49 protein-coding genes and 1 riboswitch are annotated in these 56,048 nt (G+C 67.4%); of the genes, 25 read left to right on the top strand and 24 right to left on the bottom strand.

All coding sequences use genetic code 11. The annotated features are described in order from the left end of the window. Positions 1–15: 15 nt before the first annotated feature. Entirely contained in the window at positions 16–468 is a 453-nt protein-coding gene (locus AC5P8R_RS15175; RefSeq protein ID WP_032957082.1) for a DoxX family protein, read from the bottom strand. Positions 469–655: 187 nt separating this feature from the next. Beyond that, a complete protein-coding gene (gene pdxH, locus AC5P8R_RS15170) occupies positions 656–1,255 on the bottom strand; it encodes a pyridoxamine 5'-phosphate oxidase (protein ID WP_495223593.1) in 600 nt (199 codons plus the stop codon). 40 nt (positions 1,256–1,295) lie between these two features. Between pdxH and AC5P8R_RS15165 the strand changes: the two genes are divergently transcribed. Then, entirely contained in the window at positions 1,296–2,123 is an 828-nt protein-coding gene (locus tag AC5P8R_RS15165) for a kinase (RefSeq protein ID WP_046432003.1), read from the top strand. An 8-nt stretch (positions 2,124–2,131) separates the two neighbouring features. On the opposite strand, the gene AC5P8R_RS15160 is transcribed toward AC5P8R_RS15165, so the two are convergent. Continuing rightward, positions 2,132–2,335: a dodecin family protein gene (locus AC5P8R_RS15160; RefSeq protein ID WP_005410663.1), complete on the bottom strand. Its 204-nt coding sequence runs from the start codon at positions 2,333–2,335 to the stop codon at positions 2,132–2,134. Positions 2,336–2,433: 98 nt separating this feature from the next. On the opposite strand from AC5P8R_RS15160, the gene AC5P8R_RS15155 reads away from it, so the two are divergent. The 5 genes from AC5P8R_RS15155 (at position 2,434) to mdtD (ending at position 7,055) form a co-directional block, all read left to right on the top strand. Continuing rightward, positions 2,434–2,976: a shikimate kinase gene (locus tag AC5P8R_RS15155; RefSeq protein WP_014648049.1), complete on the top strand. Its 543-nt coding sequence runs from the start codon at positions 2,434–2,436 to the stop codon at positions 2,974–2,976. Beyond that, positions 2,973–4,085 carry a 3-dehydroquinate synthase gene (gene aroB, locus AC5P8R_RS15150; protein ID WP_014648050.1) on the top strand — a complete coding sequence of 371 codons (1,113 nt, stop codon included), beginning with the start codon at positions 2,973–2,975 and terminating at the stop codon, positions 4,083–4,085. The genes AC5P8R_RS15155 and aroB overlap by 4 nt, the downstream gene beginning before the upstream one ends. A gap of 120 nt (positions 4,086–4,205) precedes the next feature. Further along, positions 4,206–4,445 (top strand): WGR domain-containing protein, encoded by a 240-nt coding sequence (locus AC5P8R_RS15145; RefSeq protein WP_014648051.1) that lies wholly within the window; start codon positions 4,206–4,208, stop codon positions 4,443–4,445. Between the two features lie 25 nt (positions 4,446–4,470). Further along, the gene (hemE, locus tag AC5P8R_RS15140) at positions 4,471–5,553 is read left to right on the top strand and encodes a uroporphyrinogen decarboxylase (RefSeq protein WP_032957071.1); all 1,083 of its coding nucleotides are present in this window, start codon (positions 4,471–4,473) and stop codon (positions 5,551–5,553) included. Between the two features lie 92 nt (positions 5,554–5,645). Continuing rightward, positions 5,646–7,055 (top strand): multidrug transporter subunit MdtD, encoded by a 1,410-nt coding sequence (gene mdtD, locus AC5P8R_RS15135; RefSeq protein ID WP_014648053.1) that lies wholly within the window; start codon positions 5,646–5,648, stop codon positions 7,053–7,055. 503 nt (positions 7,056–7,558) lie between these two features. Here the strand turns inward: mdtD and AC5P8R_RS15130 are convergent. Next, positions 7,559–11,086 (bottom strand): hybrid sensor histidine kinase/response regulator, encoded by a 3,528-nt coding sequence (locus tag AC5P8R_RS15130; RefSeq protein ID WP_495223592.1) that lies wholly within the window; start codon positions 11,084–11,086, stop codon positions 7,559–7,561. 96 nt (positions 11,087–11,182) lie between these two features. Then, entirely contained in the window at positions 11,183–14,725 is a 3,543-nt protein-coding gene (locus tag AC5P8R_RS15125; RefSeq protein ID WP_329858253.1) for a sensor histidine kinase, read from the bottom strand. A gap of 164 nt (positions 14,726–14,889) precedes the next feature. On the opposite strand from AC5P8R_RS15125, the gene AC5P8R_RS15120 reads away from it, so the two are divergent. The 3 genes from AC5P8R_RS15120 to AC5P8R_RS15110 are packed head-to-tail and all read left to right on the top strand — an operon-like array spanning position 14,890 to position 16,679. Next, positions 14,890–15,534, top strand: coding sequence for a YceI family protein (locus AC5P8R_RS15120; protein WP_014648056.1), 645 nt, complete (start codon positions 14,890–14,892; stop codon positions 15,532–15,534). After that, the gene (locus AC5P8R_RS15115; RefSeq protein ID WP_014648057.1) at positions 15,531–16,103 is read left to right on the top strand and encodes a cytochrome b; all 573 of its coding nucleotides are present in this window, start codon (positions 15,531–15,533) and stop codon (positions 16,101–16,103) included. Before AC5P8R_RS15120 ends, AC5P8R_RS15115 begins: the two co-directional genes overlap by 4 nt. Positions 16,104–16,106: 3 nt before the next feature. Further along, positions 16,107–16,679 carry a YceI family protein gene (locus tag AC5P8R_RS15110; RefSeq protein WP_014648058.1) on the top strand — a complete coding sequence of 191 codons (573 nt, stop codon included), beginning with the start codon at positions 16,107–16,109 and terminating at the stop codon, positions 16,677–16,679. A gap of 119 nt (positions 16,680–16,798) precedes the next feature. Here AC5P8R_RS15110 and AC5P8R_RS15105 read toward each other — a convergent pair whose 3' ends face one another. Continuing rightward, a complete protein-coding gene (locus AC5P8R_RS15105) occupies positions 16,799–17,029 on the bottom strand; it encodes a glutaredoxin family protein (RefSeq protein ID WP_014648059.1) in 231 nt (76 codons plus the stop codon). A gap of 99 nt (positions 17,030–17,128) precedes the next feature. Between AC5P8R_RS15105 and AC5P8R_RS15100 the strand changes: the two genes are divergently transcribed. Together AC5P8R_RS15100 and AC5P8R_RS15095 are read left to right on the top strand one after the other, a co-directional pair. After that, a complete protein-coding gene (locus AC5P8R_RS15100; RefSeq protein WP_006464040.1) occupies positions 17,129–18,511 on the top strand; it encodes an L-serine ammonia-lyase in 1,383 nt (460 codons plus the stop codon). A 203-nt stretch (positions 18,512–18,714) separates the two neighbouring features. Continuing rightward, the gene (locus AC5P8R_RS15095; RefSeq protein ID WP_014648060.1) at positions 18,715–19,710 is read left to right on the top strand and encodes an alpha/beta fold hydrolase; all 996 of its coding nucleotides are present in this window, start codon (positions 18,715–18,717) and stop codon (positions 19,708–19,710) included. Positions 19,711–19,820: 110 nt separating this feature from the next. On the opposite strand, the gene AC5P8R_RS15090 is transcribed toward AC5P8R_RS15095, so the two are convergent. The 3 genes from AC5P8R_RS15090 to metX are packed head-to-tail and all read right to left on the bottom strand — an operon-like array spanning position 19,821 to position 23,148. Continuing rightward, positions 19,821–20,888 carry a homoserine dehydrogenase family protein gene (locus AC5P8R_RS15090; protein WP_495223591.1) on the bottom strand — a complete coding sequence of 356 codons (1,068 nt, stop codon included), beginning with the start codon at positions 20,886–20,888 and terminating at the stop codon, positions 19,821–19,823. After that, on the bottom strand, positions 20,885–22,120 hold the full coding sequence (locus AC5P8R_RS15085) for an O-succinylhomoserine (thiol)-lyase (RefSeq protein WP_046432019.1): 1,236 nt from the start codon (positions 22,118–22,120) through the stop codon (positions 20,885–20,887). The genes AC5P8R_RS15090 and AC5P8R_RS15085 overlap by 4 nt, the downstream gene beginning before the upstream one ends. Further along, the gene (metX, locus tag AC5P8R_RS15080; RefSeq protein ID WP_014648063.1) at positions 22,117–23,148 is read right to left on the bottom strand and encodes a homoserine O-succinyltransferase MetX; all 1,032 of its coding nucleotides are present in this window, start codon (positions 23,146–23,148) and stop codon (positions 22,117–22,119) included. Before metX ends, AC5P8R_RS15085 begins: the two co-directional genes overlap by 4 nt. A gap of 77 nt (positions 23,149–23,225) precedes the next feature. Further along, a riboswitch (SAM riboswitch) is annotated at positions 23,226–23,344 on the bottom strand. A gap of 148 nt (positions 23,345–23,492) precedes the next feature. Here metX and AC5P8R_RS15075 point away from each other — a divergent pair. The 4 genes from AC5P8R_RS15075 to AC5P8R_RS15060 all read left to right on the top strand — a co-directional run bounded on the left by AC5P8R_RS15075 (position 23,493) and on the right by AC5P8R_RS15060 (position 28,903). Next, a complete protein-coding gene (locus tag AC5P8R_RS15075; RefSeq protein WP_046432023.1) occupies positions 23,493–24,377 on the top strand; it encodes a M23 family metallopeptidase in 885 nt (294 codons plus the stop codon). Between the two features lie 66 nt (positions 24,378–24,443). Beyond that, on the top strand, positions 24,444–26,048 hold the full coding sequence (locus tag AC5P8R_RS15070) for a peptide chain release factor 3 (RefSeq protein WP_014648065.1): 1,605 nt from the start codon (positions 24,444–24,446) through the stop codon (positions 26,046–26,048). Positions 26,049–26,208: 160 nt separating this feature from the next. Continuing rightward, the gene (gene trhA, locus AC5P8R_RS15065) at positions 26,209–26,847 is read left to right on the top strand and encodes a PAQR family membrane homeostasis protein TrhA (RefSeq protein ID WP_005410682.1); all 639 of its coding nucleotides are present in this window, start codon (positions 26,209–26,211) and stop codon (positions 26,845–26,847) included. An 82-nt stretch (positions 26,848–26,929) separates the two neighbouring features. Continuing rightward, complete coding sequence (locus tag AC5P8R_RS15060) at positions 26,930–28,903, top strand: AsmA family protein (protein ID WP_495223590.1); 1,974 nt, start codon at positions 26,930–26,932, stop codon at positions 28,901–28,903. 483 nt (positions 28,904–29,386) lie between these two features. On the opposite strand, the gene AC5P8R_RS15055 is transcribed toward AC5P8R_RS15060, so the two are convergent. The 3 genes from AC5P8R_RS15055 to mtgA form a co-directional block, all read right to left on the bottom strand. Next, positions 29,387–29,818, bottom strand: a complete 432-nt coding sequence (locus AC5P8R_RS15055) for a CBS domain-containing protein (RefSeq protein ID WP_012511858.1) — start codon at positions 29,816–29,818, stop codon at positions 29,387–29,389. Then, complete coding sequence (locus tag AC5P8R_RS15050) at positions 29,778–30,797, bottom strand: glycosyltransferase family 2 protein (protein ID WP_046432038.1); 1,020 nt, start codon at positions 30,795–30,797, stop codon at positions 29,778–29,780. Before AC5P8R_RS15050 ends, AC5P8R_RS15055 begins: the two co-directional genes overlap by 41 nt. 64 nt (positions 30,798–30,861) lie before the next feature. Beyond that, positions 30,862–31,611, bottom strand: a complete 750-nt coding sequence (gene mtgA / locus AC5P8R_RS15045; protein ID WP_032957384.1) for a monofunctional biosynthetic peptidoglycan transglycosylase — start codon at positions 31,609–31,611, stop codon at positions 30,862–30,864. Between the two features lie 77 nt (positions 31,612–31,688). Here mtgA and hslO point away from each other — a divergent pair, with 77 nt between their 5' ends. The 3 genes from hslO to AC5P8R_RS15030 all read left to right on the top strand — a co-directional run bounded on the left by hslO (position 31,689) and on the right by AC5P8R_RS15030 (position 36,806). Next, on the top strand, positions 31,689–32,582 hold the full coding sequence (gene hslO, locus AC5P8R_RS15040; protein WP_014648070.1) for an Hsp33 family molecular chaperone HslO: 894 nt from the start codon (positions 31,689–31,691) through the stop codon (positions 32,580–32,582). Between the two features lie 116 nt (positions 32,583–32,698). Further along, a complete protein-coding gene (locus AC5P8R_RS15035) occupies positions 32,699–33,547 on the top strand; it encodes an XOO1806 family protein (RefSeq protein ID WP_014648071.1) in 849 nt (282 codons plus the stop codon). A gap of 382 nt (positions 33,548–33,929) precedes the next feature. Then, positions 33,930–36,806 carry a TonB-dependent receptor plug domain-containing protein gene (locus AC5P8R_RS15030; RefSeq protein ID WP_014648072.1) on the top strand — a complete coding sequence of 959 codons (2,877 nt, stop codon included), beginning with the start codon at positions 33,930–33,932 and terminating at the stop codon, positions 36,804–36,806. 141 nt (positions 36,807–36,947) lie between these two features. Here AC5P8R_RS15030 and AC5P8R_RS15025 read toward each other — a convergent pair whose 3' ends face one another. Continuing rightward, on the bottom strand, positions 36,948–37,550 hold the full coding sequence (locus AC5P8R_RS15025) for a TetR/AcrR family transcriptional regulator (RefSeq protein ID WP_005418411.1): 603 nt from the start codon (positions 37,548–37,550) through the stop codon (positions 36,948–36,950). Between the two features lie 153 nt (positions 37,551–37,703). On the opposite strand from AC5P8R_RS15025, the gene AC5P8R_RS15020 reads away from it, so the two are divergent. The 3 genes from AC5P8R_RS15020 to AC5P8R_RS15010 all read left to right on the top strand — a co-directional run bounded on the left by AC5P8R_RS15020 (position 37,704) and on the right by AC5P8R_RS15010 (position 41,638). Further along, positions 37,704–38,621 (top strand): alpha/beta fold hydrolase, encoded by a 918-nt coding sequence (locus AC5P8R_RS15020; RefSeq protein WP_014648073.1) that lies wholly within the window; start codon positions 37,704–37,706, stop codon positions 38,619–38,621. Then, positions 38,618–41,095, top strand: a complete 2,478-nt coding sequence (locus AC5P8R_RS15015; RefSeq protein WP_014648074.1) for an acyl-CoA dehydrogenase — start codon at positions 38,618–38,620, stop codon at positions 41,093–41,095. The genes AC5P8R_RS15020 and AC5P8R_RS15015 overlap by 4 nt, the downstream gene beginning before the upstream one ends. Before the next feature lie 75 nt (positions 41,096–41,170). After that, positions 41,171–41,638 (top strand): hotdog fold domain-containing protein, encoded by a 468-nt coding sequence (locus tag AC5P8R_RS15010; RefSeq protein ID WP_014648075.1) that lies wholly within the window; start codon positions 41,171–41,173, stop codon positions 41,636–41,638. 486 nt (positions 41,639–42,124) lie between these two features. On the opposite strand, the gene AC5P8R_RS15005 is transcribed toward AC5P8R_RS15010, so the two are convergent. Together AC5P8R_RS15005 and AC5P8R_RS15000 are read right to left on the bottom strand one after the other, a co-directional pair. After that, entirely contained in the window at positions 42,125–42,475 is a 351-nt protein-coding gene (locus AC5P8R_RS15005) for a DUF1304 domain-containing protein (RefSeq protein WP_032960857.1), read from the bottom strand. Between the two features lie 76 nt (positions 42,476–42,551). Next, the gene (locus tag AC5P8R_RS15000; protein ID WP_032960854.1) at positions 42,552–43,880 is read right to left on the bottom strand and encodes an NTP/NDP exchange transporter; all 1,329 of its coding nucleotides are present in this window, start codon (positions 43,878–43,880) and stop codon (positions 42,552–42,554) included. Positions 43,881–44,164: 284 nt separating this feature from the next. Here AC5P8R_RS15000 and AC5P8R_RS14995 point away from each other — a divergent pair, with 284 nt between their 5' ends. After that, entirely contained in the window at positions 44,165–45,565 is a 1,401-nt protein-coding gene (locus AC5P8R_RS14995) for a serine hydrolase domain-containing protein (protein ID WP_032960851.1), read from the top strand. A 102-nt stretch (positions 45,566–45,667) separates the two neighbouring features. On the opposite strand, the gene AC5P8R_RS14990 is transcribed toward AC5P8R_RS14995, so the two are convergent. Further along, on the bottom strand, positions 45,668–46,426 hold the full coding sequence (locus tag AC5P8R_RS14990; RefSeq protein ID WP_014648079.1) for an SDR family NAD(P)-dependent oxidoreductase: 759 nt from the start codon (positions 46,424–46,426) through the stop codon (positions 45,668–45,670). A gap of 114 nt (positions 46,427–46,540) precedes the next feature. Here AC5P8R_RS14990 and AC5P8R_RS14985 point away from each other — a divergent pair, with 114 nt between their 5' ends. Then, the gene (locus tag AC5P8R_RS14985; protein WP_495223589.1) at positions 46,541–47,434 is read left to right on the top strand and encodes a LysR family transcriptional regulator; all 894 of its coding nucleotides are present in this window, start codon (positions 46,541–46,543) and stop codon (positions 47,432–47,434) included. Positions 47,435–47,558: 124 nt separating this feature from the next. Here the strand turns inward: AC5P8R_RS14985 and AC5P8R_RS14980 are convergent, their stop codons facing one another. The 8 genes from AC5P8R_RS14980 to nudE form a co-directional block, all read right to left on the bottom strand. Further along, a complete protein-coding gene (locus AC5P8R_RS14980; protein WP_014648081.1) occupies positions 47,559–48,053 on the bottom strand; it encodes a hypothetical protein in 495 nt (164 codons plus the stop codon). Between the two features lie 775 nt (positions 48,054–48,828). Then, on the bottom strand, positions 48,829–49,224 hold the full coding sequence (gene gcvH, locus AC5P8R_RS14975) for a glycine cleavage system protein GcvH (RefSeq protein WP_014648082.1): 396 nt from the start codon (positions 49,222–49,224) through the stop codon (positions 48,829–48,831). Between the two features lie 93 nt (positions 49,225–49,317). Beyond that, positions 49,318–50,430, bottom strand: a complete 1,113-nt coding sequence (gcvT, locus tag AC5P8R_RS14970) for a glycine cleavage system aminomethyltransferase GcvT (protein WP_164077966.1) — start codon at positions 50,428–50,430, stop codon at positions 49,318–49,320. A gap of 157 nt (positions 50,431–50,587) precedes the next feature. After that, a complete protein-coding gene (locus tag AC5P8R_RS14965) occupies positions 50,588–50,890 on the bottom strand; it encodes an Mpo1-like protein (protein ID WP_014648084.1) in 303 nt (100 codons plus the stop codon). Positions 50,891–51,108: 218 nt separating this feature from the next. Then, the gene (locus AC5P8R_RS14960) at positions 51,109–51,438 is read right to left on the bottom strand and encodes a YnfA family protein (RefSeq protein WP_329890715.1); all 330 of its coding nucleotides are present in this window, start codon (positions 51,436–51,438) and stop codon (positions 51,109–51,111) included. Beyond that, on the bottom strand, positions 51,435–52,274 hold the full coding sequence (gene mazG / locus AC5P8R_RS14955) for a nucleoside triphosphate pyrophosphohydrolase (protein WP_126411274.1): 840 nt from the start codon (positions 52,272–52,274) through the stop codon (positions 51,435–51,437). Before mazG ends, AC5P8R_RS14960 begins: the two co-directional genes overlap by 4 nt. A 13-nt stretch (positions 52,275–52,287) precedes the next feature. Then, complete coding sequence (cysQ, locus tag AC5P8R_RS14950; RefSeq protein WP_014038179.1) at positions 52,288–53,091, bottom strand: 3'(2'),5'-bisphosphate nucleotidase CysQ; 804 nt, start codon at positions 53,089–53,091, stop codon at positions 52,288–52,290. Then, positions 53,088–53,651, bottom strand: coding sequence for an ADP compounds hydrolase NudE (gene nudE, locus AC5P8R_RS14945; RefSeq protein WP_005418435.1), 564 nt, complete (start codon positions 53,649–53,651; stop codon positions 53,088–53,090). The genes cysQ and nudE overlap by 4 nt, the downstream gene beginning before the upstream one ends. Positions 53,652–53,728: 77 nt before the next feature. Between nudE and bioA the strand changes: the two genes are divergently transcribed. Both bioA and AC5P8R_RS14935 read left to right on the top strand, forming a co-directional pair. Beyond that, positions 53,729–55,120, top strand: coding sequence for an adenosylmethionine--8-amino-7-oxononanoate transaminase (gene bioA, locus AC5P8R_RS14940; protein WP_032959099.1), 1,392 nt, complete (start codon positions 53,729–53,731; stop codon positions 55,118–55,120). Further along, a complete protein-coding gene (locus AC5P8R_RS14935; RefSeq protein ID WP_032959098.1) occupies positions 55,111–55,848 on the top strand; it encodes a 16S rRNA (uracil(1498)-N(3))-methyltransferase in 738 nt (245 codons plus the stop codon). The genes bioA and AC5P8R_RS14935 overlap by 10 nt, the downstream gene beginning before the upstream one ends. Positions 55,849–56,048 lie beyond the last annotated feature (200 nt).

The raw sequence follows: 56,048 nt of genomic DNA, 5'->3' as shown, positions 1-56,048 counted from the left end.
ACAGGGTGCCTGTCGTCAGCGCGCTTCGATGGCGAACCGTCCACTACCCACTGCGGCAATCCACAGCAGCAGTACGCCCAGCGGCACTTCGCTCAGGTAGAAGAACCAGCTCAGCCAATCCAGCACGCCAAGCCCTGCCGGAATGCGCGCGATGCCATCGGTCAGCGCAGCCACTACGCAGATCGCCGCCAGCAGCAGGGCCGAGGGGCGGCTCAAAAGGCCCAGCACCAGCAGACCACCCGCAATCCACTCGATCGCACCGAGTACCGGCGCACTGAACACCGGGAATGGGATACCGGCATCGACCAGCGTATGCACCATGCGCTCGCGCCCGGCGTCGGTGAACACCTTGTTCCAGCCGGACACGCAGAACATCACACCCGCCACGATGCGGGCGAGCAGCAACAACAACGCTTCCACGCCGCGGCGTGGTGGCGGCACGGCAAACAGGCAACGCCAGGAGGGCATGGCAACTCCGCAGATCGAGGGCATCGCAGCGAGTGTGCCCGTCGCCGACCTGCTCGTGCATGAAGCGGACCAGTCCGTTCGCGACAAACGCAGGTTTCTGTAGAGCCGAGCCCATGCTCGGCTGCTCCTGCGAGAACATCAGCCGAGCATGGGCTCGGCTCTACAGCAGCCCCGGCACCACCCCGCCTTACGGGTACAGCAGGCGCTTGCTCCAGCGCCCTTCGGCGCCGGCTTCATAGCACCAGCGCTCGTGCAGGCGGAACTGCGCGCCAAACCAGAACTCGATGCGGTCAGGCACCACGCGCAGGCCGCTCCAGCCCTCCGGGCGCGGCACGTCCTTGCCCTCGAAGCGGGCTTCGACCTCGGCCACGCGCGCATCGAATTCCTCGCGCGTTGCCAGCGTCTTCGACTGCTGCGAGGCCCAGGCACCGATCTGGCTCATGCGTGGACGGCTGGCGAAATAGGCGTCGGCCTCGGCAGCGGCAACCTGCTCGACGCGACCCTCGATGCGCACCTGGACGCCGGCCTCGCGCAGGCTGCGCCACAGGAACAGCAGTGCAGCCTGCGGATTGGCCTGCAGCTCCCGGCCCTTGTGGCTGTCGAGATGGGTGTAGAACACGAAGCCACGCTCATCGAACGCCTTCAGCAGCACGGTGCGCGCCGAGGGACGACCCTGCGTATCGGCGGTGGCCACGGTCATCGCGTTCGGCTCGACCTCGCGGCTCTGTTTGGCCTCGTCGAACAGGCCGGCAAACGTGGACAGGGCTTCGGCGTACAGGTCGCTCATGATTGCGTTCTTCTCACACGGATTGGGCTATTGTGGCTGCATGGCCGCTGCTGCGTATATGCCCCAGGTGAAAGGATTCCCCGAAACATTGGCCGAACAGGCGCTGGATGATGCGCTGGGCAGCGGCGCAGCGGTTCCAGTATTGGCGATCAGCGGCCTGCAGGGGAGCGGCAAATCGACGCTGGCGGCGCAGGTGGTGGCCCGTGCCCAGGCACGCGGCCTGAACGCAGCCACGCTGTCGATCGATGATGTCTACCTGACCCGCGCACAGCGCCAACGGCTGGCCCGCCAGGTGCACCCACTGCTGATCACCCGCGGCCCGCCCGGCACCCACGACCTGCCGCTGGCCCATGCGGTATTGAACGCCGTGGCCGCACGCCAGCCCTTCGCAATGCCGCGCTTCGACAAGCTGGCCGACGAGCGCCTGCCCGAAGCACACTGGCCGCAGCTGCAGCAACCGCTGGACCTGCTGGTATTCGAAGGCTGGTTCCTGGGCACGCCCGCGCAGGATGACGACGCGCTGGACAGCCCGTTGAACGCACTGGAACGCGAAGCCGACGCCGATGGCCGCTGGCGGCGCTGGTGCAACCAGGCGCTGGCCCGTGACTACCCGGCGTTGTGGCAGCGCTGCGACCGCCTGTGGTTCCTGCAGCCGCCGGATTTCTCGGTGGTACCACGCTGGCGCTGGCAGCAGGAGCAGAACCTGCAGGCCGCGCAGCCGGGCCGGCACGGCATGAGCCGGCCACAGCTGGAGCGCTTCGTGCAGTACTACGAGCGGGTCAGCCGGCAGGCATTGAGCGCCCTGCCCGCCCTGGCCGACCACGTGGTAGTGCTGGACGGCCAGCGACAGGTGCAGGACGTGCGCTGAACGCGCCCCTATTCCACCAGGAAAGTCACCCGCAGGTTGACCCGCCATTCGGTGATCTCGCCGCTGCCATTGGTGACCACCTTGGTCTCGTTCACCCAGGCGCCCTGGATGCCCTTGACCGTCTCGGAGACCTTCTTCAGCCCGCTGCGCACGGCGTCTTCCACGCTTTTCGGCGAGGACGCAGTGATTTCGATGACCTTGGCGACCGTCATGGCCTGTACTCCGTCTGGCGCGGGAGACCCCGCAGGAACGCCCACCCTGACGTGAAGAACGTAAAGGCCAGGGCACGGAGGTGTTAGCATCAGAAGGCATGAATCCTGCTCCGAACCTGATCCTGATCGGCCCGATGGGCGCCGGCAAAACCTGCATCGGCCGCCGCCTGGCCGAGCGTTTCACGCTGGACTTCGTCGATGTCGACCAGGCCATCGTCGATGCCGCCGGCGCCAGCATTCCGACCATCTTCGAGCACTCCGGCGAAGCCGGCTTCCGCAGCCATGAACGCCAGGCGCTTGCGCGGGTACTGGAAGGCCGTGGCCAGCTGGTCTCCACCGGTGGCGGCGCCGTGCTGGATCCGGACAATCGTGCACTGATCGCCCGGCGCGGCTTCGTGGTCTATCTGCGGGTCAGCGTGGCCGAACAGCTCGAGCGCCTGGCCCGCGACAAGGGCCGGCCGCTGCTGCAGCGCCCGGACCGCGAGCAGGTGCTGCACGATCTGGCCGCACACCGCGACCCGCTGTACCGCGAACTGGCCGACCTCACCCTCGACACCGACCCGTATACCGCTGCCGATGCGACCGCCCAACTGGTGGTCAAGCTGGCCACGCAATGGCAGCGCCAGGACCTGACCGCATGACCTCCCCCGCCCTGCTGCAGGTCGCCGTTGGCGGCGACCGCCCCTACTCCATCACCATCGGCGCCGGTGCCCAGGCCGATGGCACCGCGCTGGCCTCGCACGTGCGCGGCCGTCATGTGCTGCTGCTCAGCGACAGTGAAGTCGCCCCGCGCTATCTGGCGCCGGTGAAGCAGACGCTGCTGGCCGCTCGCCCCGACCTGGTCATCGGCGAGCACGTGCTGGCCGCGGGCGAAGCCTCCAAGACGCTGGCCGAGTTCGGCCGCGCGATCGAAGCGCTGGCCGCGCTCGGCGCCACCCGCGACGCCTGCGTCTTCGCCCTCGGCGGCGGCGTGGTAGGTGATCTCGCCGGTTTCGCTGCCGCCTGCTGGATGCGCGGCGTGGACTGCGTGCAGCTGCCGACCACCCTGCTGGCAATGGTCGATTCGTCGGTGGGCGGCAAGACCGCAGTCGACATTCCGGCCGGCAAGAACCTGGTCGGTGCCTTCCATCCGCCGCGTGCGGTCATCGCCGATACCCGCGTGCTGGCCACCCTGCCGCCACGCGAGCTGCGTGCCGGCCTGGCCGAAGTGGTGAAGTACGGCGCGCTGGGTGATGCCGTGTTCTTCGAGTGGCTGCAGCAGCATGCCGATGCGCTGCTGGCCGGCGAGGACGCGGTGCTGGCCGAGGCCATCGCGCGCAGCTGCCGGCACAAGGCCGCCATTGTCGAGCGCGACCCGTTCGAAAAGGGCGAGCGTGCCCTGCTCAACCTCGGCCACACCTTCGGCCACGCCATCGAGACCGAACAGGGCTATTCGGCCCCGGGCCGCGATGCACTGAACCACGGCGAGGCGGTGGCGGTGGGCATGGTACTGGCGGCGAAGCTGTCCACCGACCTGGGCCTGGCCGACGATGCCGACCGCGCGCGCCTGCAGGCCCTGCTGGAACGCCTCGGCCTGCCGGTGGCGATCCCGGGCGGGCTGGAGCCGCAGGCCCTGCTCGGCCGCATGCGCCTGGACAAGAAGAACGTGGCCGGCCGCCTGCGCCTGGTGTTGTGGCGCGGGATGGGCCGTGCCGAAGTGGTGCCGGACGTGGATGAGGCGGCGGTGCTGAAGGTGCTGGGCGCGGGCTGACCTTTCCGCGTTCGCCGGGCATGGCCCGGCGCTGACGGATTGTGCTGCGGCATGAAGCGCAGCCGAGCGTGGGCTCGGCTCTACAGGTCCGTGCCGCCCCGGGGCGATACAATCGGCGCCATGCACGTCTACCTGCAACATCCCGATGCCGGCGCGCAGGCACCGCGCTTCCTGCGCCTGAGCCTGCTGCCGGACCTGTTCGGCGGCTGGGAGCTGCTGCGCGAGAGCGGCCGTGTCGGCAGCCGCTCGCAGCTGCGGCGCGAGCTGTTCCTGCAGGCCGACGACGCCCGCCACGCCTTCGAGAAGGCCCGTGATGCCGAACTGCATCGCGGCTTCCAGATCCTTTCGCACGGCGACTGACGCCGCTGCTCCTCCCGTCCAAGGAATGCCCATCGTGACCAGCCCTCTCCGCAACGATCGCCTGCTGCGCGCCCTGCGCCGCGAACCGGTGGACTGCACCCCCGTCTGGCTGATGCGCCAGGCCGGCCGCTACCTGCCGGAATACCGCGCGACCCGGGCCAAGGCCGGCAGCTTCCTGGCCATGGCCAAGACCCCGGAGATTGCCTGCGAAGTCACCCTGCAGCCGCTGCGCCGCTTCCCGCTGGATGCGGCCATCCTGTTCTCGGACATCCTCACCATTCCCGATGCGATGGGCCTGGAGCTGTACTTCGTCGAAGGCGAAGGCCCGAAGTTCCGGCACCCGGTGCGTGACGAAGCCGCCATCGCCCGGCTGGCGGTGCCGGACATGGAACAGGACCTGGGCTACGTGATGGATGCGGTACGGCTGATCCGCCGCGAGCTGGACGGCCAGGTGCCGCTGATCGGCTTCTCCGGCAGCCCGTGGACACTGGCCTGCTACATGGTGGAAGGCGGTGGCAGCAAGGATTTCGCGCGCATCAAGGCGATGGCGCTGAACCATCCGCAGGCGCTGCACCGCCTGCTGGAGGTCACCACCGAGGCGGTGATCGCCTACCTCGGCGCGCAGCGCGCGGCCGGTGCGCAGGCGCTGCAGGTGTTCGACACCTGGGGTGGCGTGCTGTCGCCGGCGATGTACCGCGAGTTCTCGCTGCGCTACCTGCAGCGCATTGCCGAGGGGCTGGAGCGCGGCGAAGGCAGCGAGCGCACGCCGCTGATCCTGTTCGGCAAGGGCACCGGCCTGCACCTGGAAGCGCTGTCGCAGACCGGCGCCGATGCACTGGGCCTGGACTGGACGCTGGACCTGGACGAGGCGATGCGCCGCACCGGTGGCCGCGTTGCCCTGCAGGGCAACCTCGACCCGACCACGCTGTACGCCTCGCCGGATGCGATCGCCGCGGCCGCCGCGCGCGTGCTCGACACCTATGCCGCCGGCAACGGCGGCTCGCGCGAGGGCCATGTGTTCAACCTCGGCCATGGCATGTCGCCGGACATGGACCCGGCGCATGTACAGGTGCTGGTCGACGCAGTGCACGCGCACAGCCAACGCTGAGCATTCCGCATGCAGGTACGGCGCGACCTTGATCGCGCCGTGACCCGCAGTGCGCGATCATGGCGGCCCCCACGCTGCACCGGCCGCACCCCATGTCCACATCGCCATCGACCTACAACCGCCAGCGTCCCCTGCTGTGGCTGGTGTCCCTGGCGATCTTCATGCAGATGCTGGACTCGACCATCGTCAACACGGCGTTGCCGGCGATGGCGGCCAGCCTGGGCGAGAGCCCGCTGCAGATGCAGTCGGTGGTGTTCAGCTATGCGCTGGCGGTGGCCACCTTCATTCCCGCCTCGGGCTGGATCGCCGACCGCTATGGCACCCGGCGCACCTTCCTGGTGGCGATCATCCTGTTCACCCTCGGCTCGCTGGCCTGCGCGCTGGCCCAGCACCTGCACCAGCTGGTCGGTGCGCGCGTGCTGCAGGGCATCGGCGGTGCGATGCTGCTGCCGGTCGGCCGGCTGGCGGTGATGCGCTCGGTGCCCCGCGAGGATTTCCTGCGCGCGATGAGCTTCATCGCCATCCCCGCGCTGGTCGGCCCGCTGATCGGCCCCACGCTGGGCGGCTGGCTGGTCGAGATCGCCTCATGGCACTGGGTGTTCCTGATCAACCTGCCGATCGGCGTGATCGGTTTCATCGCCGCGATGAAGATCATGCCCGACCATTACGCCAGCCACCGCACCCGCTTCGACCTGCGCGGCTACGTCATGCTGGCCTTCGCGATGGTGGTGCTGTCGCTGGCACTGGACGGCATCTCCGGCCTGGGTACGCCACACGCACTGGTGATGCTGATGACCGTGGCTGGCCTGGCCGCGCTGGTGGGCTACTGGCTGCACGCCGCCAACTCGACCGCACCGTTGTTCTCGCTGGCCCTGTTCCGCGTGCCCAGCTACCGCATCGGCATTCTCGGCAACCTGTTCTCGCGCATCGGCAGCAGCGCGATGCCGATGCTGATCCCGCTGCTGCTGCAGGTCGGCCTCGGCCTGGGCCCGATGCATGCCGGCCTGATGATGGTGCCGGTAGCGGCCGCCGGCATGGTCTCCAAGCAGCTGGCGGTGAGGCTGGTCGAGCGCTTCGGTTACCGCCGCGTGCTGATGGTCAACACCGTGCTGGTCGGCCTGGCAATGGCCAGCTTCATCCTGATGACACCCGGCCAGCACCTGGCCTGGCGCCTGCTGCAGCTGGCGTTCTTCGGCGCGGTCAATTCGCTGCAGTTCACCGTTATGAACACCGTGACCCTGCGCGATCTGGACCGTGAGTTCGCCAGTTCCGGCAACAGCCTGCTGTCGATGGTGATGATGCTGGCCGCCGGCTTTGGTGCTGCTGCGGCCGGCAGCCTGCTGGCCGCGTTCGGCAACCACCTGGACAGCAACAGCGCCACCGCCGCGCTGCATGCCACGTTCCTGTGCGTGGGCGCGATCACGCTGACCTCGACGATGATCTTCTGGCAGCTGCCCGACACCAAGCCCGAACCGCGGCAGGTCGAGCACGTCGCGGAGTGAAGGGGGTTCGGCAGGGCCTGCGGCCCTGCACCTGCAGAGGCCGAAGCCGAAGCAACAGCAACAGCGAGCATTCCGCGGGTTGGCGGGGCGGTGCGGGCTTGCAGGACACGCCGTAAATCCCGCTCCGCGGTCCGGCCCAGCCGCCGGCGGCTGCGCGTTCGGGCGCTTGCGAAGCAGTGCTTCGCAAGCAAAGCGCCCTCACCCATGGGGACTCGATGGCGCCATCCATGGCGCCAACGGTCCTGCAAGCCCACACCGCCCCACCTCTGACAGGTTCACGCGGCTGTGGATAACGGCGACTGTTGGAACGCGCGGTTGTTGGTAGGTGTCGACCTTGGTCGACACATCTGTCAGATATCGAATTCCAGATTGGGGTCAGAGCCCGTTGCGCAGCAACGGGATCCGACCCCGAGCTCCGACAGATCGCGGAAAACTGTCGAAGGCGGGCTTTTGACGTTGACATTGATTCTGCAGGTGCAGGACTGCAAGCCCTGCAATAAACCCTACCTGCCCATCGCCTTGGCGATCGCTTCCACCAGCAGTTCACCGGTCACCGGCTTGCGCAGGAAGCCGCCGATGCCGGCCGCTTCCACCTGCTGCTGAAGGTCCGGATCAGTCCGCGCGGTCACCGCCAGCAGCGGCAGCATGTAGCCCTGGTTACGCAGGTGCTGGGCCAGTTCGAAGCCGCTCAGGCCGGGCAGGTCCAGATCCAGCAGGCCGACGTCGAAATCGCCGGCACTGATCTCGCGCAGCGCCGCCAGCGCATGGCCGGCATGCACCACCTCGTGGCCGCGTGCGCTCAACAACCCCCGCACCACATCGGCCACGGTGGCATCGTCCTCGACCAGCAGCACCCGCAGCGGTGGCATGTTCGCCGCATCGTCGCGATGCCCCTCGGCGGACACCTCGGCGTCACCGTCCACCACCAGTGGCAACGGCAGGGTGACGCCGAAGCAGGTGCCCCGGCCCAGCTGGCTCTCCACCTGGATCCGCCCCTGCATCGCTTGTGCCAGCTCGCGGCAGATCGCCAGGCCCAGGCCGCTGCCACCGTACTGCGCTGCCGTACGTGCACCATCGGCCTGCTCGAAGCGTCGGAACAGGCGCTGCTGCTGTTCCTGGCTGATGCCCGGGCCGGTATCACGTACCTCGAAATGCAGCGCGCGCAGCTCGCCATCGCAACGTGCATGCAGGGTGATGGTGCCGCGGCTGGTGAATTTCACTGCGTTCGACAGCAGGTTCAGCAGGATCTGCCGCACGCGCATGGCATCACCGGTCGCCTGCAGGCCCGGCGGCAGCTGGTTGTCCAGGACGAAGCGCAGGCCCTTCTGTGCAGCCAGCGGGCCCATCAGCGCCGCCAGATCCTGCAGCAGGCCATTCAACGCAAACGACTGCGACTGCAGCTCCAGGCGCCCGGACTCGATCCGCGCCAGGTCCAGCGCATCGTTGACCAGATGCAGCAGGTGCTCGCCCGCATGCCGGATCGACTGCGTGTAGCCGCGCTGCTGCGGGTCCAGTGGCGAAGCCAGCAGCAGCTCGCTCATGCCCAGCACGCCGGTCATCGGCGTACGGATCTCATGGCCAAGGTTGGCCAGGAAGCGGGTCTTGGCCGCCGAGGCCTGCTCGGCCAGTTCCTGCTTGTGCAGCGCCAGCTGGTAGGCGTGGCGCCGCTGCAGGCGGCGTCGGTACAACCAGGCGAACCAGCTGGTCAGCAGCAACCCGACCGACGCCAGTACCAGCAGGCCGGACAGGCTGCGCCACCACGGCGGCTGCACGCGGAACTCCAGGCTCTGCACCCGCGACCACACATGGTCGGCCGAGCGTGCCTGCACCTCCAGCCGGTAGCTGCCCGGCGCCAGGCGCGAGAACAGGCGCTCACCCGCCGGACCGACTTCAACCCAATCCGGGTCGTAGCCGGCCAGGCGATAACGGTAGGTATTGGACGCCGAGTCGGCGAAGGACAGCAATCGCGCGACGATGCGCAGGTCGCGATCGCCATCGGCGATCTGCAACGGCGCATCGTGGGTCATGTCCAGCACCTGTTCGTTGCGGCGCACTTCCACCCGCTCGATCACCAGTGGCGCGCGACGTACCGAAGGCCGTACCTGCTCCGGGTCGAACACCACCGCGCCCGCTGCCGTTCCGGCCACCAGGTGGCCATCGGCCGCTGCGATCAGGGTGTGCTCGCGGAATTCCTGGCTTGGCAGGCCGTCGTGCACGCCGTACAGGCGCACGCTCTGCCCATCGGCACTGACACGTACCAGGCCGCGTGCGCTGGTCGCCCAGGCCACGCCCTGCGCATCCACCACCAGGCCAGAGGCGGAGATCGCCGGATAGCCCTGTTCGGCACCGACCACCGCCTGCCGTTCCAGCCGCCCCTGGCTCCAGCGGTATCGCGACAGGCGCCCGTCCTCGGACAACCAGACCTGGCCGTCACGGCCCACATGCAACGCATGGATGGCCGTTGCCGGCGCACCCGGCACCGGCTGGAAGCGTTCGCTTTCCGGCAGCCACTGCAGCAGGCCACGGCTGCTGGCCAGCCAGATATGGTCCTGCGGACCGCATTCCACATCGAGGTTGAGCTGGCCCTGCTGCAGGCCGCGCTGGCCATTGTCCAGCTGGCGCCGCAGGCGTCCGTCGAGATCACGTTGCTGCAGGCCCGCGGGAAGCATCAACCAGAGGCTGTCGCCGTCGCAGGTCATCATCGCTTCGATGACCCCTTCCATCGCCGCATCGGTACCGGCATCACGGCCCCAACGACGCAGTTCGCGCCGTTGCGGGTCGTAGCGCACCAGTGCATCGGTCGATCCGATCCAGACCTGGCCACGCCGGTCCTCGCGCACCGAGGTCAGCCAGTGCATGCCGTTGACCCAGGTGCGGTGCTGCTCGATCCTGCCGGTCTTCGGATCGAAGCGGTCCAGCGCGCCATGGCTGCCCACGGTCCAGACACCGCCATTGCTGGACGGGCTGGTGCCCAGCACGAGCGCATTGCGCAGCGAGCTGGGGTCGTCCTCCAGCCGCGACAGCACCGAGAACTGCCACCAGCGTGGCAGCAGGTGCCACAACCCGGCATTGGTGCTGGCCAGCCAGATGCCACCTTCGCGGTCCTCATAGGCACCGGTCCAGTTCGGCCGCACCGGACCGCGTGCGATCGCGCTGTACAGCGGCACGGTCTGGTACTGGCCGTCGACCGCACGTCCCAGCCCGGTGCGCGTATCCAGCCAATGCCCGCCCTGCTCGTCGCGCAGCATCATGCCCAGCACCTGCTCGCCTGGCGGCAGCTTCCACGGTGGTGCCTCGAAGCGGCCATCCGGGCGGCGCACGGTGGCCCCGGCCATCGTGCTGATCCACAGGCTGCCATCGGGCTCGGCGGTCAACCCGTTGATCAGCAGGCTGGGAATGATGTCCGTACCGACACGCTCGAAGTCGGTCCCGGTCCAGCGTGCCACGCCATGCTTGGTGCCGATCCACAGGCTGCCATCGGCCAGCGTGGCCAGGTAGGGCACCGACGACGAAGGCAGGCTGCGCGGATTGTTCGGCTCGGGCAGGAAGCGCTGCAGGCGGTCCTGGCTGTCCAGGCGGTACAGGCCGCCTTCGTGGGTACCGAACCAGATCGAGCCATCAGGCGTGCTGGCCAGGCTCCAGACCGTGTTGGTGCCCATCAACGGCTGGCTGCTGCGGTCGTAGAAGTGCAGCTGCCGGCGGTCGGCCGACATGCGCACCAGGCCAGCGTTCTCGGTGCCTATCCACAACTGGTTGCGGGCATCGACCAGCACCGTCCAGATGCGGTTGTCACGCAGTCCATCCTCGGAACGCCACACGCGGTAAGTGCGGCCGTCATAGCGGGCCAGGCCATCGTTGGTGGCGATCCACAGGTAGCCGTACCGGTCCTCGGCCATGCGGTTGACGGTATTGGACGGCAGGCCATCGAACACCGTCACCTGCCGCGGGCTCGGAGGCACCGGCTGTGCCGCAGCGGGCAACGCGCCGCACAGGAGGACCAGCAGCAGCATCGCCGCCCGCAGATACACCACCGATTGCCTCCTCACGCTGGTCCTGATGATTCCCGCGCTGCGGGCGTCGGCATGGTAAACCGAAAGTCGCGCCGTTCACGCCCGGCGCCGGCACAGTCACGCAGTCGCCTGCCGTTTCGCACGCGCCTGGGCGATGGCCGCCACCAGCAGGTCGCCGGTCACCGGCTTGCGCAGGAAGCCATCGAAGCCGGCGGCCAGCACCTGGGTTTCGGCGTAGGCATCGGAACGGGCGGTCACTGCCACCAGCGGCAGTTCATAGCCCATGGTGCGCAGCTGGCGGGCGATGGCCGTACCGTCCAGCGCGGGCAGATCGAGATCGAGCAGGCCGACGTCGAAACCATCGGTGGCGATCTCCGACAGCGCACCCAGGCCATGCAGCACGTGGACCACCTCATGCCCGCGCACCCGCAGCAGGCCGGCGATGACCTCGGCCACCGTGGCGTCGTCCTCGACCAGCAGGATGCGCAGCGGCGGCAGTTCCGGCAGGGCCGCCACCTCGCCCGCGGTGCTGGCGGCCTGGCGCGTCCAGGGCAGGGGCAGGCGCACGCGGAACCGCGCACCCTTGCCAGGCTGGCTGTCCACTTCGATACGCCCCCCCATCGCCACCGCCAGTTCCTGGCAGATTGCCAGTCCCAGGCCACTGCCGCCGTAGCGCGACGCGGTGCGCGGACCGTCGGCCTGTTCAAAACGATGGAACAGGCGCTGCTGCTGCTCGGCATTGATGCCCGGGCCACTGTCATGCACTTCGAAACACAGGCCGCCCTTCTCTTCCAGGCGCACGGCCAGGCCGACGTGGCCGCGCTCGGTGAACTTGATGGCGTTGCCGAGCAGGTTCAGCAGGATCTGGCGCACGCGCATCTCGTCGCCGCTGACACTGACCGGCCCTGCCGGGTTTTCACCGCGCCGGAATTCCAGCTGGCGCTGCTGCGCCATCGGCTGCATCAGGCCCTGCACCTGGTCGAGCAGTTCCTCCAGGTCGAACGGACGCAGATCCAGCTCAAGCCGCCCGGCTTCGATGCGGGCCAGGTCCAGCGCATCGTTGACCAGCCGCAGCAGATGGCTGCCGGCCTGCTGGATCGACCCCGCGTAGCCACGCTGCACCGGATCCAGCGGAGTCGCCAGCAGCAGTTCGCTCATGCCCAGCACGCCGGTCATCGGCGTGCGTACTTCGTGGCCCAGCGTGGCCAGGAAACGGCTCTTGGCCTGCGAGGCCTGCTCGGCCAGCTGCTGCTTGTGCACCGTCAGCTGCCATTGCTGGCGACGGCGCAGCCGCGCGCGGACCGACCAGACCAGGACCACCAGCAGCAGCGACCCCAGCAGGATGTAGCCGAAGATCGCCATGCCGCTGCGCCACCACGGCGGCAGCACCTTCACCTGCAACTGCTGCGAAGGCGTCCACGCGCCCCGGGCGGTCGCTGCCTGCACCTCGATGACGTAGCTGCCGGTCGGCAGCCGCGACAGGGTGCGCTGGCCATCGCCCCCCTGCTCCACCCAGTCCTGGTCATAGCCCTGCACGCGGAAGCGGTAACGGTTGCCCTGCGGGCTGGCATAGGACAGCAGCCGCGCATCGATCTGCAGATCGCGGTCATCCGGTCCCAGCAACAGGGTGCCGGTGAGCGGCAACGGTTGCCAGCCGCGCGCGTCGTCGCGGCGTACGCGCACTTCGGCGATCACCAGCGATGAAGAAGGCAGCACCGTGTCGTCGGCATTCACATCGAAGGCAACCAACCCGGTCTGGGTGACGGCCAGCACGCGACCATCTGCATTCACTGCCGGTGGCCGGCCGGTGAACTCCGCATCGGACAGTCCATCGCGCTCGTTGAACTGCTGCAGGCGCCGCGTTTTCGGGTCCCAACGCAGCAGGCCGCGCGGCGTCGTCGCCCACAGCTGGCCGTTGCCGGCCAGCGCCAGCCCGCCCATGGTGACCGGCGGCACGCCTGCACTGCCGTCGATGCGCTGGATCAGGCGCAGGCTCAGGCCATCCCACTGGTAGCGCTCGAACGCGCCTTGGCGCGCCAGCCACAACTGTTGCGGATCGATCCACACCAGGTCGTAGATGGGCCCGCGCGAAACGCCCGGTACTGCCTCGAAGCGTCCAGCCTGCTCGCGCCAGATGCCCATGTCACCCATCACCCAGGGCCGGCCATGGGCGTCGAAGCGGATCTGCTCGATCGGCGCATCGGCGGTCCCGCGGAAATGCTCCAGCGGATAGCGGTGCAGCAGCCGGCCCTCTGCATCGCGCTGCTGCAGGTCCAGGCCCATCACCGACACCCACACCGTGCCATCAGGCGCCTGCCGCATCAGGTCGATGCGCTGGCGCAGGTCGGCACTGCCATCGATCCGCAGATCGCGCAGCGCGCCGGTAGCCGGATCGTAGACGGTGATGCGGCCGCCGCGTCCCAGCCACAGGCGCCCATCCGGGCGCGGCAGCACCGACCACACCACGCCGCTGCCGAGCTGCCGGTCGCTGGCCAGCAGGCGCAGGGTGCCCTGCGCATCGAGCTGGTACACCCCTCGCGCCGAGCCGACGTAGTAGTTCTTCCCATCGCTGGCCGCGCTCAACAGGTACTGGCTGTCCAGCGGCTTGCCGTCGAGTTGGTTCCAGATCGAGAAGCGCCGCCAGTCCGGTGGCAGATAGGCCAGGCCCTGGGTCAGCAGCGCCACCCACAATCCGCCCTCGTGGTCCTGCAGCAGATCGAGCACACCGCTGTGCGCGGTCAGGAAGCCGCTGCCGCGGTCGCCCTCCAGCCGGCGCAGCGCCGCCGCATCCCCCCGCAAGAGGCCATCGGAGGTGCCAGCCCAGTAGCCCCCCTGGCGATCGGCCAGGACCAGGGCCGAGCGCAGCTGGGCGCTGTCGGCCCATCGCGGACGACTGACCCGGTCCTGCCCATCGATGCGGTACAGGCCATCGTTCTGGCTGCCGACCCAGATCGAACCCTCCGCATCCCGGCTCAACCGGAGCACGCTCAGCGTGCCCAGTTCCCGCGCGGCCACCGGCTCGAATCCGCTGCCGTTCCAACGCGCCACGCCCGCTTCGGTGCCCAGCCACAGGCGGCCCTGCGCATCGACCAGGCTGGTGAAGATGCTGTTGCTGGGCAGGCCCCCCGGCTGCGCCGGGTCATGGGTGTAGAGGCGCACGCTGCCGTCCTCGCCAAGCCGGCAGACGCCATGGTTGTTGGTCCCGATCCACAAGGCGTCGTCGACATAGGCCAGCGCCCAGAACTGCCCCTGGCAGGTGGAATTGACCGTGTCGAAGGTCCGGAAGCGCTCGCGGTCGGCATCCAGGCGGGCCACGCCCTTGCCGTTGATGCCCACCCAGACCCGGTCCAGCGGATCGATCAGCAGGGTCTCGATCTCGTTGCCGGGCAGCGAGCCCGGCTGTTCCGGATCGTGCTCCCAGACCCGCAGGCTGTTGCCGTCATAACGGGCGAGTCCACCATCGGTGGCGGCCCAGATGTGGCCCTGGCGATCCTCGGCCAGCGCCACCACCATGCGTGACGGCAAGCCTTCGGCGGCACCGAAGCGGCGCAGGCGCGGTGTTTCTGCCATGTCCAGGGTCGCAGCCGCCGTGGCCATCGCCATCAGCAGCAGTCCCATACCTGCGATGCCACGGCACCACCGGCGCCAGCCGCTCGTCATCCTGAACCCCCTGTCCTGGGCCGATTGTCACACAGGGCCGGGTTCATGGCTGCAACAGGCTGTTTCCAGCGGCGGCACCACCACGAACTGTTGCAGCCATGCACGCAACGTTGGCAGGGGGCTGTGCGTATGATCACAGCGTCACCTTCCGGAGCCCGCCATCGATGCGTCCCTGCCTGGCCCTGCTGCCGATGCTGCTCGCCACCGCCCCTGCCTGGGCGGCCGCCGACACCTATCGCCTCGATCCGGTGCACACGCGGGTGCTGTTCTCCATCGATCACGCGGGCTACTCGCAGGCCATGGGCACCGTGTCCGGCAGCGAGGGCCGCGTGCTGTTCGATCCCGACAACTGGCGCGACGCCACCCTGGAAGTGGACATTCCGGTGTCGCGTCTGGACCTTGGCGACGCCAAGTGGAACCAGGCCACGCTGGCCCGCAGCCTGCTCGATGGCGAGCGATTCCCCAGCGCACGCTTCGTCTCCAGCCGGGTCGAACCGATCGACGCCAAGCGTGCGCATGTGATCGGCACGCTGACCCTTCGCGGGGTCAGCCAGGAAGTCACCCTGGACGTGACCCTCAACGCGCTCAAGCGCTACCCGCTCCCTCCATTCCGACGCACCGCCGGGTTTTCCGCCAGCACGACGCTGAGCCGGCGCGCGTTCGGCATCACCGCCTGGCCGGGGGTCATCGGTGATGCGGTACAGGTGCGGATCGAGGCCGAAGCCACCCTCGACCGCAGCGACGCCCCGGGAACTCCCGCTCCCGTTCCACACTCCGACCACACGACGGCCCCCAAGGACCCTTCATGACCGCCAAGAACACCCCCGCCGCGTGGGGAAGTGTCAGCCAGCTCCTGCACTGGTTGATCGCACTGCTGATCCTCGCCCTGGGCGTGGTCGGCCTGATCATGGGCGAACTGCCCAAGACGCCCAAGTACTTCTGGGTCTACACCGCGCACAAGTCGATCGGCATCACCGTGCTGGCGCTGGTGCTGTTCCGTCTCGGCTGGCGCCTGTATGCCGGTGCGCCGAAGCCGGTGCCGGGCGTGCCCAGCTGGCAGGAACGCATCGCCAGTGCCACCCACGTGCTGCTGTACGTGCTGATGTTTGCCATTCCGCTGTCGGGCTGGCTGTACGATTCGGCCAGTGGCCTGCGCCCGTTCCGTTGGTTCGGCCTGGTCGACGTGCCCAAGCTGAGCGGCCCCGACCCGCAGGTCGTCGCGGTGTCCCATGCCCTCCACGAATACGGCTTCTGGCTGTTGATCGCGGTGGTGCTGGCCCATGCCGGCGCTGCCTTCTACCACCACCTGTTCCAGCGCGATGCAACGCTGTCCCGCATGTTGCCGCGCGGCTGGCTCGCCTCCCCTCAGAAGGACTGACCGATGAACCTGAAACTGACCACTCCGGCCGCCGTGGCCGCCGCCCTGGCCGGCATGCTGGCCACCGCCCCGGCGCTCGCTGCGGAGTATGCGCAGGCCCCCGGTGCCGGCTCGATCCTGGTGTTCGCCAGCAAGTACGACGGCGAAGTGTTCACCGGCAGCTTCCCGGGCTTCGCCACCAAGCTCAGCTTCGACCCGGCCAACCCGGCCGCCGGTTCGCTGGATGTGGTGATTCCGCTGGCAGGCGCCAGGAGCGGCAACAGCGACCGTGACTCGACCCTGCAGGGCGCCGACTTCTTCAATGTCGGCAAGTTCGCCACCGCGCGTTACACCGCCAAGGGCTTCCGCGCCGTGGGCAACGACCAGTTCGCCGCCGATGGCACCCTGGAACTGCGCGGCGTCAGCAAGCCGGTCACCCTGACCTTCACCTGGAAGCCGGGCACCCAGCCGGTGCTGACCGGCAAGGCCACGGTCAAGCGCCTGGACTTCGGCGTCGGCGGCGGTGACTGGGCCGATACCAAGACCATTCCGGACGACACCGCGATCAGCACGATCGTGAAGTTCGACGCGAAATAAGACCCATCCGGTGATGCCGTGCCCGCGGCCGGCATCACCGGGCATCGCAACGCATCCGGTAGTGCCGGCCGCTGGCCGGCATCACCGGGAACAGAGGGGTTGCCGGCCAGCGGCCGGCACTACTGATCGACGGCCAACCAGGCCTGCACCGTGGCCGCATCGAACGGCCAGTCCAGCTCGCGCTCGCCGCGCTCGTCGCGCAGCACCGGCACCCGCGTGCCATAGCGCGCTTCCAGCGCCGGCTGGTCATCCAGGAACACCGATTCGAACTCCGGCGCCCGCGCCTTGGCCAGCTCGGCCAGGGCCAGGTCGCACAGGTGGCAATCGTCACGCTGGATCAGGGTCAGCACCAGTCAGGCTCCCGTGGCGGAAATGCTGCGCCGCAGCCATCGGATGGCCCGGCAAGCCGCTAGAATAGCCGCTTGTCCGGTACCCGCAGTTTGGCATCCATGGCTGTCAGCACGTTCGACGTTTTCAAGATCGGCATTGGCCCGAGCTCCTCGCACACCGTCGGACCGATGAAGGCCGCCGAGCGATTCATCCATCGCTGGCTGCTCGACCCGGGCCGCCTGCACGAGGTCGCGCGCATCCGCGCCGATGTCTACGGCTCGCTGGCCTTGACCGGCCGCGGCCATGGCACCGACAAGGCGATCCTGCTGGGCCTGGAAGGCCAACGGCCTAACCTGATCGACCCGGACATCATTCCGGCCACCCTGGAGCGCATCCGCAGCAGCAAGCGCATCCAGCTGATGGGCCAGCACGAGATCGCCTTCGACGAGAAGCGCGATCTCGGCATGAACAAGCGCCAGAAGCTGCCCTACCACACCAACGGCATGCGCTTCACCGCGTACAACGCCGACGACGAAGTGATCGCGACCCGCGATTACTACTCGGTCGGTGGTGGCTTCGTGGTCAACCAGGACGACGCGGCCGATGACCGCATCGTGCCCGATGAAACCCCGCTGCCCTACCCGTTCAAGAGCGGCGACGAGCTGCTGGCACAGACCGCGCGCAGCGGCCTGAGCATCGCCCAGCTGATGTTCGAGAACGAAAAGTGCTGGCGCAGCGAAGACGAGATCCGCGCCCAGCTGCGCGAGATCTGGAGCGCGATGCAGTCGTGCGTCACCCGCGGCATCCGCGAGGAGGGCGTGCTGCCGGGTGGCCTGAAGGTCGGCCGTCGTGCACCGGCGCTGTACCGCGAGCTGTCGTCGAAGCCGGAAGCGGCGATGCGCGATCCGCTGACGACGCTGGACTGGGTCAACCTGTACGCACTGGCAGTGAACGAAGAGAACGCTGCCGGTGGCCGCGTGGTGACCGCACCGACCAACGGTGCGGCCGGCGTACTGCCGGCGGTGCTGCATTACTTCGACCGCTTCTGCCCCGGCGCCAACGAACAGCGCGTGTTCGATTTCCTGCTGACCTCGGCGGCGATCGGCATCCTGTACAAGGAAAACGCTTCGATTTCCGGTGCCGAAGTGGGCTGCCAGGGCGAAGTGGGCGTGGCCTGCTCGATGGCGGCCGGTGGCCTGGTCGCGGCGCTGGGGGGCAACCCGAGCCAGATCGAGAACGCCGCGGAAATCGGCATGGAACACAACCTGGGCCTGACCTGCGACCCGATCGGCGGCCTGGTGCAGATTCCCTGCATCGAGCGCAATGCAATGGGCGCGGTGAAGGCGATCAATGCCTCGCGCATGGCGATGCGTGGCGACGGCAAGCACAAGGTGTCGCTGGACAAGGTCATCAAGACCATGCGCGATACCGGCCGCGACATGCAGGACAAGTACAAGGAAACCAGCCGCGGTGGCTTGGCGGTGAACGTCATCGAGTGCTGAGGGCGACCGGCTCCGGCGCGATGGCGACGGGCCACAGGTAGAGTCGACTGTCAGTCGACCATCGCGCGCAGCGCGGGATTTCCGCGGCCTGAGGGAAGAGCAGTCGACCAACAGTCGACTCTACCCGGTCACCCTTGCCCGTACGGGCGACACCGTCACCGCGTTCCGGTTAGGCTCGGGGCTTCCCCACCCCGGATTGCCCCATGCGCGTGATCGCTGCCGCCCTGCTTGCCTGCCTTCCGCTGGCCGCCCTGGCCGCCCCCACCTACGGGCCTCGGCTGGAGGGTTTCGACTACGGCTATCCGGTGAAGACCTTCGCGCTGGAATCGCAGCGGCAGCCGCTGGAGATGGCCTACCTGGACATCGCGCCGAAGAAGGCACCCATCGGCGTGGTGGTGCTGCTGCACGGCAAGAACTTCTGTGCCGCCACCTGGAAGGAATCGATCAAGCCACTGGTCGCCGCCGGCTATCGGGTGATCGCCCCGGACCAGGTGGGCTTCTGCAAATCCAGCAAGCCCGAGCGTTACCAGTATTCGTTCGCGCAGCTGGCCGCCAACACCCATGCCCTGCTGCAACAGCTGCAACTGGGTGACGTCCCGGTGCACCTGGTCGGTCATTCGATGGGCGGCATGCTGGCGGTGCGCTACGCGCTGATGTTCCCGCAGGACCTGCGCAGCCTGTCGCTGGTCAATCCGATCGGGCTGGAGGACTGGAAGGCGCTGGGCGTCCCCTGGCGCAGCGTCGACGCGTGGTACGCCGGCGAAATGAACATCAGCTATGACAGCATCCGCCGCTACCAGCTGGAGGTGTACTACGACGGCAAATGGAAACCGGCCTACGAACCGTGGGCGCGGATGCAGTCGGGCATGTACGAAGGCCCGGGCAAGCAGGCCGTTGCATGGAGCCAGGCGCTGGCCTCGGACATGGTGTTCAACCAGCCGGTGGTCTACGAACTGAAGCACGTGCAGGTGCCGACCACGCTGTTCATCGGCCAGAAGGACCGCACCGCGATCGGGCGCGACCTGGCGCCGCCTGCGGTGAAGGCGACGCTGGGCAATTATCCGGTGCTGGGCAAAGCAGCGGCCGCAGCGATTCCCGGCGCGACGCTGGTCGAGTTCGCCGAACTGGGCCATTCGCCGCAGGTGCAGGACCCCAAGCAGTTCAACAGCGCGTTGTTGAAGGCCCTGAAGTCCCGCTGACCGGCAGGCGTGCCCTCTGTAGAGCCGAGCCCACGCTCGGCTCATGCGGCAGGACCGGGGTTCTGTCAGGAGCAGCCGAGCGTGGGCTCGGCGCTACAGGAACAATGCGATCAACCCACGATCCGCAGCACGTCATCCAGCAACGCGGCCGCAGTGACTTCCGCGCCGGCACCCGGTCCCTGGATCAACAAGGGTTGGCGGCGGTAGCGATCGCTGTGGATGGCCACGCGGTTGTCGGTGCCGGCACCCTGCGCCAACGGATGATCGGCCGGCAGTTCGCGCAGGCCCACCTGCGCACCTTCGCTGTCAACACGGCCAACGAAACGCAGCACGCGGCCGTTGTCACGTGCCTGCTGCCAACGCGCCTGCAGCGGCGCATCCAGCTGCTCCAAGGCAGCCACGGCATCCTCCAGCGGCAACGCTGCCAGCGCTTCGGGCACCAGTGAATCCACCTGTACCTGCGACGCATCCAGCGCCAGCCCGCTGCTGCGCGCCAGGATCAGCAGCTTGCGGCGCACGTCCTCGCCGGACAGGTCCAGGCGCGGGTCTGGCTCGGTATAACCGGCCGCCAGCGCCTCGCGCACCGCCGCCGAGAACGGCGACTGGCCGTCATAGCGATGGAACAGCCACGCCAGCGAGCCGGACAGCACGCCCTCGATGGCATGGATGTGATCGCCACCGGCCACCAGCGCGCGCAGGCTGCTCAACAGCGGCAGCCCGGCACCAACGGTGGCACTGTCGCCATAACGCGCGCCACTGTCGGCACAGCTTTCGGCAATGGCCTGCGCGCGGGCGAGCTGCGCGCCCCGGCCCAGCTTGTTGGCGGTCACCACATGCACGCCGCGCGCCAGCCATTGCACGTGACGGGCGGCCACGTCTTCACTGGCCGTGGCATCGACCACCACGTCGCCACGCTCCAGCCCTTCGGCGCTCGCCCATGGTGGCGAACTGTGGCAGTCGCGGGGGGCTCGACGTGCCAGTTCCAAGGGCAGCGCCAGGTCGCGATCGATCTCCAGCGCGGTGCGCGAGTTGGCCAGCCATTGCACGCTGGGCAGTTCCAACCCGCGCGCCTGCAGCGCCTGGTAGCGCTGTACGAAGGCCGAACCGACCGTGCCCGTACCGAGCAGCGCCAGGCGTCCCACGCCCAGAGCAGGAATTTCTGCGGCGAGCGCGCTCATGCATCCACCACCTGTTTGCGGCGCGCAGCCGCATCAATCACCGCTTCGGCGCGCTGCAGCGCGGCGCCGAGATCGGCCAGCAGGTCACGCTCGGCCTCGATGCCGACCGACAGGCGCAGCAGCCCTTCGCTGATGCCGGCGGCTGCACGCGCTTCGGCGGTCATCGCCGCATGAGTCATCGTGGCCGGATGTGCGATCAGGCTTTCGACGCCGCCCAGCGATTCGGCCAGGGTGAAACAGCGTAGCCCGTCCACAAATGCACGCACCGCCGCATGCGGATCATCACCGGCGCAGTGCGCCAGTTCGAATGACAGCATCGCGCCGAAGCCATTCTGCTGGCGCGCGGCGATGGCGTGGCCCGGGTGATCGGCCAGGCCCGGGTAGTACACCGCGCCGACCGCCGGATGCTGGTCCAGCAGGGCAACGATCGACGCCGTGTTTTCCTGGTGCACGCGCAGGCGCGCATCCAGCGTGCGCAGGCCGCGCAGGGTCAGGAAGGCATCGAACGGCGAACCGGTCAGGCCCAGCGCGTTGCCCCACCACACCAGCTGCTCGTGCAGCGCCGGATCGCGCGCGACCACCGCCCCACCCACCACATCGCTGTGGCCATTGATGTACTTGGTGGTGGAATGCAGCACCAGGTCCGCACCAAACGACAGCGGCTGCTGCAGCGCCGGTGACAGGAAGGTGTTGTCGACCACCACGAGGGCACCGGCCTTGTGCGCGGCATCGATGACGAAGCGCAGGTCGGTGATGCGCAGCAGCGGGTTGGACGGGGTTTCCACCAGCACCAGCTTTGGCTGCGTGGCCAGCGCCTGCGCCAGCGCTCGCGGATCGGTCAGGTCGGCGGTGACCAGTTCGAAGTGCCCCTTCTTTGCCAACGCGTTGAACAGCCGCCAGCTGCCGCCGTAGGCATCGTGCGGCACCACCAGGGTGTCGCCCGGCTGCAGCAGCGCGTTCAGCACCAGGTTGATCGCGCCCATGCCGGTCGCGGTGATGACGCCGCCGGCGCCGCCTTCCAGTTCGGCCAGCGCTTCACCCAGCAGGTCGCGGGTCGGGTTGCCACTGCGCGTGTAATCGTACTGGCGCTTGTTGCCGAAGCCTTCAAAACTGAAGTTCGACGACAGCACGATCGGCGGCGTGACCGCGCCATGCGCGGTGTCCCGATCGATGCCGGCACGGACGGCGGCAGTGGTACGACTACAGGACGGCTCGTTGGCGTGCAGGCTCATGCGGACTCTCCAGAAGTGCGGAAGGCGGTGGCGAGGATCGCATCGATGCGATCGGTTTCTTTGAGGAAGGCATCGTGGCCATAGGGCGAGCGCAGCACGCGCAGGCTGCCGCGCGGGCCCAGCCCTTCGACCAGGCCGACCAGGTCGGCCAGCGGCACCAGGCGGTCGCCCTCCACGGCCACCACCACGGTCGGCGGCAGGATCGCGGTGGGATCGACGCGGTGCAGGTCGATTGATTCCGACAGGCGCAGGTAAGCGGTCACTGGCGTGCGCGCGACGTACTGCGCACCGGCCGCGTCGAGATAGTCTTCGGCAGCCACGCGCACGCGGCCATTGATGACCTCCGGCGCAGCATCAAAGCGCTCGCCGAACTCTTCCGGGGTGCGGTAGCTGAGCATGGCGAACTGCCGGGCCAGGGCCAGGCCGTGGTCTTCGCCGCACTGCAGCTGGCCCAGCGCGACCGCGCGGCGCTGCAATGCGCGCCAGGCGGCGGCATACGGATGCGGTCGGTGCGCACCGCTGGCCAGCACCAGCTGGCGCACGCGGGCACGATGACGGATCGCGAACTGCTGGCCGACCAGCGCGCCATACGAATAGCCAACGAAGGCCTTCAGCGTGCGGATGCCGAGATGGTCCAGCAGCAGCGCCAAGGCATCGGCCTGGTCGGCGGTATCGATCGGCACATCCAGTGCACCGTCGGCGCCGATGAAGTCGAAGGCCAGCACGCGCAGCTGCTGCGGATCCAGCGCGCGGCCGCTGCCCACCAGGTCTTCGGCCCAGCCCTTCTCGCGGAACTGCGTGTTGGACGCCACGTGGCGATGGGCGGAAATGCCGCCGGCCAGCACCACCACCGGTGCATTGGCCGGACCGACCCACTCATAGCGCAGGCGCACAGGGCTGGGGCCGGCGTGGCGCATCGACAGCACCGCCGCGAACTCACCGCGCTCGGCATGCACGCGGTCTTCGACCGGCACGCTGACGGGGACAAAGGGTTCGGGGCGAATGGCGGTACTGGCGGCGAAGCTCATGGCGGGATCCGGTTGGGGAATCGGCCATCGAGCCTTCGCGGGGCCCGCGTTCGAGATGCACGTGTGGTGCATGGTTCGAACCATCTTTCGGTGGACGCCACGGTCCCCGCAGGATTTGGCACCTACGCAGACGCTTGCGCGCCTGCGGGCTGCCCCGGCTTCAAAGGGCCTGTCCCTCTGCCGGTCTCGATGGTGGGGCCACGATGCCAGCCCTTTCCGGCACTGTCAATCCCTTCATGCGGATAAAGCGATGAATATTCTTGGGACAGCTATGCGAAGGCCGTCGCGGTCGCCCTGTTCAGGATCGGGTACAGTCCGGGCGGTCCATTCCGCTGGAAACGCCGATGTCGCGCCTGCCCCTGTCCTGCCTGCTGCTGCCTCTGCTGGCGAGCGCGACCGCACACGCCGGCGACTGGCGCCAGGGCTGGGGACTGGCTCCCCCTTCCGCCCCGGCCACCCGCGCAGGCAGTGCCGAGGGCGCCGCCCCCATGGCCCAATTGCGCCTGCAGCCGGTCGGTACGCAATGGCAGGCCCGGATCGACAACGGGCTGGCAGGGCCGCTGCAGATCCAGCTGCGCGCCGCCCCCGGGCACCCGGTCGAAGGCCTCCCGGTCGAGTCGCTGATCCAGGGCGACAGCAGCCTGGTAGTCGGCCACCTGCCCGCCCCGATCGATGGCCGCATGCTGGATCTGCGCCTGCAGTCGGTGCCGGGCAACCCGGCCGCACAGGCCGAAGATGTCGCCTACCGCCTGCCATTCGATGCGGCGCGCCTGCGCGTGGACCAGGCGCCGCAGGGACGATTCAGCCATGACGACGAGGAGAACCGCGACGCGGTCGACTTCGCACTGCCGGAGGGCACCCTGGTGCTGGCCGCGCGCGAGGGTACGGTGATGCAGATCCAGGATGGCTTCCGTGGCAACGGCCAGGACCGCGAACGCGATGGTGCCCGCGCCAACTTCATCCGCGTGCTGCACAGCGACGGCAGCATGGCACTGTACGGCCACCTGCAGGCCGGCGGCATGCGCGTGCGTCGTGGCCAGGCGATAGGGGCCGGACAGCCGATCGGCCTGTCTGGCAACAGCGGCTACAGCAGTGCCCCGCACCTGCACTTCGTGGTGCAGGTCAATCGCGGCATGGGCCTGCGCTCGGTGCCGGTGCGCATCTTCGCCGAGCAGGGCCAGCTGCAGTTCGCCCGCCAGGGCGAGGCCGAAGGCGGTACCGGGCGCTGACCGCCCCCGGCCGGTATAATCGGGCGCTTATCTCTTTGAAAAGCGCCCCGGGCGGGCGCCACTGCCATGTCCGAAGTCGCCAACGAAGCGTCGCGTCGCCGCACCTTCGCCATCATTTCCCACCCTGACGCCGGAAAGACCACGCTGACCGAAAAGCTGCTGCTGTTCGGGGGCGCGATCCAGATGGCCGGTTCGGTCAAGGGCCGCAAGGCTGCCCGCCACGCCACCTCCGACTGGATGGCGCTGGAAAAGGAGCGCGGCATCTCCGTCACCTCCTCGGTGATGCAGTTCCCGTATGAAGGCAAGATCGTCAACCTGCTCGACACCCCCGGCCACGCCGACTTCGGCGAAGACACCTACCGCGTGCTGACCGCGGTGGACTCGGCGCTGATGGTGATCGACGTGGCCAAGGGCGTGGAAGAGCGCACCATCAAGCTGATGGAAGTGTGCCGCCTGCGCGACACCCCGATCATGACCTTCATCAACAAGCTCGACCGCGAGGGCAAGGACCCGATCGAGCTGCTGGATGAAGTGGAAACCGTGCTCGGCATCCAGTGCGCGCCGGTCACCTGGCCGATCGGCATGGGCCAGCGCCTGAAGGGCGTGGTCCACCTGCTGACCGGCGAAGTGCACCTGTACGAACCGGGCCGCAACTTCACCCGCCAGGACTCGACCATTTTCCCGTCCATCGATGCTCCCGGCCTGGCCGAGAAGATCGGTGCACAGATGCTGGCCGACCTGCGCGACGAGCTGGAACTGGTGCAGGGCGCCAGCCACCCGTTCGACCTGCAGGCCTACCGCGAGGGCAAGCAGACGCCGGTGTTCTTCGGCTCGGGCGTCAACAACTTCGGCGTGCAGCCGCTGCTGGACTTCTTCGTCGAACACGCACCCGCACCGCAGGCGCGCTCCACCACCGGCCGCGAGATCGCCCCGGAAGAAAACAAGCTGACCGGCTTCGTGTTCAAGATCCAGGCCAACATGGACCCGCAGCACCGCGACCGCGTGGCCTTCATGCGGGTCTGCTCGGGCCGCTTCAGCGCCGGCATGAAGACCTTCCACGTGCGTACCGGCAAGGAAATGAAGCTGGCCAACGCGCTGACCTTCATGGCCAGCGACCGTGAGATCGCCGCCGAGGCGTGGCCGGGCGATGTGATCGGCATCCACAACCACGGCACCATCTCCATTGGCGATACCTTCACCGAAGGCGAAGCGGTCACCTTCACCGGGATCCCCAACTTCGCCCCGGAACTGTTCCGCCGCGCCCGCCTGCGCGATCCGCTCAAGCTCAAGCAGCTGCAGAAGGGCCTGGCCCAGCTGTCCGAGGAAGGCGCGACCCAGTTCTTCCGCCCGCTCACCAGCAACGACCTGATCCTGGGTGCCGTCGGCGTGCTGCAGTTCGACGTGGCCGCCTACCGCCTGAAGGACGAGTACGGCGTGGAAGCCACCTTCGAGCCGGTGAGCGTGACCACTGCGCGCTGGGTCCACTGCAGCAACGAGAAGAAGCTGGAAGAGTTCCGCGAGAAGAACGCGCTGAACCTGGCGCTGGATGCCGCCGGGCACCTGGTCTACCTGGCGCCGACCCGGGTCAACCTGCAGCTGGCCCAGGAACGCTCGCCGGACGTGCGCTTCTCTGCCACCCGCGAAGCGGCGCATACCGTTTCGGCAGGCTGATGCCACGGGGTCGGATCCCTTTCCGGCAGGAAAGGGCTCTGACCCCAGCCAACGCAAGGCAGGCATTCACCCACCATACGGTGACAGGCGTGCACGCATCGCCCATCGCGGCGATGATAGGGGGGTGCGGGTCCCCCTCCCCGCGAACAATGCCTACGCCATGTCCACGACGTCCATTGCTTCGATCCGTGAAGAAATCGCCAGCGCCCTGACCCATGGCCTGGGCGCGGTATTCGCCCTGGCAGCCAGCGCGGTGTTGATCACCCTGGCGGCGATCTACGGCGACGGCTGGCAGCTGGCCAGCGCGATCGTATTCGGTATCGCGCTGTTGCTGCTGTACACCGCCTCCACGCTGTACCACGCCATCCAGCATCCGGTCGCCAAGGGCCGGTTGAAGGTGTTCGACCATTGCGCGATCTATGTGCTGATCGCGGGCACCTATACCCCGTTCACCCTGATCGGCCTGCGCGGTCCGTGGGGCTGGGGCCTGTTCACCGCGATCTGGGCGCTGGCGCTGGGCGGCGTGGTGTTCAAGCTGTTCTACACCGGCCGCTTCAAGGTGCTCTCAACGGTGATCTACATCGCCATGGGCTGGCTGGTGGTCGTGGCGATCAAGCCGATGTGGGCCTCGATCGATGGCGGCACCCTCACCTGGCTGTTCGCCGGCGGCCTGTCGTACACGCTGGGGACCTATTTCTACCACCGTGAATCGATCCCGTACTCGCATGCCATCTGGCACCTGTTCGTGATCGGCGGCAGCGTCTGCCACTTCGTCGCGGTCACCATGCAGGTGCTGTAACGGCCGCTCGACGGCAGCGCGTGCACACCATGCACATGGTCGCTTCGCGCCCTGTCCACGAAGAGGGGGCAACCATGGCAGCGTGAATGCTGCCGCCTCCCCTGCCGCAAAGCGCACGCCCCGCTGGCGCCTCCGCCGCCCCGGCCCACGAGGCCGGCGCTGGCTCACGATCCTGATCTTCCTGCTGGCGGCGATCCTGGTACTGATCGCGTTGTGGGACTGGAACTGGTTCAAGGGGCCGGTGGAGCGCGCGGTGCAGGCACGCACCGGCCGCGTGCTGCACATCGGGAACCTTGATGTCGACCTCGGCCGCACCAGCACGATCCGCGCCGATGCGGTCACCTTCGCCAATGCCAGCTGGGCGAAACAACCCGATATGGCCAGCGCCGACCGCGTCGAGATCGACGTGCGGGTCTGGCCCCTGCTGCGCGGCAGCGTGCAGCTGCCCGAAGTGCGCCTGACCCGGCCGGACGTGCTGCTGGAAACCGCCCCGCGCAAAGGCGAACCGGGCAACTGGGATTTTCTCGGTGACAGCGCCGGCGGGACCAGCCCCCAGCTCAAACGGTTGCGCGTCGATGACGGTCGCCTGCAGTTCCTCGATGCGCTCGGCCGCACCGATATCCGCGTGGACGTGCGCAGCGGCCAGCCGGAACAGGCCGACGCGGCGCCACCGCTGCTGGTGCAGGGCAAGGGACGCTGGCAGGGCAATCCGTTCACCCTGCGCGGTGGTACTGAATCACCGCTGGAGCTGACCGACAGCGGCCACCCGTTCCGCATCCACCTCGACGGTCGCGCTGGCGCCACCCACGCCGTCGCCAGCGGCACATTGACCAATCCCTTCCAGCTGCGCGTGTTCGACCTGCAGTTCGCGCTCAGCGGCCAGGACCTGGCCGACCTCTACCCCTTGCTCGGCATCGCCATTCCGCCGTCCCCGCCCTACGCGTTGAACGGTCGGCTCAAGCGTGACCACGACCTTTGGCGTTACGAGCAGTTCACCGGCAAGGTCGGCGACAGCGACCTCGGTGGCAACCTGCAGTTCGAAGTGGGAGGCGCGCGCCCGCGACTGACCGCCACGCTGGAATCCAGACGCCTGGACTTCGATGACCTGGCCGGCTTCGTCGGTGCGCCACCGAAGACCGGCGGCGGCGAAACCGCCAATGCAGAGCAGAAGGCCGAGGCCGCACGGGTCGCCGCGCGTGCGCGTGTGTTGCCGGACACGCCCTACAACCTCGGCAAGCTGCGTGCGATGGATGCCGACGTGCGTTGGAAAGCCCACCGCATCAACGCGCCGTCATTGCCATTGGACGACATGGATGCACACCTGTTGCTGGATGACGGTGTGCTGCGGCTGGACCCACTGAACTTCGGCGTCGCCGGCGGCGACATCCGCAGCACGATCCGCATGGACGCGCGCCAGCCGCAGATCAGTACCGCGCTGAAGGCCAGTGTGCGCGGTGTGCAGCTTGGCCAGTTGTTCCCCGACGCCAAGCTGGCCGAACAGGCCAAGGGTGGCATCGGCGGCGAGGTGGACCTGAGTGGCCGCGGCAATTCGATCGCCGCGATGCTCGGCAGCAGCAGCGGCAAGGTCGGCCTGGCAATGGGCCGTGGCCATGTCGGCAACCTGGTGATGGAACTGGCCGGCCTGGACATCACCGAGTCGCTGAAATTCCTGGTGACCGGCGACAAGCAGATTCCCCTGCGTTGCGCCTTCGCCGACTTCGGCGTGCGCGACGGCCTGATGACCAGCCAGGCGCTGGCGGTGGATACCACCGACACGATCCTCATCGGCGAAGGCACGGTCAGCCTGCGCGACGAGAGCCTGGACCTGCTGTTGAAGCCACGCCCGAAGGACAAGAGCATCCTGGTGCTGCGCTCGCCACTGCACATCGCCGGCGCTTTCAAGGACCCGTCGTTCCGCCCGGACTTCAAGGCGCTGGGCATCCGCGGCGCGGTGGCCCTGGCACTGGGCAGCATCGCCCCGCCGGCGGCATTGCTGGCAACCATCGAACTGGGGCCGGGCAAGGATGCCGACTGCGGGGGGCAGTATGCGAAGTAGGGTTACAGCGTTGTTCGCGGCGCCTGCATTGATGGTGGCTTGAGGGGGACGGGTGACGCAGGCAGGACACGCCGCAAGTACGTCCCTGTAGGCTCGATGGCGCCATCCATGGCGCCAACGGTCCTGCCTGCCTCACCCGTCCCCCTCCTGACAGTTTCCTGCGCGCGCGGAACGAGAGCGGAAATTCAAAGTCAAAAAAAAAAGCAAAGTCAAAAGCTGTTGCCAACCAAGGTTGGCGGCTACCAAAGGCGAGGCACCGCGCATGTACGCACCGCGCTCGCGGAAATGTTTCCAGAGGCGGAGGGCATGGGCGTGCAGGACCGTTGGCGCCATGGATGGCGCCATCGAGCCTACAGGGACGTACTTGCGGCGTGTCCTGCACGCCCATGCCCTCCGCCTCTCCGACGTATCAGGAAGGCGCCGCTTCTGCTTCTGCACTTGCTGTTGGCGGGCCGGCGGGCCGCAGGCCCGCCGGTGAACACCTCACCCCGCCACGATGTACTGCTGCAGCTGGTCCAGCTCGCGCCGCTGCGCATCAATCACCGACTTCACCAGGTCGCCGATGGAGATCACCCCCAGCACCTGCGCGCCCTCCACCACCGGCAGATGGCGGATGCGGTAGTCGGTCACCAGTTGCAGGCAATGCTCCACCTGCTCACCGGGCGACACCGTCACCACCTGCGCCGTCATGATCTCCGCCACCGCGGTATCGCGCGATGAACGATCACGCAGCACGATCTTGCGTGCGTAGTCACGCTCGGACAGGATCCCGACCAGCCGCGGCCCGTCCATCACCAGTACCGCACCGATGCCCTTTTCCGCCATCAACCGGATCGCATCGATCACCGCCGCGTCCGGCGCGACCGCATGTACTTCAGGAGACTTGCCATCCAACAGTTGTCGTACCGTCGTCATCTGCCTGCCCTCCGAGGGTGGGTTGCAGGGCCGAGTCTGCCACGGCGGATGCTAGCCACGCGTCAACCAGGTACAACGGCCGCTGCTTGGACTCTTCGTACAGCCGCCCCAGGTACTCTCCCACCAGCCCCAGCGCGATCAACTGCACTCCCCCCAGGAACAGGATCACCGCCATCATCGTCGGCCAACCCGCCACCCGGTCGCCATACAGCGCCGCCTTCACGATCACCCACAGGCCGAACACGAACGCGACTGCGGCGGTTGCCAGTCCCAGGTAGGTGGCAGCCCGCAGCGGCACAGTCGAGAAGCCGGTGATGCCTTCGAGGGCGAAATTCCACAGCCGCCACAGGCTGAATTTGCTGGTGCCGGCCACGCGCGCGTGGCGGTGATAGGGCACGGCAATCCGCTTGAAGCCTACCCAGCTGAAAAGCCCCTTCATGAAACGGTGGCGCTCACGCATCCCGCGCAGGGCGCTCAGCGCGCGCGGGGACAGCAGGCGGAAATCTCCGGTATCGGCCGGAATCGGCGTACGCGACAGGCGACCCATCACCCGGTAGAACATCGCTGCCGTGGCGCGCTTGATCCAGGACTCGCCATCGCGGGCCATGCGCGTGCCGTAGACGTTGTCATGGCCCTCGCGCCAGCGCGCGACGAATTGCGGCACCAGCTCCGGCGGGTCCTGGCCGTCGGCATCGAGGATCATCGCTGCCCCCTCGTGCACCAGATCCAGGCCCGCGGTCAGCGCCGCCTCCTTGCCGAAGTTGCGCGACAGCTTCAGCGCCGAGACGCGCGCATCAGCCTGGGCCAACCCCGCGATCACCTCCCATGTGCGGTCATGACTGCCGTCATCCACATAGAGGATGTGGCCGTCGATGTCGGGCATGCCGTCCAGCACCGCGCACAGCCGTGGATGCAGCAGCGGTAATGCCAGGGCCTCGTTGTAGGCGGCGATGACAAAAGTGAGCCGTTCGCGGGTCATGCCCGGATTGTACATTGCCGGCCAGGCGCACGACCCGTCGCCCGCCGCTCACGCCACGCCTGCCTCAGTCCTCCGACAAGTATGACGCGCCTCCCAGCTGGCGCGCCTGGCGCTGGATCCATGCGGCGCGCCGCTGCACATACGGCCCCGGTGCGGCCGCGTTGTAGCGTCGCGGTGCCGGCAGTACCGCCGCCAGTCGCGCACTCTCGGCCGGGCTCAACCGGGCCGCGTCCTTGCCCCAGTATTTCTGGGCTGCCGCCTGCGCACCGTACACACCATCACCGAACTCGGCGATGTTGGCGTACATCTCCAGGATGCGCTCCTTCGGCCACAGCGCCTCGATCAGCACCGTGTACCAGACTTCCAGGCCCTTGCGGATCCAGCTGCGGCCCTGCCACAGGAACAGGTTCTTGGCCACCTGCTGGCTGATCGTGCTGGCGCCACGCAGGCGCCCTCCCCTGGCGTTATGGTCGCGGGCCTTTTCGATGGCCTGCAGATCGAAGCCATTGTGGTCGGGGAAGCGCTGGTCCTCGGCCGCCACCAGCGAGATCGGCAGGCTCGGCGCCATCTGGTCGAGGTCGCGCCACTGGTAATGCAGCCGATAGGACCAGTCCGCCTCGCCCAGCGCCTCGCCATAACGCCACAGCATCACCGTGGACACCGGCGGGTCGATGAAGCGCAGCACCAGCACCTGCAGGCAGCTGAAGGCGGCCAGCAGCACCGGCAGCCACAGCAGCCGCTTCCAGCGCCAGCGTCGCCGGCGCGGTGCGGCCACCTCCGCCACTACCTTGTGCTGCTCTCCCGCTGCCCCCATTACTGGTGCATCCTTCTTCTGTCTGGTTGTCGGCGCATTATCCGGCAACCGCCCCCGTTTACGCGCGATGTGAGCCGATGACCGCCAACTCCGATTCCCTGATCCGTTTCCTGCTCCCCGACGCCGGCGTCCGCGGCGTGCATGTGCACCTGCAGGCCACCTGGCAGGAAATCCTGTCCCACGCCGTGTACCCGGACGCCGCTGCCGAGCTGCTCGGCGAGGCCTGTGTCGCCTCGGCCCTGTTCACCGGCCACACCAAGATCGACGGCCGCCTGTCAGTGCAGCTGCGCAGCAGCACTGCCCTGCGCACCCTGTTCGCCGAATGCACCGCGGGCGGCACCCTGCGTGGCATCGCCCAGCTCAGCGAAGGCGCCGACGCGCCGCGTGACCTGTCCAGCCTCGGCGATGACGCCATCCTCGCCATCACCATCGAGAACCCCGGCCTGGACCCGCGCGAGCCGCAGCGCTACCAGAGCCTGGTCGCGCTGACCGCGCCGGAACTGGACGAGGCCTTCGAGGACTACTTCCGCCAGTCGGAGCAGCTGCCCACCCGCCTGCTGCTGGCGGCCGACCGCAACGGTGCCGCCGGCCTGCTGCTGCAGAAACTGCCGGGCGACGAAGGCGACGAAGATGGCTGGGCGCGCGCCAGCGCCCTGTTCGAGACCCTGGGCAAGGCCGAACTGCTGGCGACCCCGGCCGAGCAGCTGCTGCACCGCCTGTTCCACGAGGAGCGGCCGGAGCTGCTGGGTGAAAAGCCGCTCTCCTTCGCCTGCTCCTGCTCGCGCGAGCGGGTGGCCGGCATGCTGCAGTCGCTGGGGGAAGAGGAGGCCCGAGCGGCCGCCGAGGACACTGGCGCCGTCGAGGTGCGTTGCGAATTCTGCGGACGCGAGTATCACTTTCCATTGACGGAGTTCGGCATACTGTTCCACGGCGCCCAGGGGGCTGTACCGGCGCCTGAACGACTTCAGTGAACGGCAGTCTTGTACCTGGGGAGGATCAAGGCTTGTTAAGAATTCATAAACACCCTAGGATCGAGTTCCCGTCCCCACGGGAACTTCCGTTGTCTGTCCCTGTCTGAACTGGTCCGATGCGTACCTTCCTGCGTCTACCGCTGGCCCTGCTGATCGCCCTTGGCGCGATCACGGGCGTGCATGCGCAGAGCAAGGACACCCGCACCGTGCTGCCGGTCTGGAACAAGGGCAGCGGCAAGGTCGAGGCGCTGCTGTACCTTGAGCCGACCGGCGAACAGGCGGCCGGCGCCCGCTGGCATTTCGGCCGCAACTCGCTGGACGCGGCCTTTGGCCTGTCCTCCGGCGATTCGCTGGGCCTGCTCTGCAACAGCAGCAGCGGCACCAGCATCAGCGGTCTGGCCAGCCATTGCATGCTGGCCAGCCTGGGCGACGAGGATGATCTGAACAGCCGTCGTTTCAGCGGTACCGCCGCGCTGAACCGCGGCAACAGCCGCCTGGGCATCACCGCCGGCACTGGCCGTGAAACCCTGCCCGCCTGGTTGTCGGGCCCGAACAAGACGCCCTCGCTGCGTGCCGAGCAGAACGATCTGACCGTGTTCGCGCAGAAGAACATCGGTCGCGAAGGCTTCGTCTCCATCGCCGGTACCTACGCCAAGGCGCGCCTGGTTCCGCTGGCCGACGCCTCGCCGGCCATCGTCGATCGCTGGGACAGCAAGAGCCTGAGCATCGGCGCCGGTTACGGCAACTTCACCGGCAGCATCATCGGCCGCGTGGTCGACGTCCCGGGCAAGCCCGGCAAGTGGGAAGGCCTGGGCATCGGCCTGACCTGGCGTACCCCGTGGTCCGGCCAGCTCACCGTCGGCGCCGAGAATGTGATCAGCCGCGGCAAGAATCCGTTCTCCCCGCGCAACGAAAGCAACGACGACGGCACCGTGCCGTATGTGCGCTACGAACAGGATCTCTGATCCCGGTAAACAGGCTCAGCAACGATATTCCCAAAGGCGCCGAAAGGCGCCTTTTGCATGTGCAAGCCTGCCGCGCACTTGCGTAACCGGTATCGCCGCTGGGCGATGAAACGCTGCGCACCGACATAGTGAGATACATTTCAATCGAAACTTTTTTCATCATTCTGCGTTAACAAACGAGGCAGAGCGCCCTGACTATGCCGGTAAACTATTGATTGGCATGGGAAAAGCGCATCTTTACCAAAATCACAGGCTTGATTAACACAGCTTTAATTCTTGGCGAACGCCCGTTACTATCGGGTCAGCCTCGCGATTTGGGAGCGCTTTTTCGCTCCCCGCCGGGCATTAACCCCAGCCAAGATTTCTTGGAGAGAGAGAGCCAATGAAACTCAAGTCCAGCCAGCTGCGTGACGCAGTTGTGATCGCGCTTGTCGCCGGTGCCACCACCGCGACGGCCCACGCCCAGGAAGCCACCAACCTCGACCGCATCGAGGTCACCGGTTCGCGCATCCGTCAGGTCGATACCGAAACCGCCCAGCCCGTTCTGAGCATCAGCCGCGCTTCGATCGAGAAGAGCGGTTTCAAGACGGTCGCCGACGTCCTGCAGAACATCGCCGCAGCCGGCAGCCCGGCCATCAGCCGTTCCGAGCCGCTGTCCTCCGGTGAAGCCGTCGGTGGCTTCTACATCGACCTGCGCAACCTCGGCGCCGAACGCACCCTGGTGCTGGTCGACGGCAAGCGCCTCGGCGCCAGCGTCAGCGGCCTGCAGGACGTGTCGCAGATTCCGTCGGCCATCGTCGAGCGCATCGACGTCCTGAAGGACGGCGCGTCGTCGATCTACGGCTCCGACGCGATCGCCGGTGTGATCAACATCATCACCCGCAAGAACTTCCAGGGCCTGGAAGCCAACGCCTACGTCGGCCAGTACGGCGAAGGCGACGGCCAGAAGACCAGCTACGACTTCGTGGCCGGCTTCACCGGTGACCGCGGTTCGATCACCATCGGCGCCGAGTACGCCGAAGAAAAGGAAGTGTGGGCCAAGGATCGCTGGTTCAGCCGTTATCCGCGCACCACCTTCCACCCGGCCCAGAACTGGAGCCCGGTCAGCCAGTGGGGCACCATCATCGATCCGGATACCGATGACTGGCTGGTGCTGAACCGCGGTGGCGACTACCGCGACGTCAACCAGTACCACGACCAGGACTTCGCCGGCATCACCGGTGACACCAGCAACTCCAATACGCAGATGCACCTGCTGACGCCGACCAAGCGTCGCTCGGTGTTCGCCAACGTCCAGTACGACCTGACCGACAACATCCGCTTCGTCTCCGACCTGCTGTACACCCGTCGTGAGTCGCAGGCCCAGGTCGCAGGCTATCCGTTGCAGTCTGCGTCGTATGAGCGCCTGGGTGCCAAGTGGGATGCCGACAGCTACTACAACCCCTTCGGCAAGGACATGGGCTTCATGCGCCGTGGCTGGGAAGTGCCGCGCCTGTCGACCAACAAGCTGACCACCTTCCGCTTCACCGGCGCCCTGCAGGGCAGCTTCCAGTTCAATGACAAGTACTTCGACTGGGAAGCCGGCTACATCTACCAGAACTCGGAGAACCAGCAGAGCCAGACCGGCAACTACAACGTGCTGGCGGTCAATGCCGCCACCGGCCCGTCGTTCTACAACCCGGCCACCGGCCGCGTCGAGTGCGGCACGGCAGCAGGCCTGGTCGATGGCTCCAACCCGATCTATGGCCCGGGCGCCGGCGGCTGCCTGCCGTGGAACCCGGCCATTCCGTACGGCCGTACCGGTGACGGTGGCCTGACCGGCAACCCGGATCTGCAGCAGTTCCTGTTCCCGACCACCAAGAACACCGGTGAAGTCACCACCAAGACCTACTACGCGAACATCGCCGGCAGCCTGTTCACCCTGCCCGCCGGCGACCTGGGCTTCGCGCTGGGTTACGAGTACCGCGAGGACAAGGGTTCGTACAATCCGGACGCCCTGTCGCAGACCGGCTACTCGACCGACCTGGCCGCCGGCCCGACCGGTGGTGGTTACGACGTCAACGAAGTCTATCTGGAGCTGAATGTTCCGATCCTGGCCGACCTGCCGGGTGCCAAGGAACTGAGCTTCAACGCCGCGACGCGCTACTCGAAGTACAGCACCTTCGGCAACACCACCAACAACAAGTTCGGCCTGAAGTGGAAGCCGATCGACCAGCTGCTGGTGCGTGCGACCTACGCCGAAGGCTTCCGTGCGCCGACCATCGACAATCTGTACGGTGGCAGCTCGCAGACCTTCGCGTACTTCACCGATCCGTGCGATACCGACTTCGGTTCGACCGGCCAGCCGGGCGTCGCTGCCCGTTGCGCCGCGGCCATCGGCCCGACCGCCAGCACCTTCCGCCAGCTGCGCCAGGGCTACGTGCCGGCCAGCGGTCCGGATGAGCAGACGCCGGACCCGTTCAACGCCGTCTCCAACCCGAACCTGACTCCGGAAAAGTCCAAGTCCAAGACCGTTGGCCTGGTGTGGAGCCCGACCTTCGCCCAGGGCCTGAACATGAGCCTGGACTGGTGGAACATCAAGATCACCAACACGATCGTCACCGACAGCCCGGATGACCAGCTGAATGACTGCTACGTGCTTGGCATCGCCGAGCGCTGCAACTCGTTCACCCGTGATCCGAACCGTCACAACGTGATCAACCTGACCTACGCACCGCGTAACGCCGGTTACCAGGAAACCGAAGGCTTCGACTTCGACGTGGCGTACCGCTTCGAGACCGACAGCTGGGGTACCTTCAACGCCAACCTGCAGAACAGCTACGTCACCAAGAACGTGCTGAAGACCACCAATGCGCAGCAGGTGCCTGTGTCGATCCTCAATGGCTTCGGCAGCAACTTCCGCCTGCGTTCGAACCTGGTGCTGGGCTGGGAGCGTGGCGACTGGGGCGTGACCTGGGGCACCCGTTACTTCTCCAGCGTCAAGGAGCGTTGCTACTACAGCGACGAGTGCAGCCTGCCGGACTTCGGTTCGCCGGATCCGGTGCGCGACCAGCCGATGAACAAGCGTGGTTCGACCATGTTCCACGACGTCCAGGTTTCCTGGAACGCACCGTGGAATGCGACCATCGCCGTCGGCGCACGTAACGTGTTCGACCACTACGGCCCGCAGATGTACTCGGCACCGAACTCGCAGTTCTCCTACTACGGTGGCTACGACATCGGTCGCTTCATGTACATGCAGTACAAGCAGAAGTTCTGATCGGCACTCTGATCAGCTGATGCAGCAACGGCCCCGCAAGGGGCCGTTGTTCTTTGTGCGCCATGGACGGAGGCTGGCCGGCGCGCAACAAAAAAGGCCGCGGTGTCGCCGCGGCCTTCCTTCGACATCATTCCCGGGCGCTCATCCGTTCGGAATCAGCGTCTCGATCAGATGCTCGACGTACGCTTCGAAATCCTCGCGCGCCTGCTTGGGCTGCTGCAGCTGCAGCGACAACTGCAGGAAGCCGACATAGGCGGCATAGGCCAGGCGCGCGCGATGGCGTGCATCGGTCGAGCTGAGGCCGGCCTGGCGGAACGAGGCGACCAGATAATCGAGGCGGCGCTGCGAGACGCGGTCGATCACCGGCCGCACCATCGGATGATCCAGTGCCTTCAGCAGCTCGCTGTAGATGATGTGCGGCTGCACTTCATGCGCCACCATCTGGAACAGCTGGCGCAGGCGCACGCGCGGATCAGGTACGTCTTCCAGGCTGCCGAACACCTGTTCCTGTTCGAACAGTTCCCAGCGTTCCAGCGCCGCCTGCAGCAATGCATCGCGCGAAGGGAAATGCCAGTAGAAACTGCCCTTGGTGACGCCGAGCCGCCGTGCCAGCGGCTCCACCGCGACGGCGCCGACACCTTGTTCAGCAATCAGATCGAGGGCCGCCTGGGCCCAGTCTTCGGCACTCAGGCGGCTGTTGCGGCCGGCGCGCGGTTCGCCGGCGGAAGCGTCAGGTTGATTCATGGGCTGATTTAACCATACGCCGGGGTTCGTTGCAGTACGCGGTTGCGGTCGAAACCGTCGCAGCCTCCCAGGCGAGGTCCATTCAGGGGACTTCCGCAGCGCACCATACCGTGCAGTATTGACTTCCCCCCGAACCGATCCATACTAGCAAGTATGGTTACGTCCCCACCTCCCGCTGCGTTCCATGACCTGCGCCTGGACGCCGCCCATGGCGCTCGCCTGGCCGCCACCGCCAGCGACCATGGCCGGCGCGGCCGGGTGCTGTTCGCGCATGGCTTCGGCCAGACCCGCCACGCCTGGAATGCCACTGCCCGCGCACTGAATGCCGCCGGCCTGCAGACGCTGGCCTACGACGCCCGCGGCCACGGCGATTCGGACTGGAATGCCGCCAACCTGCCCTATCACGGCGAACAGTTCGCCGATGACCTGATCGTGCTGGCCGGCGAGCAGCCGCGCCCGCCGGTACTGGTTGCCGCATCGATGGGCGGGCTGTTCGGCCTGCTGGCCGAGTCGCGCTGGCCCGGCCTGTTCTCGGCGATGGTGCTGGTCGACATCACCCCGCGCTGGGATACCGCCGGCGTCGAGCGCATCCTCGCCTTCATGACCGCCCATCCCGACGGCTTCGCTTCGCTGGCCCAGGCCGCCGACGTGATCTCGGCGTACATGCCGCACCGTCCGCGCAAATCCGAGCAGTCGCTGCGTGCGCTGCTGCGCGAGGACGGCCGCGGCCGCTGGCGCTGGCACTGGGATCCGCGCCTGGTGGCCGAACTGGCCCGCGACAGCGAACAGCACCAGGACGCACTGGCCGAGGCCGCGCGCCAGGTGAAGTGCCCGCTGCTGCTGGTCAGCGGCGGACGCAGCGACCTGGTCACGCCGCAGACCGTGGCCGAGTTCCTGGCGTTGGCGCCGCATGCGCGCCATGTGCAGCTGCCGCAGGCCACCCATATGGTCGCCGGCGATGACAACGACGCCTTTACCGCTACTGTGTTGGACTATCTGGACGTGTTGCCCGCAGCGGACGCTGCGGCTTCGTCCGCCACAAACGAGCACGTCACCGGAGCACGCTCATGAGCATCGTTCTTCCCTTCCTCGCCCTGCTGCTGGCAGGCGCGTTCGTCGCCTACCACCGCATGCGGCTGGTTACCTGGACGCTGATCAGCGTGGCCCTGCTGGCCGCCTGCTGGTTCATTCCCTACGTCAACCAGACCGCCACGATCGTCGCGGCCGCCGTGTTGGCCGTCATCGCCGTGCCGCTGCTGCTGCCGTTCATCCGCAAGCCGCTGCTGACCGGCCCGATGATGAAGGTGTTCCGCAAGGTGCTGCCGCCGCTGTCGCAGACCGAGCGCATCGCACTGGAAACCGGTTCGGTCGGTTTCGAGGGCGAACTGTTCACCGGTGATCCGGACTGGAACATCCTGCTCAACTATCCCAAGCCGCAGCTGACCGCCGAGGAACAGGCCTTCCTCGATGGCCCGGTGGAAGAGCTGTGCGCGATGGTCAACGACTGGGAAATCACCCATGTCCATGCGGACCTGCCGCCGGAACTGTGGGCCTTCATCAAGAAGAACAAGTTCTTCGGCATGATCATCCCGAAGGAATATGGCGGGCTGGGCTTCTCCGCACTGGCCCACCACAAGGTGATCCAGAAGCTGGCGTCGGTGTCTTCGGTGGTCAGCTCCACCGTCGGCGTGCCCAACTCGCTGGGCCCGGGTGAACTGCTGGTGCATTACGGCACCCAGGAACAGAAGGACCAGTACCTGCCGCGCCTGGCCGATGGCCGCGAAGTGCCCTGCTTCGGCCTGACCGGTCCGTTCGCCGGCTCCGACGCCACCTCGATCCCGGACTACGGCATCGTCTGCAAGGGCGAGTGGAACGGCGAGCAGGTGCTCGGCGTCAAGCTCACCTTCGACAAGCGCTACATCACCCTGGCCCCGGTCGCTTCGCTGATCGGCCTGGCGTTCCGCATGTACGACCCGGATGGCCTGATCGGCGATACCCGCGACATCGGCATCACCCTGGGCCTGCTGCCGCGCGACACCGCCGGCGTTGAAATCGGCCGTCGCCACTTCCCGCTGAACTCGACGTTCCAGAACGGCCCGATCCGCGGCAAGGACGTGTTCATTCCGCTGACCCAGCTGATCGGTGGCGCGGCGATGGCCGGCAAGGGCTGGAACATGCTCAACGAGTGCCTGGCCGTGGGCCGCTCGATCACCCTGCCGTCCACCGCCAGTGGTGGTGCCAAGGCCGGTGCCGCGGTGACCGGCGCCTATGCGCGCATCCGCAAGCAGTTCGGCCTGTCGGTCGGCCGCTTCGAGGGCGTGGAAGAAGCGCTGGCCCGCATCGGCGGCAAGGCGTACAAGATCAGTGCGCTGTCGCAGGCCACCGCCGCCGCGGTTGACCGTGGCGACGTGCCGTCGGTGCCGTCGGCGATCGCCAAGTACCACTGCACCACCATGAGTCGCGAAGTGATCTCGGACATGATGGACGTGATCGGCGGCAAGGGCATCATCCTGGGGCCGCGCAACTTCGCTGGCCGCAGCTGGCAGGCCGCGCCGATCGCGATCACCGTGGAAGGCGCCAACATCATGACCCGCAGCCTGCTGATCTTCGGCCAGGGTGCGATCCTGTGCCACCCGTGGGTGCTGAAGGAAATGAAGGCCGCGCAGGATCCGGATACCCGCGCCGGCCTGCAGGACTTCGACCGCAGCCTGTTCGGTCACATCCGCTTCGGCATCTCCAATGCCGTGCGTTCGTTCTGGTTCGGCCTGACCGGCGCGCGCTTCGGTGCCGCCCCGGGCGACGCCTATACCCGCCGCTACTTCCGCAAGCTGGACCGCTACTCGGCCAACCTGGCGCTGATGGCCGACATCTCGATGATGACCCTCGGCGGCAAGCTGAAGTTCAAGGAATCGCTGTCCGGCCGCCTGGGCGATGTGCTGAGCCACGTCTACATGACCAGCGCCATGCTCAAGCGCTACCACGACGAAGGCGCACCGCAGGCCGACCAGCCGCTGCTGGCCTGGGCCTTCCATGACAGCGTGCACAAGATCGAAGAGTCGCTGTCGGCCGCACTGCGCAACTTCCCGATCCGTCCGATCGGCTGGCTGATGTGGGCACTGATCTTCCCGCTGGGCCGTCGTGCCGAGGCTCCGGGCGATCGCCTGAGCCGTCGTGTCGCCGCCCTGCTGATGGCGCCGAATGAAGCCCGCGACCGTCTGGCCAGTGGCGTGTTCCTGACCCCGTGCGAGAACAACCCGGGCGGCCGTATCAACAGCTACCTGAGCAAGGCGATCATGGCCGAGCCGGTGGAGCGCAAGTTCCTGAAGGCGCTGAAGAGCAAGGGCATCGAGGCGCTGGACTTCAAGGCGCAGCTGGACGAAGCCGTGGCCGAGGGCGTGATCACCCAGGATGAGCGCAGCCTGCTGGAAGAGCTGCGCACGCTGACCCTGGACACCATCAGCGTGGACGACTTCGACACCCACGAACTGCGCGCGGCCAGCTACTACGACCGCCAGCACAAGGACCCGCATTCGCAGGCAGCCTGATCGCCCGCGACACGCGTTGCTTCGACGGCGGGCCTCGGCCCGCCGTCGCTTTATCCGCCGACCGGAATACCCACCATGTCCACGCCCCTGCTCTCGCTTTACCACCGGCTGCAGCGCTGGCCCGCCGGCACCTGGCTGTTCTCGCGCGCGGTGTGCTTCAAGGCGCCCTACTTCGCCAGCATCGCGCCACGCATCACCCGCCTGGAACACGGCCGCTGCGAAGGCACGCTGGCCGACCGCCGCAGGGTGCGCAACCACATCGGCACGGTGCACGCGATCGCGATGTGCAACCTGGCCGAACTGACCGCCGGGTTGATGGTCGATGCATCGCTGCCGAAGGGCATGCGCTGGATCCCGAAGGGGATGCAGGTGCAGTACCTGGCCAAGGCACGTGGCACGCTGCAGGCGGTGGCGTTGCCGGCACAGCCGATTGTCGTCGCGGCCGAGGGCTATGCGCTGCCGGTGACGGTGAGCGTGCGCGACCGTGCGGGCACGGAGGTGTTCAGCGCGGTGATCGACATGTGGTTGTCGCCGGCGAAGTAGGTTCCCGCGAACGGCGCAGCCCCTCGTGGGTGGACGGTTGATCGCGGAAAGCCCTGGTTAGGCTGGGGACGGTGGGTTCGCGGGGGACGCCGTGAACCCATCCCTGGGGGCTTGGCCGCGGCATCCATGCCGCGGACACCCCCGCGACCCCACCGCCCCCAGCCTCGGACGCATCTCTGCGGCGTCCACCCACGCAAGAGAAAAAAGAAGGGCAGAAGCAAAAGCAAAAGCGGCCCACCGGCCGCTTTTTGCTGTTGCTGTTGCTGTTGCTCTTGAACTTCTTTTTCTTCTCCGTGGGCTGGCCGCGCCCTGAAACTGTCAGGGGTGTGGCGGGTGGGCCGTTCAGGGGCGTTGGCGCCATGGATGGCGCCATCGAGCTTACATGGACGTACTTGCAGCGTCCCCTGCACGGCCCACCCGCCACACCCCAACACATGACCCGCTCCACGCGACCAACCCACGAGGGGCTGCGCCGTTGGCTGGAAACTACGCCAGCGCGCGAAACACCAACGCCAGGATCGCCGGCATCGCCTGGATCATGAAAATACGGCGGCTCACGCTGTACGCGCCATAGCACCCCGCCACCACCACGCAGGCCAGCGAGAACGTCACCAGCACCGGCTGATCGATCACCAGCCCCACCACGATGCCTGCCGCCAGGAAGCCGTTGTACAGGCCCTGGTTGGCCGCCAGCACGCGCGTGGCCCCGGCCTTCTCCGGCGTGTTGCGGAAGGTCTTCAGGCCCAGCGGGCGGGTCCACAGGAACATCTCCAGCACCAGGAAATAGACGTGCAGCAGTGCGACCAGCAAGGTCAGGGCGAGTGCGATCCAGTACATGTGCGGTTCCTTGGACAGGGAAGGAGAATGGGGTCAGCGCCCTTTCCTCACGGGAAAGGGCTCTGACCCCGGCAAATCAACGGTCGCGCGGCAGCTTCTTTTCTTCGCGCAGCACGCCGAATGCAGCCAGGGTCATGAAGCCGGCCACCAGCACGCCGCCGATGAACACCACGTGCGAACCGAACAGGGTCAGTGCCTTGTGGATCCAGGTGAACCCCAGGTCCGCGCCGCGGTACACCACGGTGTCGATCGCCGCGCCGGCCTTGTAGCGCCACTGCCGGTCCACGCGCGTGTAGATGGTCTCGCGCGCCGGCTTGGCCAGTGCGAATTCGCTGGCGCGGGTCATCACCTGCACCACCGCGACCATCAGCGGCATCGGCGAGGCTGCCAGCACCGAGAAGCCGATCAGGATCGCGAAACCGGGAATCAGCAGCGCCGGCGCGATGCCGTGGCGCGACAGCAGCCAGCGGGTCAGGCCCACCTGCATCAGCAGCGCCAGCGCGTTCACCGCCAGGTCGATGCGCGAGAAGAACGCGGTACTGGCCGCCGGGTCGGTAAACGCCGCGCGCACGATGCTGGCCTGCTGGTTGTACAGCAGCGTGCCGACGCCCACGCCGAACACCACCATCACCGCCAACCAGCGCAGCAGCGGCTCGCGCACGATCAGTTTCAGGCCGTCCAGCACGCTGCCGCCCATCGGTTGCTCGCCGGACACCAGTTGCTGCTCGCGTTCGCGCAGCACCGCCCAATGCCGCAGCCGCCAGATGCACAACAGGCACACGACCAGGAATGCTGCCGAGACCAGCATCAGGTTGGCGATGCCCACGCGCTGCGCCAGCGCGCTGGTGATCAACGGGCCGAGGAACGCGCCAACGGTGCCGGCCGCACCGATGTAGCCGTAGTAGGCACGCGCCTGTGCGTTGGAGAACACGTCGGCCATGAAGCTCCAGAACACCGCCACCGCGAACAGGTTGAAGACCATCACCCAGAGGAAGAAGGCCATGCCCCGCCCTGGCACGTGACTGTCGAACAGTGCGTAGAACCCCAGCAGGGTGACGATGAAGAAGCCGTACACCATGGGAAGGAATACACGGCGCGGGAAGCGGCTGACCAGCCAGCCGTACACCGGCTGCAGCACCAGCATGATCACGAACACGCAGGAGAACAGGAACTGCAGGACGAAGTCCTTCAACGCGATGCCATGGCTGGCGAACCAGGTGATCAGCACGGGCGGGAACACCGTTTCCAGGTCCGCCGAGGCGGCCATGGCCTCACGCACCGGGCGCAGCACGTAGTAGCCGCTGAGCAGGCAGAAGAAGTACAGGAACGACCACCACAGCGCCGGCGACTCGCGCAGCGCCGCCGCCAGGCCCTGCAGCGGCCCCTTGCCCGATGCAGCGCTCATGCAGCGCCCCTCGCCCACAGACGGCGGTTGGACAGCAGCATGGCAGGCTCCGGGGCGGTGAAGCGCGTACGTTAGCCAATGCACTGCAACATCGCCAGCGTGACGCGCCCTCGCGCCTGCGGACGGACGCGACGACCGGCCTGGACGACACGTTCCGATACACACTTTCGGGGCGTCAAAATTCCAACTTTTTCAACAAGATGCGCATTCATCTTCGCTTTGTTTGTGCACAGGGGAAAAGCGGCGCTAGAATCGCCATCAGCAGTCGCGCACGGGTCCAACCGATGAAAAAGAACAGCCTGCGTCGTCCGATCCGTTCGGCGGCCACCGGTTTGCTGGGCATGTTGATGCCCGTTGCCTTGTCCACCACCGCGCAGACACCGCCGGCGTTGCCGCCGATGCCGACCAACATCGAATCCGCGACGGCTGCCACCGTCGCCCACACCCAGCCTGCGGCCTACCGCACCGGTCTGGTGCCGCGCGTCCAGGCGCCGGCGGCTGGCTTCAACGTCGCCAACATCGAATCGATGGCGCAGCAGCTGACCTATGGCGAGCGCGTGCCAGGCATGGCGGTGGCGATCGTGCAGGGCGGCCGCATTCTCAGCGCGCGTGGCTATGGCGTCACCGACGTCAACAACCCGCTGCCGGTCGATGCGCACACCGTGTTCCGCCTGGCCTCGCTGTCCAAGGCCTTCGCCGGCACCATGGCCGGCCTGCTGGTCAACGACGGCACGCTGCGCTGGGACAGCAAGGTCACCGACTACGTGCCGGGCTTCCGCCTCAATTCGCCCGAAGCCACCGACCGCCTGACCGTGGCCGACGTGCTCAGCCATCGCGTCGGCCTGCCGTACAACGCCTACGACCGCGACATCGAAGGCAACGCCGAGTACTACGCGCTGACCCAGAAGCTGGCCAACACCAGCCTGAAATGCCTGCCGGGCGACTGCTACGCCTACCAGAACGTGGCCTTCAGCCTGATCGGCGACGTTGTCTATGCGGCCTCGGGCAGCTTCTACGAGCAGTCGGTCGAGCGCCGCATCTTCAAGCCGCTGGGCATGAATGATGCCAGCCTCGGCCTGGCCGGCATCCAGGCCAGCTCGCGCTGGGCGCGTCCGCACGTGCGCAGCCGCAACGGCTGGGTCTCGCTGACGCCCAAGCCCACCTATTACCGCGTCGCTCCGGCGGCTGGCGTCAACGCCAGCGCCAGCGACATGGCGCAGTGGCTGCTGGCCCACACCGGCCATCGCCCCGACGTGCTGCCGGCACCGCTGCTGGCCACCCTGCATTCAAGCCTGATCAACACGCCGGGCGAGATGCGTTCGGGCTGGCGCCGTGAGCGCCTGCACTCGGCGGGCTACGCATTGGGTTGGCGTACCTTCGACTACGCCGGCCACGACGTGGTGTTCCATGCAGGTGCCGTGCAGGGCTATCGCGGCCTGGTCGCGCTGGTGCCGGAACGTGACCTCGGCATCGCCATCCTCTGGAATGGCGAAAGCGGCCTGCCCAGCGGCCTGCTGCCGACCGTGCTCGACTCGGCGCTCGGCCTGCCGGCGCAGCGCTGGCTGGATGTGGACACCGACTTCGGCAGCGACAACCTGATGGCCGAGGGCGCAAGCCCGGCGCAGCAGGACAAGCGCAAGGGCAAGGGCGCCTCGGGCAACCGCGCGGTGGCTTCGCCGCGCTGACCAGGCGGGCTCGACCGTGTGTGCGAAGGGCGGCCCATCGGTCGCCCTTTTTGTTGGCCGTTGCAGCGTCGAGCCCATGCTCGGCTCTGCAGTTCCGCAGCGCTAGTGCGCGAAGTAGTGCATGCCGCCGTCCACTGGAATCACCGCACCGGTGATGTAACCCGCCAGCGGCGAGGCCAGGAACGCCACCAGCGGCGCCACTTCCCCCGGTTCACCAAAGCGTCCGATCGGGATGTTGCGGGCAATGAACGCGCGTCTGCTTTCCTCGGTGGGGTGCAGGCGGTCCAGGATCTGCGCGCTGTTGATGCGCCCCGGTGCAATCGCGTTCACCGTGATGCCCTGCCCCGCCACCTCCGACGACAGGCCCTTGCTCCACAGGTGCAATGCCGCCTTCGCCGCGGTGGCCGCGTTCACCGCGCGCGGTTCCATCGAACCGCTGAAATTGATCACCCGTCCCCATGCCTGCGCCTGCATGCCGGGCAACAGCGCCTGGGTCAGCCGTCGTGCGGCGGAGAAGTTCAGGGCGATCGCTTCCTCCCAGATATCGTCATCGGCATCGACCGTGGTCGGCCGGGAACCGCCTGCGGCATTGACCAGGATGTCGACACGCTGCAATGCCTCACGGGATGCGTCCGCGATGTACCGGAGGTCGCCGGCAACCGTGACATCGCCGACCACGATGACCGGTGCAGCGCCGCCTTCGGCTTCGATCCGCGCCGCCAGCGCCTGCAGCGGTGCCCGCTGCCGCGACGTGATGGCAATGCGCACGCCCTGGGCCGCCAGCTGCCTGGCGACGGCGGCACCGATGCCGCTGGCCGCGCCCGTCACCAACGCGGTACGGCCAGCAAGATTCAAGTCCATGGTGTTCTCCTGTCAGCGTGGCCGGCGAATCCGGTCCGTGCACGACATGCTGTTTGATCACCCCTGATTGATAAACTCCACGCAGGTTTCAGCATTCAACACCCGGGGTGTCAGATGAACCTGCTGGAGAGCATGCAGGTCTACGTGCTGATCGTGGACAAGGGCAGCCTCAGTGCGGCAGCCGCGGCGATGGATATCTCGGCAACGATGGCCGGCAAGCACCTGCGCGCATTGGAAGCCCGGCTGGGCATGCAGCTGTTGAGCCGTACCACCCGGCGCCAGCACATGACACCGTTCGGCGAGGACTACTACGCGCGCTGCAAGGAGATCCTGCGCCTGGTGGAGGAAACCGACGCGCAGGCGCAGCACCAGCAGCTCTCACCGGCGGGCACGCTGCGCATCAGCGCACCGGTGATCTTCGGTACACACGCGCTGGTACCGGCGCTGGCCGAGTACATGGCCCGTCATCCGGATGTCCGGGTCGAAGCCACGCTGACCGATCGTGTGGTCGACCTGGCCGAAGAGGGCTTCGAGGCGGCACTGCGCATCGGCACGCTGGCCGACAGCAGCGTGCTGGTGGCCCGAGCACTGGCCCCCTATCGCTTGATGATGTGCGCATCGCCGGCGTATCTGGCCAGGCACGGCACGCCACGCAGCGTGCACGCACTTGCCGGCCATCAATGCCTGTCGTTCGAACCGAGTGCGCTTGCGCAGTGGCTGCAGGACGACGCTGGCGAGCTCGACCACGTGCCCGACGGCCGACTGCAGATCAACAATGGCGAAGCGCTGCGTTCGGCGGCGCTGCATGGCCTTGGCATCGTCCTGCAATCGACGCTGCTGCTGGCCGCCGATGTCGAGGCGGGGCGTCTGGTGCAGCTGTTCCCGGAATACGGTCAGGCCGGTCGGCCGATGCACGTGGTCTATGCGCACGACCGTTACCACTCCACCCGCCTGCGCAGCTTCCTCGACTTCCTGATGGAGCGCTTTCCAGCGACGCCGCACGGCTAGCGCCGACCGTCAGGAAAGCGGTCGAGCCTGGCTCGACTCGACGCTACAAGTGGCCCATAAAAAAACCCCCTCCCCGCTGGGCAGCCAGGGAAGGGGGTTTCAGGATGCGGCTATCGGGAAGTACTTAGATCAGCGGCGCCGGAGTTGCCGGCAGAGCGACCGGAGCGGCCTTCTTCTTGCGGGCGGCCGGCTTGCGCTTGGCAACCTTCTTCGCTGCCTTCTTCGGGGCAGCCTTCTTGGTGGCCTTCTTCGCGGTCTTCTTCACTGCCTTCTTGGCGGTCTTCTTGACGGCCTTCTTGGCAGTGGCCTTCTTCGCGACCTTCTTGGCCGGCTTGCGCGCCGCGGCCTTCTTGGCAGTCTTCTTGGTGGCCTTCTTGGCAACCTTCTTGGTGGCCTTCTTGGCAGCGGACTTCTTGGCTACCTTCTTCGCCGCCTTCTTCACTGCCTTCTTCGCAGTGGTCTTCTTGGCGACCTTCTTCGCAGCCTTCTTCACTGCCTTCTTGGCGGTTGCCTTCTTCGCGACCTTCTTCACTGCCTTCTTGGCAGCGGCCTTCTTCGCGACCTTCTTCACCGCTTTCTTGGCGGCGGGCTTCTTCTTCGCAGCTTTCTTGGTTGCCATGGGATGGCTCCTCGTCAGTGATAGGGAGTTGAAACGCCCAGTTGGATCAAACCCGCGGATGCTGCGTGCGGGGACCGCCGGCGCGTCAGGCGCGCCGTTACGGATGCGGCAATGCCCGCCTCGATCGGCGGAGCGGGCATCGGAACGGGAGTTGCCTTGCATTTCTCCGGGGGAAGCGGGGCCATGTCCACCGTCATCAGGGTCGCGGTGGTCTTAAAGGGGCTGCTTCGCATCGGACGATTGATTCTGCGCACTCGGTTGGGCAGGCAAGGTCTGCTGAGGCGAAACCTAATCACGGTTTTTTTTACTGTCAACAACCCCCGCGAAAAATTTTCACATCCGCGCCTTCCCGGGCGCCGCCGGCGCCACCACTCTGCACGGCCTGCAACGACGGTGGAAGCGGCGCGCACGCACGTTGCCTGCATCGATGCCAATGCAGGCGTTGATCAAAAAACACTTGAAATAAGCACTCCGCGTAGACAGGCGCAGGCAAGGCACAACGGCGTACGCGCATCGTCGGTGGTCACCGGCACCGCCGCCAACGCCAGCACAACGGCGCCGCAACGGGGGGCGAAAAGTTTTCACATTCGAACGCTTCGGCGCGGGGCTGAAACGCGGATTTGCGCAAAACTGCGCACGCCCATCGGCACCGTTCGCCTGTCGGCTGATGCCACGCCGAGGGTGCACAGCGAACCCCGCGTCATGAGTCCGACGCGGTCGCCAAAACAAAAACGGCCACCCGAAGGTGGCCGTTCCAGAATCCGGAAACGACGACTCAGTGGTCGTCGTTCTCCAGGGCTTCGGCGTACGCGTCCGGGTCCAGCAGCTCGTTGACCTCTTCGGCGTTGGTCAGTTCGATCACGAACATCCAGCCTTCGCCGTAGGCATCTTCGTTGATGGTTTCCGGCTTGTCGGACAGGGCCGAGTTGACCTCGACGACCTTGCCGCTGATCGGGCTGTAGACGTCCGAGGCGGCCTTCACCGACTCGACGACGGCGATCTGTTCGCCGGCCTTGGCGTCGGCGCCGACTTCCGGCAGTTCGACGTAGACCAGGTCACCCAGCAGGCCCTGGGCGTGGTCGGAAATACCGACGGTGACGCGGCCATTGCCTTCGACACGGGCCCACTCATGGGACTTGAGGAACTTGAGGTCGCCGGGGATCTCGCTCATGGGACTGCTCCAGAGATATGCAGGGGTGGAAAAAACGGGGCTAGTGTAACCAACCGGCCGCCACTGCTGTCAGTGACGACCGGCACGTTCGGATCAGGCGTCGGCGAGCACGCCGGGCTGGGCCTGGCCTTCGCGCACGAACGGGAACTTGACCACGCGCACCGGCACCTGCCGGCCGCGGATGTCGACGGTGACCTCGCCGAGTTCACCGGCCGGCACGCGGGCGAAGGCGATGCCCTTGGCCAGGGTCGGCGAGAAGGTGCCGGACAGGATCTCGCCCTGGCCGCCAGCGGTGGTCACCGCCTGGCCGTGGCGCAGCACGCCCTTCTCGTCCATCACCAGGCCGATCATCTGGCGCGCGGTGCCGGCGGCCTTCTGCGCCTCCAGCACGTCGCGGCCGATGAAGTCGCGGCCTTCGTCCAGCGACACGGTCCAGGCCAGTGCCGCTTCATACGGGCTGATCTCTTCGTCCATGTCCTGGCCGTACAGGTTCATGCCGGCCTCCAGGCGCAGGGTGTCGCGCGCACCGAGGCCGGCCGGCTTCACGCCTGCCGCCAGCAGGCGGTTCCAGAAGGCGACCACGGCATCCTGCGGCAGCAGGATCTCGAAACCGTCTTCACCGGTGTAGCCGGTGCGGGCGACAAACAACTCGACGCCGTCGTCGGACTGCGCCTGCAGGGCGGCGAAGCGGCCCAGCTTGGTCAGTGCTGCACGGTCGGCATCGCGGGCTAGGCCGATCACGATGTCGCGCGCCTGCGGGCCCTGTACGGCGAGGATGGCCAGGTCCGGGCGCTGCTCGACGGAAACACCGAACGGTGCCGCCTGCTCACGCAGCCAGGCCAGGTCCTTTTCGCGGGTGGAGGCATTGACCACCATGCGGAAGAAATCGTCGCCCAGGTAGTAGACGATCAGGTCGTCGATGACGCCGCCGCGCGGATTCAGCATGCACGAGTACAGGGCCTTGCCAGTCACCTTCAGTTTGTCGATCGAATTGGCCAGCAGGCGGCGCAGGAACGGCTTGACCTGGTCACCGCGCAGGTCGACCACGGTCATGTGACTGACGTCGAACACGCCGGCTTCGCGACGCACCAGGTGGTGTTCGTCCAGCTGCGAGCCGTAGTGGATGGGCATGTCCCAACCCCCGAAATCGACCATCTTGGCGCCAAGGGCGCGGTGGGTATCGTTGAGCAGCGTCTTCTGGGTCATGACCGGTCCGGCAGCAGAGGAAACAGGAATTCCCATTATCCCAGATCGGTCGCCCGCAGGCGTGCCGCAGCGCAGCGGTTCGTGGAAGCGGAAGCGCGGTCCGCCGCGCCCTTTCCCTTTCGGGCGAGGCAATGGCTGCGCTCCCCGCAACCGCCTGTTACAGGCGCACCCGCCCACGCAGGATGTCGACGAACATCACCCAGTCACCCATGAATGAATACAGCGGATGCCGGAAGGTGGCCGGGCGATTCTTCTCGAAGAAGAAGTGGCCGACCCAGGCGAATCCATAACCGCAGAACAACGCGGCCAGCAGGAGCGTCGGCTGGCCGCGCAACACGGCAGCCGCAGCCAGCAGCAGCACTCCGCAGCTGCCGATGAAATGCAGGCGCCGCGAGACCGGGTGGCGGTGCTCGCTGAGATAGAACGGATAGAACTCGCGGAAGCTGGCGAAGCGGGACATGCGCGTGCTCCGGGGGCCGTGGTCACTGCCATCATGCGCCTTACCGGGATGCAGCGCTGCGCGCTTGCGGGGCATGGCCCGGCGGTCGTTGTAGAGCCGAGCCATGCTCGGCTGCCTTGGCCTTTGTAGCGCCAAGCTTGCTCGACTGCTCCCCGGAGAAGCAGCCGAGCATGGCTCGGCTCTACAAAAGGGTGGGCGCGGTCGAGCCTGGCTCGACGCTACACCGGGGGCATGCGCGGACCGAACATGATCACCGCCATGCCGGCCAGGCACAGGGCTGCACCGAACAGGTCCCAGCGGCTGGGGCGGATGCCGTCGACCAGCCACAACCAGAACAGCGCGGTGCCGATGTACACGCCACCGTAGGCGGCATAGACCCGTCCACTGGCAGTCGGGTGCAGAGTCAGCAGCCAGGCGAACAGGGCCAGGCTGGCCGCGGCCGGCAGCAGCAACCAGACGCTGCCTCCCTTGCGCAGCCACAACCATGGCAGGTAACAGCCGACGATCTCGGCCAGCGCGGTCAGCAGGAACAGGCCAAGCGTCTTCACGCTTTTTCTGCTGCCTTGGCGTGCTGCCACAGCGCTTCCTGCGCATCCAGGTCCAGTGCCGCCAACGCCTCCCCCTGCGCCTCGGCCTGCGCTTCCATCGCGCGGAAGCGCCGCTCGAACTTGTGGTTGGCCCCGCGCAGTGCGGCGCCCAGATCGATATCGGCGTGCCGGGCCAGGTTGGCGCAGACGAACAGCAGGTCGCCCAGTTCTTCCTGCAGGCGCGCCTTGTTGCCCGCGATATCGCCGCGCTCGAATTCCTCGCGCAGCTCCTGCAGCTCCTCGGCCGCCTTGTCCAGCACAGGCAGCGGGCCCGGCCAGTCGAAACCGACCCTGGCCGCGCGCGACTGGAGCTTCACGGCGCGCTGCCATTCCGGCAGGCCACGCGAGATACCGGCCAGTGCGGAGGTGTCCTGCTCGCCCTTGGCGGCACGCTCGGCGCGCTTGATCGCGTCCCAGTTGCGCATCACCCCGTCGGCATCGTCGACGCTGACATCGGCAAACACATGCGGGTGACGGCGCTGCATCTTGTCGCTGATCGCACGTGCGACATCGGCGAAGGCAAATGCCCCCTGCTCCTCGGCCATGCGTGCGTGGAACACCACCTGCAGCAGCAGGTCGCCGAGCTCGTCGCAGAGATCGTCGAGGTCGCCGCGGTCGATCGCATCGGCCACCTCGTAGGCTTCCTCGATGGTGTACGGGGCAATGGTCGAGAAGTCCTGCTCCAGGTCCCATGGGCAACCTCCCTGCGGGTCGCGCAGGCGCGCCATGATGACCAGCAGGCGTTCCAGTTGACGGCTTGCCTCGCTGCCGGTGGCAGGGGTGTCGTGCGCGCTCATGCGGCCTCCAGGTTCAGTCGGACAACCAGTCGCGCCACGGCAGGCTGGTATCACCAAGGGCAATGAAATCGCCGTTCAACAGCGTTTCGCGGCGGTTGTAACGGAACGGCTTGCCGGTCGCGGCCGACAGCACCGCGCCACCCGCCGCATGCAGCACGCACTGGCCGGCGGCGGTATCCCATTCAGAGGTCGGGCCGAGCCGCGGATAGACATCCAGGCCGCCTTCGGCGATCCGGCAGAATTTCAGCGACGATCCCTGCGCGATGGTCTCGATGCGGCCCATGCGCGCCAGCAGCGCCTCGGTTTCCGGCGAACGGTGCGATCGGCTGGCGGCGACGCGCAGCGGAGCAGTGGCCGGCGTGCGGGTGCGCAGCACGGTGTCGTGCAGACCCTGCCGCCGATAGGCCAGTTCCCCGCGCATGGCATGCCAGACAATGCCGGTGACCGGCGCCAGCACCACGCCGAATGCCGGTGCGCCCTGGTAGATCAAGGCAATGTTGACGCTGAACTCACCGTTGCGCTTGACGAACTCGCGGGTGCCGTCGAGCGGGTCCACCAGCCAGTAGGCGCCCCAGTGGCGGCGCTGCTCCCAGCCCACCTGCGCCGATTCCTCGGACAGGATCGGCAGGTCCGGGGTCAGCTGGCGCAGGCCCAGTTCAATGACCTGGTTGGCGGCCAGGTCAGCTGCGGTGACCGGGCTGTTGTCGTCCTTGATCTGCACGTCGAAGCCATCGGCATACACCTGCATGATGGCCTGTCCGGCTTCCTGGGCGATGGCGATGGCGGTCTCGCGCAGGTCCGTCGTCAGCTTGATCATCGCGTTCCCTGCAGCCACTGGCGGGCAATGAACAGCGCCGCCAGCGAGCGTCCCTCTGAGAAGTCCTCGCGCAGCATCAGCTGGTCCAGTTCGGCCAGCTTCCACGGCACCACTTCCAGCTCCTCCGGCTCGTCGCCGGCCAGTTTTTCCGGGTACAGGTCGCGCGCCACCACCAGCCACGACTGGTGGCTCATGTAGGTCGGGGCCAGGGTCATCGCGCGCAGCACGTCGACCCGGCGCGCACCATAACCGGCCTCTTCCTTCAGTTCGCGGTCGGCCGCCTGCTCGGGCGTCTCGCCGGCATCGATCCGGCCCTTCACCAGCCCCAGTTCGTAACGGTGCATGCCAGCGGCGTATTCACGTACCAGCAGCACGGTCTCGTCGTCGAGCATCGGCACCACCACCACCGCACCGTGCCCACGGCTGACCAGGCGCTCGAAGCGGCGGCGTTCGCCGTTGGAGAACTCCAGGTCCAGGTGCTGGCGCTGGAAGGGGCCGTTCTCCTCATCGGTGATTCGATGGATGATCGGCAAGCGACGGCCGGCACGGTCATCGTTCATGCGGAATCTCCGCGGCGACCGGCGGCTGCGCCGGGGCCGATAGAATGTGCAGGCAGCAACATGTTCATGAGCCCGAAATGCTAGCAGACCCAACCCCCTCCCCGCTGGCCCGCCACTGGCGGCAGCGCGACCTGCAGGTGCTGTGGCACCCGTGCACGCAGATGCGTGAGCATCCGGACACCCTGCCGCTGGTACCGATTGCCCGTGGCGAAGGCGCGTGGCTGATCGACCACGACGGCAACCGCTATCTGGACGCGGTCAGCAGCTGGTGGACCAATCTGTTCGGTCATGCCGAACCGCGCATCGGTGGTGCCATCGCTGCCCAGGCCGGGCAGCTGGAACAGGTGATGCTCGCCGGTTTCGGCCACGAGCCGGCGATCACCCTGGCCGAACGCCTGCTGGCACTGGCGCCACGCCAGGCCGGCCGCGAACCGCTGGCCAAGGTGTTCTACGCCGACAACGGGTCCGCCGGCGTGGAAGTGGCGCTGAAGATGGCCTTCCAGTACTTCCAGAACCGCGGAGAGCCCCGGCGCACGCGCTTCATCGCGCTCGAGAACGGCTACCACGGCGAAACCCTGGGCGCGCTGGCGCTGGGTGACATTCCGCTGTACCGCCGCGTCTATGCGCCGCTGCTGGCCGAGGGCCTGTTCGCGCCGTCGCCCGATGCCTACCTGGCCGAACCGGGCCAGAGCGCGGCCGATCGCGCACGGCAGGCGGCCGATGGCCTGGCCACGCTGTTCGACCAGCACCCGGGCGAGGTCTGCGCGGTGATCCTGGAACCGCGCCTGCAGTGTGCCGGCGGCATGCGCATGCATGACCCGGTCTACCTGCAGCGCGTGCGCGAACTGTGCGATGCCCATGGCGCGTTCATGATCGCCGACGAGATCGCCACCGGCTTCGGCCGCACCGGCACCCTGTTCGCCTGCGAGCAGGCCGGGGTGATGCCGGACCTGATGTGCCTGTCCAAGGGCCTGACCGGCGGCTTCCTGCCACTGGCCGCCGTACTGGCGACGCAGGCGCTGTATGACGCCTTCCTCGACGACTCGCGCGAGCGCGCCTTCCTGCATTCGCACAGTTACACCGGCAACCCGCTGGCCTGCGCCGCGGCGCTGGCGACGCTGGACATCTTCCGCGACGACGATGTGATCGCGCGCAACCGGGGCATCGCCTCGGTGATGGGCACGCTGGCGGCACCGTTTGCCGACCACCCGCACGTGGCCGACGTGCGCCAGGCCGGCATGGTGGTGGCGTTCGAGCTGTCGCGCGACGGCAACAAGCGCACGCCGTTCGACCCGGGCCTGCGGCTGGGCCTGCAGGCCTACAAGGCCGCCCTCAAGCGCGGCGTGGTGCTGCGCCCGCTGGGCGACGTGCTGTACTGGATGCCACCCTACTGCGTGGACGACGAACAACTGGAGCTGCTGGCGCACACTACGCTGGCGGCCATCGACGAGGCGATTGCATGCGCGTGACCCGCTGCCCCATCGACCTGGCGCTGCACAGCGGCCAGACCGTGACCCTGCCGGAAGAGACCGCCAACCACCTGGTGCGGGTGATGCGCCTGCGCGAAGGCGATACCTGCGTGCTGTTCAACGGCGATGGCCACGACTACAGCGCGACGCTGACCGTGGCCGGCAAGCGCGAGGTGCAGGTCCGCATCGACGCCGTGCAGGCCATCGACAACGAATCCCCGCTGGCGATCACCCTGCTGCAGGGCATCGCCCGTGGCGAGAAGATGGACCTGATCCTGCAGAAGGCCACCGAGCTGGGCGTGGCCGCGATCATTCCGGTCAACGCCGAGCGCACCGAGGTGAAGCTGGACGCGGCACGGGCGGAAAAGCGCGTGGCGCACTGGAACAACGTGGTGACCTCGGCCTGCGGCCAGTCCGGGCGCGCGCGCATTCCGCCGGTAGGTTCGCCGCTGTCGCTGGCGCAGGCTGCGGCGGCGCTGCCAGCCGATTCGCTGCGGCTGACCCTGGATCCGCAGGGAGCACATCGCCTGTCGACGCTGGAAGCCGCTCCCGCTGGCGGCATCGTGATTGCAATCGGCCCGGAAGGCGGCTGGTCGCCACGCGACCGCGATCAACTGGCCGCGGCGGGATTCCAGGGGCTGCAACTGGGGCCGCGGATCCTGCGCACGGAAACGGCCGGACTGGCCGCGATCGCGGCGTTGCAGGCGCGGTTGGGCGATCTGGGGTAAGGCTGATTCGTGGTAGTGCCGGCCGCTGGCCGGCATCCACGGGATCATGAGGTTGCCGGCCAGCGGCCGGCACTACCGGGAACCCGACCGGCGGATTGCCGATCAGGCCGCCAGCGGATGTCGACGCTGGAAGCCGCTCCCGCTGGCGGCATCGTGATTGCAATCGGCGGGATTCCAGGGGCTGCAACTGGGCCCGCGGA

The organism is Stenotrophomonas sp. YJH_SMC_73 (assembly GCF_059370155.1).
This window is presented reverse-complemented; position numbering and strand designations above follow the sequence as displayed.

What these genes read in the sequence shown, in the direction of transcription:
- AC5P8R_RS15110 (WP_014648058.1), top strand. Translation starts at nt 16,107, where the DNA reads ATGAACCTGAAACTGACCACTCCGGCCGCCGTGGCCGCCGCCCTGGCC.
- AC5P8R_RS15050 (WP_046432038.1), bottom strand. Translation starts at nt 30,797, where the DNA reads ATGACCCGCGAACGGCTCACTTTTGTCATCGCCGCCTACAACGAGGCC.
- AC5P8R_RS15160 (WP_005410663.1), bottom strand. Translation starts at nt 2,335, where the DNA reads ATGACGGTCGCCAAGGTCATCGAAATCACTGCGTCCTCGCCGAAAAGC.
- mdtD (WP_014648053.1), top strand. Translation starts at nt 5,646, where the DNA reads ATGTCCACATCGCCATCGACCTACAACCGCCAGCGTCCCCTGCTGTGG.
- bioA (WP_032959099.1), top strand. Translation starts at nt 53,729, where the DNA reads ATGCTAGCAGACCCAACCCCCTCCCCGCTGGCCCGCCACTGGCGGCAG.
- AC5P8R_RS15035 (WP_014648071.1), top strand. Translation starts at nt 32,699, where the DNA reads ATGCGTACCTTCCTGCGTCTACCGCTGGCCCTGCTGATCGCCCTTGGC.
- metX (WP_014648063.1), bottom strand. Translation starts at nt 23,148, where the DNA reads ATGAGCTTCGCCGCCAGTACCGCCATTCGCCCCGAACCCTTTGTCCCC.
- AC5P8R_RS14980 (WP_014648081.1), bottom strand. Translation starts at nt 48,053, where the DNA reads ATGGCAACCAAGAAAGCTGCGAAGAAGAAGCCCGCCGCCAAGAAAGCG.
- AC5P8R_RS14990 (WP_014648079.1), bottom strand. Translation starts at nt 46,426, where the DNA reads ATGGACTTGAATCTTGCTGGCCGTACCGCGTTGGTGACGGGCGCGGCC.
- mazG (WP_126411274.1), bottom strand. Translation starts at nt 52,274, where the DNA reads ATGAGCGCGCACGACACCCCTGCCACCGGCAGCGAGGCAAGCCGTCAA.
- AC5P8R_RS14965 (WP_014648084.1), bottom strand. Translation starts at nt 50,890, where the DNA reads ATGTCCCGCTTCGCCAGCTTCCGCGAGTTCTATCCGTTCTATCTCAGC.
- AC5P8R_RS15075 (WP_046432023.1), top strand. Translation starts at nt 23,493, where the DNA reads ATGTCGCGCCTGCCCCTGTCCTGCCTGCTGCTGCCTCTGCTGGCGAGC.
- AC5P8R_RS15005 (WP_032960857.1), bottom strand. Translation starts at nt 42,475, where the DNA reads ATGTACTGGATCGCACTCGCCCTGACCTTGCTGGTCGCACTGCTGCAC.
- AC5P8R_RS15010 (WP_014648075.1), top strand. Translation starts at nt 41,171, where the DNA reads ATGTCCACGCCCCTGCTCTCGCTTTACCACCGGCTGCAGCGCTGGCCC.
- AC5P8R_RS14935 (WP_032959098.1), top strand. Translation starts at nt 55,111, where the DNA reads ATGCGCGTGACCCGCTGCCCCATCGACCTGGCGCTGCACAGCGGCCAG.
- nudE (WP_005418435.1), bottom strand. Translation starts at nt 53,651, where the DNA reads ATGAACGATGACCGTGCCGGCCGTCGCTTGCCGATCATCCATCGAATC.
- mtgA (WP_032957384.1), bottom strand. Translation starts at nt 31,611, where the DNA reads ATGGGGGCAGCGGGAGAGCAGCACAAGGTAGTGGCGGAGGTGGCCGCA.
- AC5P8R_RS15055 (WP_012511858.1), bottom strand. Translation starts at nt 29,818, where the DNA reads ATGACGACGGTACGACAACTGTTGGATGGCAAGTCTCCTGAAGTACAT.
- gcvT (WP_164077966.1), bottom strand. Translation starts at nt 50,430, where the DNA reads ATGACCCAGAAGACGCTGCTCAACGATACCCACCGCGCCCTTGGCGCC.
- hemE (WP_032957071.1), top strand. Translation starts at nt 4,471, where the DNA reads ATGCCCATCGTGACCAGCCCTCTCCGCAACGATCGCCTGCTGCGCGCC.
- AC5P8R_RS15145 (WP_014648051.1), top strand. Translation starts at nt 4,206, where the DNA reads ATGCACGTCTACCTGCAACATCCCGATGCCGGCGCGCAGGCACCGCGC.
- AC5P8R_RS15115 (WP_014648057.1), top strand. Translation starts at nt 15,531, where the DNA reads ATGACCGCCAAGAACACCCCCGCCGCGTGGGGAAGTGTCAGCCAGCTC.
- AC5P8R_RS14985 (WP_495223589.1), top strand. Translation starts at nt 46,541, where the DNA reads ATGAACCTGCTGGAGAGCATGCAGGTCTACGTGCTGATCGTGGACAAG.
- AC5P8R_RS15030 (WP_014648072.1), top strand. Translation starts at nt 33,930, where the DNA reads ATGAAACTCAAGTCCAGCCAGCTGCGTGACGCAGTTGTGATCGCGCTT.
- AC5P8R_RS15165 (WP_046432003.1), top strand. Translation starts at nt 1,296, where the DNA reads ATGGCCGCTGCTGCGTATATGCCCCAGGTGAAAGGATTCCCCGAAACA.
- cysQ (WP_014038179.1), bottom strand. Translation starts at nt 53,091, where the DNA reads ATGATCAAGCTGACGACGGACCTGCGCGAGACCGCCATCGCCATCGCC.
- AC5P8R_RS15070 (WP_014648065.1), top strand. Translation starts at nt 24,444, where the DNA reads ATGTCCGAAGTCGCCAACGAAGCGTCGCGTCGCCGCACCTTCGCCATC.
- AC5P8R_RS15125 (WP_329858253.1), bottom strand. Translation starts at nt 14,725, where the DNA reads ATGACGAGCGGCTGGCGCCGGTGGTGCCGTGGCATCGCAGGTATGGGA.
- AC5P8R_RS15155 (WP_014648049.1), top strand. Translation starts at nt 2,434, where the DNA reads ATGAATCCTGCTCCGAACCTGATCCTGATCGGCCCGATGGGCGCCGGC.
- AC5P8R_RS15120 (WP_014648056.1), top strand. Translation starts at nt 14,890, where the DNA reads ATGCGTCCCTGCCTGGCCCTGCTGCCGATGCTGCTCGCCACCGCCCCT.
- trhA (WP_005410682.1), top strand. Translation starts at nt 26,209, where the DNA reads ATGTCCACGACGTCCATTGCTTCGATCCGTGAAGAAATCGCCAGCGCC.
- hslO (WP_014648070.1), top strand. Translation starts at nt 31,689, where the DNA reads ATGACCGCCAACTCCGATTCCCTGATCCGTTTCCTGCTCCCCGACGCC.
- AC5P8R_RS15100 (WP_006464040.1), top strand. Translation starts at nt 17,129, where the DNA reads ATGGCTGTCAGCACGTTCGACGTTTTCAAGATCGGCATTGGCCCGAGC.
- AC5P8R_RS15175 (WP_032957082.1), bottom strand. Translation starts at nt 468, where the DNA reads ATGCCCTCCTGGCGTTGCCTGTTTGCCGTGCCGCCACCACGCCGCGGC.
- AC5P8R_RS15015 (WP_014648074.1), top strand. Translation starts at nt 38,618, where the DNA reads ATGAGCATCGTTCTTCCCTTCCTCGCCCTGCTGCTGGCAGGCGCGTTC.
- AC5P8R_RS15085 (WP_046432019.1), bottom strand. Translation starts at nt 22,120, where the DNA reads ATGAGCCTGCACGCCAACGAGCCGTCCTGTAGTCGTACCACTGCCGCC.
- AC5P8R_RS15025 (WP_005418411.1), bottom strand. Translation starts at nt 37,550, where the DNA reads ATGAATCAACCTGACGCTTCCGCCGGCGAACCGCGCGCCGGCCGCAAC.
- aroB (WP_014648050.1), top strand. Translation starts at nt 2,973, where the DNA reads ATGACCTCCCCCGCCCTGCTGCAGGTCGCCGTTGGCGGCGACCGCCCC.
- AC5P8R_RS15090 (WP_495223591.1), bottom strand. Translation starts at nt 20,888, where the DNA reads ATGAGCGCGCTCGCCGCAGAAATTCCTGCTCTGGGCGTGGGACGCCTG.
- AC5P8R_RS15095 (WP_014648060.1), top strand. Translation starts at nt 18,715, where the DNA reads ATGCGCGTGATCGCTGCCGCCCTGCTTGCCTGCCTTCCGCTGGCCGCC.
- gcvH (WP_014648082.1), bottom strand. Translation starts at nt 49,224, where the DNA reads ATGAGCGAGATCCCCGGCGACCTCAAGTTCCTCAAGTCCCATGAGTGG.
- pdxH (WP_495223593.1), bottom strand. Translation starts at nt 1,255, where the DNA reads ATGAGCGACCTGTACGCCGAAGCCCTGTCCACGTTTGCCGGCCTGTTC.
- AC5P8R_RS14995 (WP_032960851.1), top strand. Translation starts at nt 44,165, where the DNA reads ATGAAAAAGAACAGCCTGCGTCGTCCGATCCGTTCGGCGGCCACCGGT.
- AC5P8R_RS15020 (WP_014648073.1), top strand. Translation starts at nt 37,704, where the DNA reads ATGGTTACGTCCCCACCTCCCGCTGCGTTCCATGACCTGCGCCTGGAC.
- AC5P8R_RS15000 (WP_032960854.1), bottom strand. Translation starts at nt 43,880, where the DNA reads ATGAGCGCTGCATCGGGCAAGGGGCCGCTGCAGGGCCTGGCGGCGGCG.